Origin of the sequence: Asanoa ferruginea (assembly GCF_003387075.1) — a bacterium.
In the GTDB taxonomy this organism is placed as follows: domain Bacteria; phylum Actinomycetota; class Actinomycetes; order Mycobacteriales; family Micromonosporaceae; genus Asanoa; species Asanoa ferruginea.
This window is the reverse complement of sequence record NZ_QUMQ01000001.1, coordinates 3,521,304-3,577,413: the sequence shown is the minus strand read 5'-3', so window position 1 is coordinate 3,577,413 and position 56,110 is coordinate 3,521,304. Positions and strand designations below refer to the sequence as shown.

Sequence of the window (56,110 nt, the reverse complement as noted above, 5' to 3'; positions counted from 1 at the left end):
CGAAGACCGTCAGCGTGATCATTCCGGCGTTCCGCAGCCAGGCGACGCTCGACCTCACGCTGGCCTCGCTGAGCGCACAGACCTACCCGGCCGACCTGCTCGAGGTGGTCGTCGTCGACGACGGCTCCGAGCCGGCCATCGAGCTGCCCGCGATCCGGCCCGCGCACACCACGCTGCTGCGGGTCGGCGACGGCTGGGGCCGGGCCAACGCGCTGGCCTGGGGTGCCCAGCACAGCAGCGGCGAGATCCTGCACTGGCTCGACGCCGACATGGTGGCCTACCCGGAGCACGTCGCGGCGCAGGCCCGCTGGCAGCACGTGCTGCCCTACGCGGTCACGCTCGGCTACAAGCGCTTCGTCGACCCGGAGACCCACGGCCCATGGCCGTCGCCTTCAGTCGTGCTGGACACATGGCGGCGCGGTGCCGCGGCCGACCTGTTCGGTGGTGCCGCGGGAGAGCCGCACAGCTACGTCGAGCGCTACATCACGCAGACCGACCAGCTCCGCACCGCAGACCACCTGGCGTTCCGGATCCACGTCGGTGCCACCGCGGCCTTGACCCGTTCGCTTTACGAGGCCGCCGGCGGTTTCGACACGGAACTGCGGCTCGGCGAGGACACCGAGTTCGGCTACCGGCTGGCCCAGGCCGGCGCGGTGTTCGTGCCCGAGCCGGCGGCGCGGAGCTGGCACCTCGGCCGCACCCAGGTGATGCGGGCCCGCGAGCAGGTGGCCCGCTACAACGCGGCGTTCTTCGCCGACCGGATCCCCTATCCCCGACACACCCGCAAGGCCGGCGGGACGGTCTGGACCGTGCCGCTCGCCGAAGTGGTCATCCCGGTGGGCGACGAGTCACTGGAACGCGTCCGCGGCGCGGTCGACTCGGTTCTGCACGGCACCGACCTCGACGTGCGGGTCAACCTGCTCGGCGCGTGGGACAAGCTCGACGACGGCCGGGTGTCGCCGCTGGGCGACCCCGACCTGGACCGCCGGCTGATCGCGGCGACCTACCGCGGCGAGCCCCGGGTCCGCCTGGTCACCGAGCCGGTGTCCGCGTTCCCGGCGCCCTACCTGCTGGAGCTGCCGCCGGCCTACCGGCTCGCGCCGGACAGCCTGCGGCACCTGGTCGAGCTGGCCGACCATCACCGGGTCGGCCTGATCCGGGTGGCCACCGATGAGCCGGTGCTGCTCTGGCGCACGGCCGCGCTGCGCCGGGCCGAGCTGGTGCGGGCACCGGGCGAGTCGCGGGAGGACGCGGTCGCCGCGGTGCACGGCAGCCGGACCGAGCCGGCCGCGGCCGTGGGCGTCACCGCCGACGGCGGCCCGGCGGACGCCGGCGGACGCTCCCGACCGATGCCGTCCACCATGGAGGTAGGCGGGGTACGCTCCCTGGCCCAGGCGGCCCTGATGGTCGCGTCACTGACGGGCCGCCGGTTGAAGTCCCGCTTCGGCCGGCGCTAAGCCGAGCCCGACCTCGGCCGGCGCTGAAACCAAGCCCGGCGTTGGCCGGCGCTTGAGCCGAGCCCGGCGTTGGCCGGCGCTTGAGCCGAGCCCGGCCTTGGCCGGCACTGAAACCAAGCCCGGCCTTGGCCGGCACTGAAACCAAGCCCGGCGTTGGCCGGCGCTGGAGCCGAGCCCGGCTTCAGGCCGCCACTCGGCCGAGTCCGGCTTGGCCGGCGCTAGAGCTGAAGTCCCGGCTCGGCCGCCGCTAGACCCGGGGCTGGCACCGACATAGGTGCGGGTTCCGCGGCGCGGCGGCGGCGCAGCACGCTGTCGCGCAGCTTCGCGCGGAGGGCTGGCGGCACCAGCCAGACCTGTAGGAACGTCAGGTAGTCGAGGGCGCCGGGCCGGCCGAACGCGCGGGCCTCCTGGAGCAGCGCTCGGAAGACCCGGAAGCTGCCGCTCGACGCGGCCATCGAGCTGATCACGCTCAGCGTCACGGCCGCGTAGGCCCGCGGGGTGAACAGTGACCGGCTGCACCGCGACCAGTCGAACATCTGCTCCCACGGCGAGGCCAGGCTCAGCCGCGGTCGGTCTTCGTCGGTGTGCCAGACGACCAGGGGCTCCGGCGACACCAGCAGGTCGACGCCGTCTTGGGCCAGGGCGCGCAGCGTCCAGTCGAGCTCCTGGAGGCGGGGCAGGCCGACGGCGAACGGCACCCGACGCAGCAGCTCGGTCGGCGCCATGATCGTCGAGGTCTGCACGAAGCCGTCGCCGTGGAAGAGGCCGTGCCGGACCGTCAGGTATTCGCTGCGCGGCTCGCCCGGCTCCGGCAGCCGGCGGGGCATGACGAAATCCGCCCTCGGCGTACGGTTGATCAATCGGCTCGTGATGATCGGCAGCGGGACAGCGGCCGACTTCGCCAGCTCGAGTTGGACCGCCAGCTTCTCCGGCAGCCACTCGTCGTCGTCGTCGAGGAACGCGGTCCACTGCCCCTGCGCGGCGCGCACGCCGGTGTTGCGCGCGTTCGGGGCACCGCCCTGGCCGGGCAGCACGATCGTGCGCAGCCGCCGGTCCCGAATCGCGCCGAGCGCGTCCACGGTCTCGTCGTCGGGGCCGTCGACCACGACGATGACCTCGATGTTGTCGAAGGTCTGCGCGAGCGCGCCACGGACGGCCCGGGTCACCAGCGCCGGCCGCGAGTGCGTGGGTATGACCACGCTGACGTCAGGGAAAGCCGACATGCAGCGGAAAGTAGCGAGGCTGAAGGACCGGGAGGTGAAGTCGACATGGTCGGCGGGTGTCCAGCGAGCGGCGCGTAGCGTTGAGTGATGTTGGCGCAGCCCGCGCAAGCCCTCACCGACCTGCTGCTCGGCCTGGTCGTGCTGGCGCTGGCCATCGCGCTCTTCCGGCGCCGGGTGCGTCCGACGCACCGTTACTGGGAGTACGCCCTCGCCTGGATCTCCCTGTCCGCGCTGGGCGGTTTCGTCCACCACGGTTGGCTTGTCCGGTGGCCGACGGTCGCCACGGTGAGCTGGACACTGATCAGCATCGCGATCGTGCTCGGCGTCTCGTGCCTGCTCGCCGCCACGGTGGAGGAGGTGCTCGGCCCGGGCCACCGACGGGTCTTCTGGGTGCTGCGGGCGGCCGGGCTCGGCGCGTACCTCGGATTGGTGATCACCACCGGGGCCGGCATCGGCGCCCTCGTGGCCTGCGAGTCGATCACCTTCGCGTTCATCATCGGGCTCTGGGCCTGGGCCGCCCGGCACCGACATCCGCTGGGGCTGCCGGTGCTGGTGGCGATCGTGGCCAGCGCCGCCGCCGCCGGTGCCAAGGCGCTGTCGTCCGACGTCACCGGCTTCGTCAACCTGGACAGCGACTCGATCTACCACCTGGCCCAGATCGTCGGCATCGTGCTGCTCTACCGCGCCGTGGCGGTGAACCGCACCCGGACCCGGACCGAGAAGCCGACGCCGGTGGCGTCTTAGATCACCGCCGCCACCGCCTCGATCTCGATCAGGAAGTCCGGGCGGACCAGCCCGGCCACCCGCACCAGCGAGCTCGTCGGGGGCCGGGCCAGGTCGACGAACTCGTCGCGGACCGCGCGGACCGTCGCCAGCTCGGCCGTGTCGGTGACGTAGATCGTCAGCTTGAAGACGTCGGTCCAGGCCGCGCCGCCGGCCGCGAGCGCGGCGCCCACGTTGCGCATCACCTGGCGGGTCTGCGCCGCCCAGTCGCCGGCGACGACCGACCCGCTCGCGTCGACTGGCACCTGCCCGCTGGTCCAGACCAGCCGGCTTCCGGCGGGCACGCTGGCCACCTGGCTGTAGCCATTGGGGTTCGGCAGCGAAAACTCGATCACGGTGGAAATTCTCGCACCGGGTGTCGATCCCGGCCCGCCCGCGTTCGTGTAGGCAGTAACGGATCGGAGGGAAACCCGGATGAAGCACTACCTGCTCAGCGTCCAGCAGCCCGGCGACGGCACCCCGCTGCCGCCCGACCAGCTCGAGCCGATCACCAGAGACGTCAAGGCCGTCGACGAGGAGATGCGCGCGGCCGGGGCCTGGGTCTTCGTGGGCGGCCTGCACCCGCCGAGCACCGCGACCGTGGTGCGGCCCGACGGCGACGAGCTGGTGATCACCGACGGCCCCTACGTGGAGGGCAAGGAGCATGTCGGTGGGCTGGCCATCCTCACCGCCGCCGACCTCGACGAAGCGCTCGAATGGGGCCGCAAATACGCTCGCGCCACCCGGCTGCCGATCGAGGTCCGCCCGTTCCAGGAGCCGGGCGGGCATCTGGACTGAACCGCGCTGGCATGATGCGGATGTGGTGACCCCGGCTGAGATCGACCAGGTCTTCCGCGCGGAGTACGGCCGCGCCGTCGCCGTCCTGGTCCGCGTGTTCGGCGACATCGACACGGCCGAAGACGCCGTCCAGGACGCGTTCGCCGCCGCCGTGCGCCGATGGCCGTCGACCGGCCTGCCGCCCGGCCCCGCCGGCTGGATCATCACGACCGCCCGCAACCGCGCGATCGACCAGGCCCGCCGGGAGGCGACCCGCGAGTCCCGCTACGTCGAGGCCGCGCGGCTGTTCGGCGAGCCCGCGCCCGGCGCGGACCCCGGCCTCGAGCTCGCCGACCCGGACCCCGTCGGCGACGACCGACTGCGGTTGATCTTCACCTGTTGCCATCCCGCGCTGGCACTGCCGGCCCGGGTCGCGCTGACGCTGCGGCTGCTCGGTGGGCTGACCACCGCCGAGATCGCGCGGGCGTTCCTGGTCCCGGAGCCGACGATGGCGCAGCGGCTGGTGCGGGCCAAGGGCAAGATCCGCGACGCCGGCATCCCCTACCGGGTGCCCAGCGCCGCCGACCTGCCCGACCGGCTGCGGTCGGTGCTCGCGGTGGTCTACCTGGTCTTCAACGAGGGCTACACGGCGACGTCCGGCGACGAGTTGACCCGCGAACCGCTCAGCGCCGAGGCGATCCGGCTGGGCCGGCTGCTCGCGTCGCTGCTCCCCGACGAGCCCGAGGTGGCCGGCCTGTTGGCGCTCATGCTGCTCACCGACGCCCGGCGGGCGGCTCGCACCACGCCGGAGGGCGACCTGGTGCTGCTGGCCGACCAGGACCGCGGCCGCTGGGACGCCGATTTGGTCGCCGAGGGCCGGGCGATCGTGCGGGCCTGCCTGGCCGGCAACCGGCCGGGGCCCTACCAGCTCCAGGCCGCGATCAGCGCCGTGCACACCGACGAGGGCGGCACCGACTGGCGCCAGATCGTGGCGCTCTACGACCAGTTGCTGGCGATCGCGCCGAGCCCGGTCACCGAGTTGCACCGCGCGGTGGCGGTGGCCGAGGTCGACGGCGCCGAGGCGGCCCTGGCGATCGTGGCCGGGCTCGACCTCGACCGCTACCACCTCTACCACTCGGTGCACGCCGACCTGCTGCGCCGGCTGGGCCGCGACGCCGAGGCGGCCCGGGCCTACGACGAGGCGATCGCCCGCACCGGCAACGCCGCCGAACGCCGCTTCCTGGAACGCCGGCGGACCGAACTCAGCTAGCGGGCAGCAGGCCCGAGACGTCGACCGGCGGGTAGGCGGCGACCATCGACGCGCGGTTGGTGAAGAGCCGGGCCGACGGGAAGCGCTGGGCGAGGGTCTGCTGCCACTTGCTCGGGCTGCCGAGGTAGAGCACCAGCTCGACGGTCTTCACCACGCGGCCGTCGGGCAACTCGGTGCGCCGCCGCTCGTCGAAGATGTAGCGCGACTCACCCAGCGCGTTCACGAGGTTGGCCTGAGTAGGCATGGCGTACTCGAGCGCCTTGATCTCCGAATATTGCGCCCGGAAACCGCGCTCGCCCATCTCCACCCGGCCCCAGGCCTCGACCACGCCGGTGACGATGCAACCGGGGTGCAGCACCGACGACGCGGCGAGTTGCTCGTCGTCGGGCCGGTGGCAGGCGTAGATGCCGCAGGCACAGTCGCTGTGCGGTGCCGCGTGGTTGGTCGCGGGGTCCCGACAGATCGCGCGCATCGGCGAGTGCCAGACGTGGTTCTGGGTCACCGACTTGAGCTTCATGTCGACAGTGACTTCCCACTGCCGGTAGCCGCGCACGGTGCCGGCCACCAGGGTCGTCGGCCGGTCAGAGCTGAACTGATCCTGGAAGGGCGAGCGGGTCACGTGGTTGCCGGCTCCTTGACTGGCGCCGGCTCGACCGGAGCGGGGATGGCGGGTTCGACGGGGGGCGCGAACGGGTCGCCCGTGAGCGGGGCGAACTCGTACTCGTGGGTCTCCTTGCCGATGTCCATGGAGGGCAGCGTACAAGGCTCTGACCTGCGAATCTAAGGCTGGGAGCCGGACTTCCGCCCAAGGCACAGACCACCCAAGTCGGAAATATCCGAAGTGTCAATGAGGACGGCGCAGTAACTCGCGCAGCGAGCGGCCCGACACCTCCGCCGACGAGCGTTGCGCCAGCTCGACCGGGCCGACCGCGCGGAAACCGGTGAGCATCGCGACTCCCAGGAAAATGAGACCAAAGATATGCGCCACAGTTGGCTCGGCGATCGTCAGCAGCACGAAACCGGCGATGAAGAACCCGATCCCGGTCTGCGCCGCGTGCTTGCGCCGCTCGCGGGACACCGACCCACCCGCGGCCGGCGGCGGGCCCTGCGCGGTCGGGTCGAAGCGGCCGGCCAGCGTGAGCCGGAAGAGCAGCACCAGGCTCGGGAAGAGCACCACCGCACCGACCGCCAGCGAGACGATCAGCGCGATCAGCGTGGTGTCCGACGCCGCCGCGGCCTCGACCGTGAGTGTCGTCGGCAACAGGTAGGGCCGCTGCGCCACCGCCCAGCCCACGATGACCGCGGCCACCGCCAGGGCGGCGCTCAACCGGGCGGCGGTGAACCGGCGCAGCACGACCAGGCCCATCGCCACCAGGCCGGCGACGCCGCTGACCACCACCGGGACGAGCCCCCAGCCCGAGGTCAGCCCGTCGTAGAGCCGGGGCGCGTCGGAGCGCACCACGAACAGCCCGCCCAGCGCGAGCCCGCCGGCCACCACACCGGCGATCAGGGCGCGAGCGCGGAACGACTCGACCAGGTCCGGCTCGTGCAACCGCTCCGCGTCGGCGGCGAGGAAGACCGCGGCCAGGAACGCGCCGGTCGTCACGGCCAGGAACCCGGCCAGGATCGACGTCGGGCCGGTCCAGCTGCCGACCTCGGCGCCGAGCGCGTTGCCGGGCGGCACCCGCCCGCTGGCGATCGCGCCCACCACGGTGCCGAGCATGTAGGGCGTCAGGATCGACGCGGCCGCGAACGACAGGTCGATATAGCGCCGCTGCCGGGCGTTGGCCGCGTTCTGCAAGGCATAGGACATCCCGCGCAGGATGATGCCGAGCGCCGCCAGGAAGATCGGGATGGCCAGCGTGGAGAAGATCGCCCCGAACACTTCCGGGTACGCCGTCCAGAGCACCGTGATCACCAGGATCAGCCAGACGTGGTTGGCCTCCCAGACCGGCGCGTTGGCATGGTGCGCGTGGTCGCGGATCTGGCCGCCGCGCTCGCCCCGGCCGGCGGAGAGTTGCCAGACCCCGGCGCCGAAGTCCGCCCCGGCCAGCAGCGTGTAGAGGATCAGGCCGATCACGACGACGACCGCGGGGATGATCTGTAGCGCCATCGGCGTTACTCGGTGCGGCTGAGCGGATACAGGGCGTCGGTGTCCTCCGGTGTCGAGGGCATCGGCGAGCGGGCCAGCCGGACCAGGATCCAGATGACCGCGATGACCAGTGCGAGATAGACCGCGGCCAACACCCCATAGCCGACGGGTACGCCGGAGGCGCCGGTGACCGCCTCCTCGGTGCGCATGTACCCGTACACCACCCAGGGTTGCCGACCGACCTCGGTGGTGATCCAGCCGGCGAGCAGCGCGACGATCGAGAGCGGCGCGCAGAGCACGACGGCCCGGTAGAACCACGGCGTGACCGGCAGCCGGTGCCGCCACCAGCGGTAGAACAGGAAGACCACGGCGACCAACGCCAGGAACGTGCCGGCGAAGACCATGCTCTGGAACGAATAGCGGACGACGTTGACCGGCGGCTGGTCCTCCAGCGGCACGGTGTCCAGGCCCTGCACGGTGGCGTTGATGTTGTGGAAGGCCAGCAGCGAGAGCAGCTTCGGGATGCCGAGACCCCAGATCACCTCGCCGTTCTGATACCAGCCGAGGATGTGCAGCGCCGCGCCCTTGGTGGTCTGGCCCAGCCCCTCCATCGCGGCCAACTTGATCGGCTGGTTCTTCGCCACCTCGCGGGCCGCCCAGTCGCCGATCAGGATCTGCACCGGCGAAGCGACCGCGGCGGCCGTCATCGGCACGGTGAACGCGGTCCGCTCGTAGCGGCCCCACTTACCGCGCAGCGCGTACACCGCGTACGCACCGGCGACCAGGAACCCGGTGACGATGAAGCCGGCGACGTACATGTGGACGAATTCGTGCCAGAAGAACGAGTTGGCGAATAGCGCCTTGGCCGAGTTCGACGAGACGACCCGGCCGTTCTCGAACGTGAAATGGCCGGGGTGGTTCATCCAACCGTTGACCGAGATCACCATGAACGACCCGATCACACCGGCGACCGCGATCGGCAAACCGGACAGGAAATGGGCGCGCGGCGAGAGGCGGTTCCACCCGTACACGTAAATGCCGATGAAAATGGCTTCCAGGAAGAAGGAGAAGCCTTCGATCGCGAAGCCCAGGCCGAAGACGCCGCCGAACGTCGCGGTGAAATTCGGCCAGAGCAGGCCGAGCTCGAAGCTGAGGATGGTGCCGGTCACCACGCCGGCCGCGAACAGCGCGACCAGCACTTTCGACCAGCGGCGGGCCAGCGTGCGGTAGAGCTCGTCACCGGTGCGCAGATAACGCCACTCGACGAACAGCACCAGCGCGGGGAACGCGATGCCGATGCAGACCAGCGGGATGTGCACCACGAACGAGAGTGCCTGCATCTGGCGCGCTTCGAGCAGATAATCCTGCGCCAAGATCTCGGTCATCGCCACGTCACGCTACGCGTTGGTAGCCCTGTGGCGTGGGTAAACGGCGAACACGCGCGCGAGTCGTCTCGGCGCGTAATGCGATAGTTGTTCCATGTCCCGGGTGCTGCTGATCGAAGACCATCACACCGTGCGGGAAGGTCTGCGGATCGCGCTCACGCGCCAGGGGCACTCGGTCGACGCGTTCGACAGTGGCGAGCGGGGCCTGGCCCACCTCTCGTCCGCGAGCGCCGACGTCGTCGTACTCGATCTGATGTTGCCCGGGATGGATGGTTTCGAGGTCTGCCGCCGGATCCGGGCGAGCCAGGACCTGCCCATCATCATGCTCACCGCCCGCGACGACGACATGGACGTGGTCGCCGGGCTCGAGGCGGGTGCCGACGACTACGTGGTCAAGCCGGTGCAGGCCCGGGTGCTCGAGGCCCGGATCCGCGCGGTGCTGCGGCGCAGCAGCGGTCGCGCCGCTTCGGAGCACACGGCCGAAGAGCGGCACGGCGACCTGACCATCGACCGGGCCGCGCTCGTGGTCCGGCTGTCCGGGGAGTTGGTCAGCCTGGCACCGACCGAGCTGCGGTTGCTGCTGGAGCTCTCCGCGACTCCGGGCCGGGTGCTCAGCCGCCAGCAGCTCCTCGAAGCGGTCTGGGAACAGGGCTACCTCGGCGACTCGCGGCTGGTCGACGCGTGTGTGCAGCGCCTCCGGGCAAAGATCGAAAAAGACACCACCGCGCCGGTGTACGTGCAGACGGTGCGCGGCTTCGGCTACCGCTTCGGCCCCGTGGTTCCGCGGTGACCGGTTGGGCGCTCGGGTTGCGCGGGCGGCTGCTGCTCGCGTTCGCGGTGCTCGGCCTGACCACCACCGCGCTGGTCGCCGGGGTCAGCTACTGGCAGGCCCGCACGGTGATCCTCCAGAAGGCGCAGGACGCGGCCGTGGAGTCGCTGGTCGACGAGGTCAGCCGGCTGGTCCCGGTGCGCGAACTGCCGCCCAGCCAGGCCGAGCTCGAGTCGATCGCCAACATCGTCTCGTCGGGCCCGGACCCGGCGCTGGTGCGCTACCGCGACCTGTCCGCGGGCAGCGGGCTCACGATCTCCGACATCCCGCCGAAGCTGAGCAGTGCGGTCGGCGACGGCCGGGTGGTCTGGCAACGCATCTCGGTCAACGGCATGCCGGTCCTGGCCATCGGCACCGAACTGATGGCCAACCAGCCCGGCGGCGGCACCGAGCCGACCGGGATCGAGATCTACCGCGCGCACCCGCTCGCCGAGGAACGGCACAGCATCGACCAGCTGGCCGCGCTGGCCTGGTCGACGGGCGCGGCGTCGCTGCTGCTGGCGGTGCTGCTCGCCCTGCTCGCGGCGCGCGGCGTGCTGCGGCCGGTGAGCGAGTTGGGCCGGGCCGCCCGCCGCCTCGGCGAGGGAGACCTGAAGACCCGCGCGGCTGTGCGCGGCGGCGACGAGTTGGCCGGGGTGGCACAGATCTTCAACCAGACCGCCGAACGGCTGGAGCGGCAGGTGGGCGAGCTGCGCCGGATGGAGGCCGACGCCCGGCGCTTCGTGGCCGACGTCTCGCACGAGTTGCGCACCCCGCTGGCCGCGATGACCGCGGTGACCGACCTGCTCGACGAGGAGTCGGCGAAGCTGCCCGGCGACGCGGGCAAGGCCGCGCGCCTGGTCAGCCAGGAGACGCAGAACCTGGCCCAGCTCGTCGAGGACCTGATCGAGATCAGCCGGTTCGACGCCGGCACGGCGGCGCTGTCGGTCGACGACCTCGACATGGCCGCCGCGGTGCGGGCCACCCTGCGCTCCCGCGGCTGGACCGACCAGGTGGTGGCCAACCTCCCGGACGGCGTCTCGGCCCGGCTCGACCCACGCCGGCTCGACGTCGTGGTGGCCAACATGGTCGGCAACGCACTGCGGCACGGCGCTCCCCCGGTGACCATCGACCTGCGAGCCGACCGCGGCTGGGTGGTGGTGACGGTCGCCGACGAGGGCCCCGGCCTCGCGCCGGACGTGCTCGCGCACGTCTTCGACCGGTTCTACAAGGCCGACAGCGCCCGCGCCCGCTCCGACGGCGCCGGGCTGGGGCTGGCCATCGCCCTGGAGAACGCCCGCCTGCACGGCGGCAACCTGGTGGCCGGCAACCGCGCGCCGCACGGCGCCACCTTCACCCTGCGCCTGCCCCAGGACGGTGTCCGATGAACCGGCGACCAATCGCGATGGCCGCGCTGCTCGTCACGTTCGTGCTGGCCGGTTGCGGCGTCCGGCCCAGCGAGGTGATCAGCGGCGGCCCGGCTCCAGCGAACACGATCAGCGGCGTACGCCTCTACCTCATCTCCGACGGCCAGCCCACCCTGGTCGCGCGGGCGCTCAAACCGTTGCAGCAGCCGGCCGACATCGTCGACCTGCTCGCCGCGGGCCCGACCGCGACCGAGCGCGACGCCGGTTTCACCAGCGAGGTGCCGGCCGGCATCGCACCGGCGAAGGTGTCCAACGACGGCACGACCACGTCCGTCGGGCTCTCGACCGACGTCGCCACTCTGTCGGTGCTCGCGGTCAACCAGATCGTCTGCACCGTGCAGGCCTCGGTCGCCGACGGCCCGGTGACGCTGGTCAGCGTGGCACACCGCCGGGGACCGCTGACCTGCCCGACCTACCCTTGACCGCGCCGGCGATCAGGATGTCGAGCAGTTCCGCATAGCCGATCCCGGCCCGCTCCCAGATCTGCGGATACTGCGACGCGCTCGTGAAGCCCGGGAACGTGTTGACCTCGTTGACGACTGGTTCGCCGCCGTCCGGCAAAAAGAAATCGACTCGGATCAGCCCGCGGCAGCCGAGCGCGTGGAACGCCCGGATCGCCCGGTCCTGCAACGCCTCGGTGGTGCTCGCCGGCAGGTCCGCCGGGATCTGAAAACGCGCGCCGCCGCCATACTTGGCGTCGTAGTCGAAAAACCCCGCACCAGTCACGGTGATCTCCAGCGGCGGCCCGGCCTCGACCCGCCCATCGGGGTGTTCCAACACCGCGACGTCAACCTCGCGCCCGTTCACCGCAGGCTCGATCAGCACCTTGCTGTCGAACATCCGGGCGACGGAAAGCGCCTCGGGAAGCTGCCACCACGCGTCGACGCGGGACACGCCAAGGCTCGACCCGGCCCGCGCGGGCTTGACGAACACGGGCAGCCCCAGCCGCTCCTGGTCGGCCGGCGTCGGATGCTCGCCTGTCCGTAGGGTGACCCCCGCGGCAATGCGCAGCCCATCGGCGGCGAGCAACGTCTTGGTGACCGCCTTGTCCATCCCGGCAGCGCTGGCCAACACCCCGTTGCCCACATAGGGAACGCCGATCCACTCCAGCACGGCCTGGACGGTGCCGTCCTCGCCATAGGGCCCGTGCAGGGCCGGAAAGACCACATTCTGATCGGCGAGAACATCGAGCGCGTCCGCGAACCGCACCGGAACGCCGTCGACGTGCCACTGCCCATCCCGCCCGATCAACACCTCGGTGACCCGATAGGCCGGCCCAAGGTTGGCCAGGATGCTGGCCGCCGACTTGCGGGAAACCTCATGCTCGCCGCTCCGCCCACCAAAAAGCACCGCGATCCTCACGCCGCCACCCCCTTGAAACGGCGAACCACGCGGGCGCCGATGCCGGTCAACACCTCGTTGGGATTCGTCCCGGCCCACCGGGCCCAGTCGGCGACGGTCGGCTCATCCGGCCCAGGGCCGAAGAGCGTGACCGGATCACCGAGCCGCACCGCCCGGTCCCCGACATCGACAACGCACTGATCCATCGCGATCCGCCCGACAACCGGGCAACGCGCGCCACCCACCCAGACCGAAGCCCGCCCCTCGACCGACCGGGGAAGCCCATCGGCAAACCCCACCGGCACCAGGGCAAGCGTGGTGGCCACGGCGGTAACGTGGTCGCCGCCATAGGAAACCGCGGTGCCGGCCGGCACCCGCTTGAGGTTGACCACAATGGAGCGCAACGTCATCGCCGGCCGCAGCATCGCTCCGATCGGCGTCTGGCGGCCATTGACGGTGATCCGCGTTTGCCGGGCGCCTGCCGCGATCGGCACGTGTCCAGCGCTGGCGTTGGTCGGCGTTGACCCGGCCTCGGCCGACGGCAGCGGAGCAGCCTGGTCGGGGCCGTCGAACGGGTCGACGCCGTAGAGCGCGAGGCCGATGCGGCAGATGTCGAACCGCGTCGCGGGTTGAGTGAGCGCGGCGGCGGAGTTGGCGAGGTGCAGCAACACGGGGTCGAGCCCAGCGCTGCGGGCGACCCGCACCGCGGTCCGGAACGCGGTCACCTGGCGCCGGACGAGCGCCGAGCCAGGCCGGTCGGCGTCCGCGAGATGCGACCAGATGCCGCGGACCCGCACGCTGCCGGCCGACTCGTAGGCGCGGGACAGCGCAACGAGATCGGCCCAGTCGCTGCCGCGGGCGCCGTTGCGGGACAGCCCGGTGTCGACCTTGAGCTGCACCATCGCGGGCTGGCCACGGCGGGCGGCCGCCGCGGCCACCGCACGCAGGTGCGGAATCGTGGAGACACCGACGTCGATGCCGGCGGCCAGCACCGGGCCGAAGTCTTCGTCGGGGCGGTGCAGCCAGCTCAGCACGGGCGCGGTGATGCCTGCGGCCCGCAGCGCCAGCGCCTCGGCCGACGAGGTGACGCCGAGCCAGGTCGCGCCGGCGGCGAGCGCCGCCCGGGCGACCGGCACGGCGCCGTGCCCGAAGCCGTCGGCCTTCACGACGGCCATCACGTCGGTGCCGGCGACCGCGGCGACCGTCCGGACGTTGGCGGCGATCGCGCCGAGGTCGATCTCGGCGATGGCGAGCGGTTCCGTAGCCCCGGCTTCAGCCAGCGCCGCGCGGGGCGCGGCAGTCGGATGGGTGATCACGCGGCCGACGGTGCCAGCGCGATGTCCGGGTGCCATCCCCGGAATGTCACGAACCCGTAATAGCCAGAGGTCAGGAGGTTGCCGAGCGTGTCGGCCCGGGTCCGGGTGGCTCTTTTCGGGCTACATGTTTTGGCATGTGCCTACATACCAAAACATGTACGGGCCGAAAGTCACCTGCCCGCGGACCGCGGCTCGCGCCGGACGCGTTGCGGCCTGTCCCGTCGCCGCCCGGCGGACAACGCGCCGGAGGGCACCGGCGCTGCCGCGCGGGCTGGTCGCCGCGTCGGCGAAGGCGGGTCAAGGCGGCGGGTCGCCGCGTCGGCGAAGGCGGGTCAAGGCAGCGGCTCGCCGCCACGCAGCCGGGTCAGTCGCGGTCGCCGGGGAGCCAGGCCGCCGGTCGACGCGCAGCAGGGTCAAGGCAGCGGGTCGCCGCCACGCAGCCGAGTCAAGGCGGCGGCTCGCCGCCACGTAGCCGGGTCAGTCGCGGTCGCCAGGGAACCAGGCCGCCGGTCGACGCGCAGCGGGATCAAGGCTGCGCGTCGCCGCGCAGGGGGCGGCTCGCCGCCACGCAGGCGGGTCAGTCGCGGTCGCCAGGGAACCAGGCCGCCGGTCGACGCGCAGCGGGATCAAGGCTGCGCGTCGCCGCGCAGGGGTGGGCTCGCCGCCACGCAGGCGGGTCAGTCGCGGTCGCCAGGGAACCAGGCCGCCGGTCGACGCGCAGCGGGCTCAAGGCAGCGGGTCGCCACCACGCAGCCGGATCAAGGCTGCGCGTCGCCGCGCAGGGGCGGCTCGCCGCCACGCAGGCGGGTCAGTCGCGGTCGCCGCGGAACCAGGCCGCCGGGGCCCGCGCACAGCGGGGTCAAGGCGGCGGGTCGCCGCCACGCAGGCGGGTCAGTCGCGGTCGCTGGGAACCGGGCCGGCGGTCGCGGCGCGGCGGGCTAGGCGGTCGGGTGTTGGCGGGCGGGCGAGTCGGCGGGGATCGCGCAGGCCGCGGTGCCGCCCGGGAGGCGGTGGCGGTTGCGCGCGACCCAGCGGTAGGCGGGCCAGGCGAGCGCGGTCACCGGGCGCAGGTCGAGTAGCCGGCCGGCCAGTCGCCACACCGGGCCGCTGGAGCGGAGTAGGCGGGCGATCGCCACCGGGCCGCCTGCGGGCTCGCCGTGTTCTGGCACCCACTGGACCGCCTCGATGCACTCCGCGCGGGTCAGGCCCAGGGCGTCGAGGTTGGCGAACTGCCACGGGATGACCGTCGCGGTGGTGTTGATCCGGCGCTCGATGAAACGGGCGCACATGGTGCAGAAGGCGCAGTCACCGTCGTACACGAATGTGTCGGTCATGCCTTCAACCTCCGCCTGACTCGACTGGCACCGGTTCTAGCGTATCCACGACCTGGCGGCGGGTCGCCGCGCGGCGGAGCCAGATGATCGGGCGTATGCGTTCCAGGGGCAGGAAAGAGGTGAGCGCTACCAGGTGGGGGGCGAAGGAGATGGAGATGGTCGCGAACGACAGCAGGTGGAACGAGTAGAAGAAGGCGACCGCGGCGTAGCGGTTGCGGCCTCGTAGGGCAAAGATTAGCGGGCTCAGGGCCTCGAAGGTCACCATGCCGATCTGGGCCGCGATCATCAGATAGGGGACGCTGGCGATCAGGTCGGCGAAGTCGGAGCCGCGGCGGATGAAGGCGCGGGCCAGCACCGAGCCGGTCATCCAGCCGAGGCCGCCGAACCGGATCTTCGCCCACGCCGCCAGGAAGTAGGTGGCTACCACCGCGAGCTGGATCATTCGCAGGGCCCAGCCGGCCGCCTCGCTCGGCTCGCGGTCGCCGTGCCGGGCGCGGCCCACCGTGGGCAGCACGGCCAGCGCGATGAGGAAGGCGAACCGGTCGTGGTCGACCTTGCCGTAGCTCATCGCGATGATCAGCCACTCCAGGTAGAACCCGCAGACGAGCCAGCCCAGCAACCGCGGGAAGCGGCCGGTCGCGGCCAGCGGCGCGAGCACCAGCAGGGTCCAGAAGACGACGTTGACCAGCGTGCCGTCGGGCGCCGGTAGGTGCAGCACCCGGCCGATCCACAGTGGTTGGTATAGCTCGGTCGGCACGTCGCCGCGGGTGCGCACCCAGGAGCTGTAGACCAGCAGGTCGAAGACGATGAACAGGTAGGTCAGCGTGCGCAGCGCGGCTACCCGGCCGCGCGGTGCCGCCTCGAACAGCCAGGACCTCATGCGGGCCGGTCCCAGACCGCGCGGACGTCGTCCCACCAGCGGCCGGTCGCGCTGCTGTTGTGAATCTCGTGCTCGCGCACGATCAGCGCGACCTTGACCAGTGGTGGTGCGCCGGGGTTGAGCCGCTGGTAGCTGTCGGCGATCCGGGCCAGCCGCGAGGGGTCGTCGACGTAGGCGCCTTCCTGGCCCTCGATCTCGGCGCGGCGTACGCCGGCGTTGCGCTCGGCCAGCACGATCACGCGGCCGGTGCTGTCGGTGCCCTCGACGCGGGTGTCGGGTGCCGGCTCGTTGGGGCCGTTGACGCCCGCGTACATGCTGAATGGTCCGAATGGGAACTTGTCGTCCTGTCCCCAGACGGTGCCGGCCAGCAGCAGGGCCACGCCGACGACGGCGGCGATGACCCGGGTGGCGCGAGCGGTCGTCGTCAGCTCTGCCATCAAAACCCCCGTGCTCGTGCCGGCCATGAAGATAGCCCACGTAGTTCAAAGCACGTTGCCCCTGACGTCATCACCCGGCCAGGTGACTCCACCGCCGCGCCAGGTCGTGCCACGTGCCGCTGGCCGCGACCGTGCCTTCGACGAGCACGATCACATGGTCGGCCTGGGCGAGCGCGGCCTGCTTCGAGGTCGAGCCGATCACCGTGACGCCGGTCGCCCGCAGCGCGTGCCACAGGTCGAGCTCGGTCGTCACGTCGAGCGCCGACGAGACGTCGTCGGCGATCAGCAGCTCGGTCCGTGGCGCGAGCGCGCGGGCCAGCGCGAGCCGCTGGAGCTGGCCGCCGGAGAGCCGCGTGCCCTTGTGGCCGATCAGCAGGCCGAGCCCGCCGCCGGCCGCCGCGAGGTCGTGGGAGAGCTGTGCGATGGTGACCGCCTTCTCCGCGTCGACCTGGTGGCCGAGCTGGATGTTCTCGGCGACCGTGCCGGACAGCACGCGCGGTAGCTGGCCGACGTAGCCGACCTGGTTGGGGCGCAGGAACACCTCTGGCTCGGTGACCGGCTCGCCGTTCCAGCGCAGCGCGCCGGTGTGGTGCACGATGCCGGCCATCGCCCGGAGCAGCGACGACTTGCCGGCGCCGACCGGGCCGACCACCAGCACGAGCTGGCCGCGCTCCACGGTCAGGTCGACGTCGCGAACGCCGAGCGTGCCGTCTTCGTGGATGGCGGTGAAACCGCGCAGCTCGAGCTCGCGCAACGGGGTGCGCGGCGCGGTGACCGGCGCCGGCGCGCTGCCGAGCGAGATGTCGACACCGGGCACCTCGGCCGAATAGTCGGCCCGGCCGGCCATCGCGGCCGTGCGCCGGGTCCACACCCGGGCCGAGGGGAGCTGCGAGACCAGGGCCGCGGTGGTCCAGGCGAACCAGCGGGCGGCACCCAGCGTGGCCACGGCGACCAGGGTGGCGCCGCCGGAGAGGCCGCCGAACAGGTAGAGCGCCCAGGCGCCGATCGGCAGCAGGCCACTGACCATCGACGGCGTCGACCGGGCCAGCACCTGCGTGGAGATCTCGCGCCGTTGCCGGTCGCTGCGGACCAGATCGAGACGGGCCAGATGGGCCAGCACCGGTTGGGTCGCGCCGGCCAGCTTGACCGTGCGGGCGGCTGAGAGCGAGGAGACCAACCCGGTGGCGAAGGCGGCCCGGGCGGCGACGGTGCTGCGGGCCAGTTTCTCCAGCCGGCCGCCGAACGCCGTCGCCACGACTCCCGAGACCAGCACGGTGGCGAGGAAGAAGCCGGCCGGGACCAGCGACCCGGAGACGAGGGTCATCGAGACCAGCAGGAAGACGCAGAGGGTCTGGTCGACGAGGTGGTCGGCCATCAACACGACGCGTTCGGTGTCGCCGGCCTGCGCGACGACCTCGGCCGGGGTGTATTTGCTGACCCGGCGGGCACCTGTCTGGCCGTGCAGCAGGCGCAGGCTGATCCGCAGCATCTGGCGGACCCACCACTCCGGGTACCAGACGGAGCTGACATAAGGCATCGGGAGGTAGATCAGCAGGCCGGCGATGATGCCGATCGACGGCCAGAGCAGGCTGCCGGTGCCGTCGACCAGGTTGGCGAACAGGTAGGGCAGCACCGAGCCGTCGAGGCCCAGCAGCGTCATGCCGCAGAAGACGACCAGGCCGGCGAGGCCGAAGCGCGGGTCGTTGGTCATCAGCCGCAGGATCTCGCGGAGCGTGCCGGGTCGGGCCGGCTCGGTCAGCGGCGGTGGGTCGGCCTTCGGCGGCACCACCATGGCGGCGGCCGGTTGGGGCGGCTGCGGAGCTTCGTCGCCGACCACCCAGTCGTCGTCTTCGGGGCGGTCGGCGAGGGCGACGCCGCCGGCGCTGGCGGGCGCGGCCGTGGTGGTGGCGGCCCGGCTGCGCGCCATCAGAGCGGCGAACCGCTCGGACTCGTGCAGCGGACCGGCTTCGAGCAACTCGCCGTCGGCGAGCACGACCACTTCGTCGCAGCGGCGCACCGAGGAGAGCCGGTGGGCGATCACGATGCCGATGCGGTCGCGGAGCAGCCGCTGGGTGGCCTGCTGCACCCGGCCCTCGGTCACCGGGTCGAGCCGCGCGGTCGCCTCGTCGAGGATCACCACGTGTGGGTCGCGGACCAGGATCCGGGCGAACGCGACAAGCTGCTCCTGCCCCGCGGACAGCACGTTGCCGCCCTCGCCGAGCCGGGTCTCCAGCCCGTTGGGCAGCTCGGCGACCCACGACGTCAGGCCGAGCTGGTCGAGGGCCGCGCCGGCCCCGTCGATCAGGTCGGGGTCGAAGAGCGCCACGTTTTCCGCGAGCGTGCCGGCCAGGATCTCGGTGCGCTGCGGCACGATGGCCACCCAGCGCCGCAGCCCATCGAGGTCGATGTCGACCAGGTCGGTGTCGCCGAGGAAGACGGTGCCGCGGGGCACGTCGACCGAGCGGGTGAGCACCTTGGCCAGGGTGGACTTGCCCGACCCGGTGCGGCCGACCACCGCGTAGGACCGGCCGCGGACGAACGAGAGCGTGACGTCGCGCAGCGCGGCGGGCCGCCCGGTGGCCTCGGCCGCCGGGTATCGGAAGGTCAGCCCGCGCACGGCGATGTCGGCGTCGGGTGGCTCGCTGCCACCGACCGGCTCCTGCTGGGAGGCCTTGAGCAGCAGCACCCGGCCCCAGGCACCGAGCGCGTTCTGCAGCTCGGGGACCATCCGGCTCATGTGCTCGACGATCGCGGCGAACCCGATGACCAGCAGCCAGATCGCGGTGAGCCGGGCGCCGTCGATGCGGCCGGTGGTCAGCGCCCAGACCCCGCCGAGCACGGCGACACCGACACCGACCCGCATCACGGCGACGGCCCAGGTGGTGACCTTGGCCGAGAGCCTCCAGACGATGCGGGCCAGGCGCAGCACCTCGCGCGAGCGGTTGGCGAACAGCCGCAGCACGTAGGGGCGGGCCAGCGAGGTGCGTACGTCGTCTTGACCGTGGATGGACTCTTCCATCACGGCGGCCAGGTCGGACCAGGCCTCTTCCTCGGCCATCCGGGCCGGCGCGATCCGCCCGGTCGGCTTGGCCAGCCACAGCACCAGGATCGTGGCGAGCACGAGCATGCCGAGGCCGGCCGGCCACCACACCACCAGCGCGGTGATCACGGAGACCAGCCCGCTCACCACGGACTGCACCACCCGGATGCCACTGCCCCGCAGGTCGCTGCCGATCTGGTAGACATCGCCATCGATCCGGTCGAGCAGCTCGCCGACCGGCGTCGACTCGAGCCGCGGCAACTCCTGCCCGAGCGCGACCCGGCACAGCCGCCGCCGCACGTCGGCCGTCCAGTCGGCACTGAGCCGGGCCATCAACAGCCCGGTGGCGGTGTCGCTGAGCACGGCGGCGACCAACGCGGCGGCGAGCGCGACGAAGGCCGGCATCGAGTGGTTGACGAGCACCGGCCCGGACAGCGCCGCGGCCAGCGCGAGGCCGACGGCGTTGACCAACACGAGCACGGCCACGACGGTGGTCCGGATCGGTGAGGTCGACCAGAGGTCGCGGAACAGAGGCATCGGCGCGCATCCCCGGGTAGGCGAACCTCCAGCCTGCGATGGATCCGCCGCAGGCTCAACGCATTTAGCGCGGCGACCCGCACTCGATCATGGTGATGCGCGTCGCACCCGATCCGGTCAGGTCAGGTCACGGTGAGCACGACGGCGACGAGGGTCAATGACAGAGCCGACACCAGAAACAACCGTTGGGTACGCATGAGCCGGTCCGTAATCTCGTCGAGCCTCGCCCGCGCGGTGCCGTCCGCCCAGTGGACGTGGCCGAGCCGCCGCCCGCCGGGTGCGGGGGCGGCGATCTCGACGACGCCGGCTACGACGACCGCCGTGTCGGCGTCGACGACGTATTCGGTCCGGCCACCGCCGGCTGAGTAATCGCGAGAGAACGCCTGTCGCATCATCCGCTCGTGCCCGCCGAGCAGCCAGCGGCGGCCGAGGGCCGGAGCGATCTCCACCCGGGCGCCGGCGTCGTGGAGGTTCGCATCGCCCGACTGCTCGCTCGTCGTGAGGTATTCGAACCGTTCGGAGCTGTGGTGGACCATCGTGGTGACCTCGTCTTCCCACCAGACGCAGCGGACACCAGACCACGGGCCTGTGAGCAGGGGCGGCCCGCCGGCGGTGCGGCCGGCAACCACCACGGCCGTGCCGGGTTCGGCGTCGGCGACCTCCGCGATGGACAGCACCGGTCGACCCGCGATCCGCAGCCGGCGTAGCCAGGCCCGCCAGGTGAGGCCGGTGAACAGCACCGCGAACCCGTAGGCGAAGACGACGAGCACTGTCACTGTCTCAGGGTCGCCGTCCCGCGCAAGCCGCGCCACCGGGATGGCGGCGCGGCTTGCGGCGGTGCTTCACGTGCCGGGCACCGGGAACGCGACCGGGCTGCGGTTGCCGTCGCGGTCGTAGGCGCGGACGCCGAAGAAGACGCTGTCCTTGGACAGGTTGACGGTCGCCTCGGTGACGTCGCCGACGTCGATGACCGTGGTCCAGTTGTCTTCGCGCGTCTCGCGCCAGACGATCTCGTAGCCGGCCAGGTCGGGCTCGGTGCCGCGGGGCCAGCGCAGTTGGGTGTCGTTGGTCAGGTTGGTCGTCACGATGATGACGCCCTTGGGGGTGCCCGGAGCCTGGGCCAGCGACCAGACCGTGGCCAGGTTGACCCGGGCGACCCGCGCGATGAAGGCGAAGTCGCAGAACTCGGGCAGGTCGCCGAACTGGACACCGTTTTCGACGCGGACGTCCTGGTGCTGGTGCGCGTAATCCTCGTTGGGCTCGGTGAAGCGGCCCGCCGGGTAGCCGCGCTCCAGGAACGAGATCTGGTCGCTGCCCCGCAGGTAGCGGTCGCGGCGCCAGACGACGCGCACGTGCATGCCGGTCTCGTCGTTGTCGGCCACGGAGTCGACGAAGCGGGCCAACTGCCGGGTCGCCGAGTCGTTCTCGCCGCCGACCGCGCGCCGGGTGTTGCCCTGCGCCGCCGTCTCCGAGGTGGGCACGCCCTCGGCGAACAGGCGGATCACGCGCGGCTCGCGGGTGCCGTCGTCGGCCCGGCTCGCGCCGACGATGTCGTTGCTGAACATGCCCTGGACGTCGGTGCCGGCGTCTTTCATCGTCTGGGCCATGAAGATCGAGCCGTAGAGCCCCTGCTCCTCGCCCGCGACCGCGCCCAGCACCACCGTCGACTCGAGCGGCCGGCCGGCCAGGACGCGAGCCAGCTCCAGCAGGACCGCGACGCCGGACGCGTCGTCGTCGGCACCCGGTGAGTCGTCGGTGAAGTTCATGACGTCGGTGATCCGCGAGTCGTAGTGCCCGGTCAGCACGTAGACCCGCTCGGGCGTGACGGTGCCGCGCAGCGTGGCGATCACGTTGGTGATCACCGTCGGGGTCGGCACCCGGGGCGAGACCGGCTGGGTGAACGACTGCTTCTCGACCGTCATCCGGCCGCCGGACCTGGCGGCGATGCGGCTGAACTGGTCGAACAGCCAGTCGCGGGCCGCGCCGATGCCGCGCACCGGGTCGGTCTGGGTGGAGAGCGTGTGGCGGGTGCCGAACGCGGCCAACCGGCGCACGTCGGCCTCGATGCGGTCGGCGTCGACCTCACCGAGCGCCCGGCGCAGCGCCGAACTCGGACGTTGTGCACCCAGTCGCCGACCCGGACCGACAACCGGCGGGTCGCTCCACCGGCCGTCGGCCTGCGCGGGTTGCGCGCCCACCAGCGGAACGGCAGCGGCGGCGGTAACAGCGGATGCGGACAGGAACGCCCGGCGGGTGGCCGTGGGTCGTTCCTGGCTTTCCCGGTTTTCTCCCATTCCAGGAATCATCGTCTTCGATCAATGCCGTGTAAACCGGCAGACATAGATCACCTCAATAACGCTCCACCAGGTGTGCGCGGCCCGCAGGCGGCTCATAGGCCTCCGGCCAGAAATCGGTGATCGAGCTGATGAGGCCGGCGTCGTCGAGCTCGAAGAAGGTGAGCGCCTCAGCCGGGTCGCCGTCGGCGGTGAAGTGGCACCAGGTCGCGGCGTGCCGCAGCTCGCCGACGACCCGGTGCACGGTCAGCTGCCAGTCACCCGGATATTCCACATTGAACTGAAGGTAGGTCGCCTTGCCCCGGATGCGCTCCCGGGTCTGCGGCAGCTCATAGACGACGTCGTCGGCGAGCAGCGCACCGAAGGCGGACCACTCGCGGGCCTCGGCGGCGGCCCAATAGGCGAGCGCGGTCGCCGTGGGGTTCGTCATGCCCCGAAGTCTCCCAGCGGGGTATGACAATCAGCCCGTGCGCGTGAAGTCGGCCGTCCAGTTGGTCTCCCACGTCTCACCCTTGTCGACCGAGAACGCCTGCTCCCAGCGCAACGTGTTGGCGGTGATGTCGGACCACTTGAAGCGCACGGTGATCGGCCGGCCTTCGTAGTCTTCCTCGGCGGTGAACACGCCGACCCCGGAGTCGTCGAACCGGCCGACCACCGGCGGCAGCGAGATCCCGGTGCGGCTGCTCGTCCAGTAGAGCGACCATTCGTCGGTCGCCGCGTCATACAGCCGCAAGGTGACGCCGGCGAAACCCTGCGAGGGAAAGGTCACCTCGTCGATGTTGCCGGCGCCGTCGAAGACGCTCCAGCAGCGGGTGATCCCCTCGAACTCATACCAGTCGGTGCTGCCGACCAGAATCCCGCGCAGCCGGCGCTGCACCGAGGTCCACGTACCCACGAAGAAGTTGAAGTCATTGCTCATGCGCGAAAGTTAATGGCACTCCCCTGACAACCCATGTCAGCGAAGTCAGAGCTAGCCTCATGAGTCATGAGCGTCCTGCGGATCCGCGGCCGGGCCCTGCCCACCGGTGACGATGTCGACCTCTACGCCGACGGCGATCGGTGGACCACCGACCCGGTGCCGGGCGCCGAACTCGTGGCCGAAGGCTGGCTGCTGCCCGGCCTGGTCGACGCACACACCCATCCCGGCACGGAGGAGATGGACCAGCCGCTCGATGACGAGGTGCTCCGCGCCGACCTGCGCCGCCATGTGGAGAGCGGGGTGACGCTGATCCGGTCACCGGGCCTGGCCGGGAACCCGCCGGACTGGTTCGGTGTGGACCCCGACCTGCCCCGCGCGGTGCACGCCGGCCCCTGGTTCGCGCAGCAAGGCCAGTTCTTCGACGGTTGGGGACGCCGCCCCGCCCACGCCGACCTGCCCGCACTCGCGGCCGAACAGGCGGCGGCCACCGGATGGGTCAAGCTGATCGGCGACTGGCGCCCAGACGACGAACCGTTCCCGGAGCCGGTTGTGCGCGCGGTGGTCGAGCGTGTCCACGCCGCCGGCGGACGGGTCGCCGTGCACGCCCAGACCGCGCCCGGCGGTGCGATCGCCGTCGCCGCCGGCGTCGACTCGCTCGAACACGGCATGTGCCTCGATCCGGCGCTGCTCGACCGGATGGCACAGCAGGGCACCGCGCTGACCCCGACGCTCTCGGGCATCACCGGATCGCTCGCGCGCCGCAGGGAACAGGCGAGCCGCTGGTATGTCGACGGCGCCACCGCCCACCCGGCACTGACCGCAGCGGCCGTCGAGGCGGGCGTCGTGGTGCTGGCCGGCACCGACTCGCCGCAAAAGCACGGCCGGGTCGCCGAGGAGATCCGGGCGCTGGCCGCGGCCGGCGTGCCGGCACACGACGCGCTCGCCGCTGGATCCTGGGCGGCCCGCGGCTATCTGGGCCTACCCGGCCTGCAACCCGGCGCCCCCGCCGACGCCGTGGTCTACGCCGACGACCCGCGCATCGACCTAACCCAACTCGACGCACCGCGAGCGGTGATCCTGCGCGGCAGGCGGGTCCGCTAGTCGTCGATCGCCGCGTAGGCGAGAGCCCAGAAGTCACGCAGGATCGGCGGTGGCTCGGGCGAGAGCCAGCCCCGCTGGGTCATCAGGATGGTGATCATCTCTTCGGCCGGGTCGACCCGCCACGAGGTGCCAAGGCCGCCGTCCCAGCCAAATTTGCCGGGTGTGTCGGCGAGGCCGAGCCGGCGGGTGGTCACCTTGCCGCCGAAGCCCCAGCCGGAACCCTCGAACTCGTTGACCACCCAATGCGGCAACACTTTCTGCGCCGGCGTCAGGTGATCTTCGAACATGGTCGCCAGGGTCGGCCGGGACAGCAGCCGCTCGTCGCCGGCGCGCAGCATCATCCGGCCGAACGCGAAGAAGTCTTCCACAGTGGACACGAGCCCACCCGCGCCGGAGAAGAACGGCGGCACGGTGGTCCACTCCTCCTGCGTGTCCAGCGGCACCGGTGGCTCGCCCCAGTAGCCCGCCGCCAGCCGGTGCGACGACGAAGGCGGCACGGCGAACCCGGTGTCGGCCATCCCCAGCGGCGCGAACACCCGCTCCCGCAGGAACTCGTCGAAGGACCGCCCGCTCGCCCGGGCCACCAGCACACCGAGCACATCGGACCCCGTGTTATAGAACCAGCGTTCCCCCGGCTGCGCCATCAGCGGCAGCGAACCGAGCCGCTTGAGCCACTCGTCAGGATCCGGCATTTCCCGCGGCCGTGGCTCCTGCATGCCGATGCCCAGGTCCCAGGCCGCTTTCAGCACGGGGTAGGTGGCCGGCGGCGCGTACACCTGACCAAAGCCCCACGTAAACGTAAGCAGATCGCGCACGGTGATCGGACGGAAGGCGGGCACCGTGTCGTGCAGCGCCGCGCCCATGCTGCGCAACACCTGCCGGTCGGCGAGTTCGGGCAGCAGGGCGTCGACCGGATCGTCGAGCCGCAACCGGCATTCCTCGACCAGCAGCATCGTCGCGGCCGCGGTGACCGGTTTGGTCATCGAGCTGACCCGGAAGATGGTGTCGGCCGCCATGGGGCGCCCACCGGCGTACGCCGTCGATCCGAGGGTCTCGATATGGCTCTGCCCGCGCCGGCTCACCAGTGCCACCACGCCCGGCACATCGCCCCGATCGACATAGCCGGTGAGCACGTCGCGCAGCCGTCGCAACCGCATCGTCGACAACATGCGCTCGACGTTAGCGTGCCTATGGTGGGTCGAGGGGGATCCACCATGCCGAAGACCTGGCTCGTCACCGGAAGCTCGCGCGGCATCGGAAACGCGATCTGCCGCGCCGCGCTCGACAACGGCGACAACGTGGTGGCCACCGCTCGCCGGCCGGCCGCGTTGCACGATCTGGAAGAGATCTACGGCGATCGGGTACGCGCCATCGCGCTCGACGTCAGCGACCCGGCGGCGGCCGAGGCGGCGGTCCGTGCGGGCGTCGACGCGTTCGGCCGGATCGACGTGGTCGTCAACAACGCCGGCAACGCCAACAGCGCGCCGATCGAACACACCTCGCTCGACGAGTTCCGCGCCGTGCTGGAGACCAACCTGCTCGGCGTCATCCACGTCTCCAAGGCCGCCCTGCCCTACTTCCGGGCCCAGCGCTCGGGCCACTACCTCAACTTCTCGTCGATCGGCGGCCGGGTCGGCGGCACCCCCGGCATCGCGCCCTACCAGGCGGCGAAGTTCGGCGTCGAAGGCTTCTCGCTGGTGCTGGCCGCGGAGCTCAAGCCGTTCGGGGTGAAGGTGACGATCGTCGAGCCGGGCAGTTCCGCACCGACTGGGCGGGCTCCTCGATGCGGATCGACGACGGCGGCCCCGACTACGCCGAGTCGGTCGGCGTCATGTCGCGCTACCGGCGGGACAGCGAGGGTAAGGCGCCTGGCGATCCCGCGAAGGCGGGCCGGGTGCTGGTCGACGTCGTCGGCCTCGACGACCCGCCGCAGCGCCTGTTGCTCGGCTCCGACGCGCTCGGGATCGCCGAGAAACACAACCGCGAGTTGGCCGAGGAGACCGCGACCTGGGCCGAGGTGTCCCGCTCGACCGACTACTAGAGTTCCGCAAGAGCTGTTGCGCAATATCTCTTGCCATGCGACGGTGTACGCATGCCAGAACGTCACGTCCGCCAGGTCACCGACTCCCGCGTGCTCGCCGCGATGTCCCACCCGCTGCGGCGCCGCCTGCTCGATGTGCTCGCCGTCTACGGGCCGCAGCCGGTCGGCACTCTCGCCGAGCGCACCGGCCAGGCGCCGGCCAACATCAGCCACCACATGAAGGTGCTGCGCGAGTCGGGCCTGGTCGAGGAGGCGCCCGAGTTGGCCCGCGACCGGCGCGAGCGGTGGTGGCGGCCCGTCTCGGCCGGGCTGCGCTGGTCGGGGCGCGACTTCGACGACGACCCGGGCGAGGCCGCCGTCCTGCGCGCCGCCGAGTCGCTCAACCTCGACCGCCAGGTGGCGCTGGTCCGCGACTGGTACGCCGCCGGCGACGACGAGCAGGCCGTCTGGGGTGAGAGCGCGTTCTCCGCCGACCGCTGGCTGCACCTCACGCCGGAAGAGCTGGCCGAGCTCAGCCGCGACGTCGTCGCTCTGCTCGACCGCTGGTCCGCCCGCGCGACGAGCCCGGGCGACGACCGCCGGCCGGTCTTCGTGTTCGCGCACGGCGTGCCGGCGACGCCATGACGCCCAGTCGCGACTTCCGCCTGTTCTGGTTCGGCCAGACCACCTCGAAACTGGGCAGCAGCGTCAGCTCGGTGGCCCTGCCGCTGGTCGCGGTGACCACCGTGGACGCCAGCACGTTCCAGGTCGCCCTGCTGGCCGCGTTCTCCTGGCTGCCCTGGCTGCTGATCGGCCTGCCGGCCGGCGCCTGGGTCGACCGGCTCCCCCGCCGCCCACTGATGATCATCTGCGATCTGGTCAGCCTGGTGGTCTTCGTCAGCATCCCGGTGGCCTGGTGGCTGGGCGCGCTGACCCTCGGGCACCTGTTCGTCGCCGCCCTGCTCACCGGCACCGCCGCCGTCTTCTTCGAGACCGCCTACCAGGTCTTCGTGGCCACCCTGCTGGCACCGCGCGACCTGCCCGCCGGCAACGCCCGGCTGCAGAGCACCGAAGCGGCCGCCCAGGTCGCCGGGCCGGGCGTGGCCGGCGTGGTCACCCAACTCGCCGGCGCGGTCCTCGGGCTGCTCGTCGACGCGGTCACCTTCCTCGTCTCGGCGCTGTGCCTGGCCCGGATCCGCACACCGGAGCCGCGCCGGCGCGAAGAGCGCGGCTCGCTGTCCGCCGAGGTGGCCGAAGGATTACGGTTCGTCGCGCGCGACCCCTACCTGCGCGTGCTGACCGGGTGGGGCGCGGTGAGCAACCTGACGCTGATCGGCTACCAGTCGGTGCTGGTGGTCTTCCTGGTCCGCGAGATCGGCATCACGCCCGGCGTGCTGGGCGGGCTGCTGACCGTCACCAGCCTCGGCGGCGTGCTCGGTGCGGCCGTCGGAAGCGGCCTGGCCCGTCGCTTCGGCAGCGCCCGGGTGCTGCTCGCCTCCGCGATCCTGACGCCGCCGTGCGGGCTGTTGCTGCCGTTCGCCGAGCGCGGGCCGCGGCTCGCACTCGCGGTCGCCGGGCTGACCGTGCTGGCCGCGGGGGTGGCCGCCGGCAACGTGGTCAAGGGCAGCTTCCGCCAGGCGTACGTGCCGCGCGCCCTGCTCGGCCGGGTGACCGTGAGCATGCAACTGCTCAACTACGGCACCATCCCCCTGGGCGCGCTGATCGGCGGCGCGCTCGGTGCCACGCTCGGTCCGCGCCCGGCCATCGCCCTGACCATGTGCGGTGCCGCGATCGCCGGCCTGATCCTCCTGATCGGACCGATCCGCAAGAGCAGGAATCTGCCGGCCGCGCCGGCTGCCGGCCCGGCGTTGGTGCCTATGCAGGATAGGCGTGTGTCTCAGCGGCTTTGAGCGATGCCCAGACCTGCTGCCCCGGCACCAGGCCGAGTTCGGCCGCCGCGGCCGGCGTCACGTCGGCCGCGGCCTCGATCGGGCCGCTCAGCAACACCCGGAGGTTGTCGCCGTGACTCTGGATGCCACCGACGGTCGCCGCCCACACGTTGCGCGGGCTGCCTTCCGGGCGCTGGTTGTGCACCGCGACGGCCGACGGCCGGAACGCGACGAACGCGTCGCCGGCCACCCGGTCGGTGACGACCAGGGTGAGCCCGTCCCCCACCTCGACGCCACCCTCGGACGCGTGCCCGCGGTAGAGGTTGAGCCCGACCAGGCGGGCGACGTAGTCGGTGCGCGGCCGGGCGGTCACCGCCGCCGCGTCGCCCTCCTGCACCACCGCGCCGTGCTCGATCACCACCAGCCGGTCGGCGAGCACCAGCGCGTCGAGCGGGTCGTGGGTGACCAGCAGCGTGGCGCCCGGGTGCTCGGCCAGGTGGCGCTGCAACTCGACCCGGGTATCCAGCCGGGTACGCGCGTCCAGCGCGGCGAGCGGCTCGTCGAGCAGCAGCAACTCCGGGTGGTTGACCAGCGCGCGAGCCAGCGCCACCCGTTGCGCCTGGCCGCCGGAGAGCTGGCGCGGCTTGCGCTTGCCGAGGTCGGCCAGGCCCACCCGGGCGAGCCATTGCGCCGCCTGGGCGCGGGCGGCGCGCTTGTCGACGCCGTGCCGGCGCGGGCCGAAGGCGACGTTGTCGAGTGCCGAGAGGTGCGGGAAGAGCAGGTAGTCCTGGAACACCACGCCGATCGGGCGGCGCTCCGGCGGTGTCCACACCCGACGCCCGGGCCGTTCGAGTTCCCGCTCGCCGAGCATGACGTGCCCGTCGGTCAGCGGCTCGAGGCCGGCCAGCGCCCGCAGCGCCGTGGTCTTGCCGGCGCCGTTGGGGCCGAGCAGGGCGAGCACCTCGCCGGCCGCGATCCGCAGGTGCACGTCGAGGCGGAAGGTGCCGCGGTCGACGACCAGGTGGGCATCGAGGCCGGTCATGGGCTCGCGATCCACTTGTCGCGCAGGCTGGCCAGCACGACCACCGAGACGAAGAGCAGGAGCAGGCTGAGCACGATCGCCGCTTGCAGGTCGGTCTCCAACGCCAGGTAGACCGCGAGCGGCATGGTCTGCGTCTTGCCCGGGAAGTTTCCGGCGAACGTGATGGTCGCCCCGAACTCGCCCAGTGCCCGGGCCCAGCAGAGCACCGCGCCGGCCGCCACACCCGGTGCCACCAGCGGCAGCGTGACGTGGGTGAACGTGGTCCACCGCCCGGCGCCCAGGGTGGCGGCGGCCTCCTCGTAGCGGGCGTCAGCGCCGCGCAGCGCGCCCTCCACCGCGATGATCAGGAACGGCATCGCGACGAACGCCTCGGCGAGCACGACGCCGGCCGTGGTGAACGGCAGCGTGATGCCGAAGGCGCTGTCGAGCCACTCGCCGATCAGCCCGCGCCGGCCGAAGACCAGCAGCAGGGCCACGCCGCCGACCACCGGTGGCAGCACCAACGGCACCGTCACCAGCGCCCGCACCACCCGCCGGCCCGGGAACTTCACCCGGGCCAGCAGCCACGCCAGCGGCACGCCGAGGACCAGGCAGCCGGCCGTGGCGAGGGTGGCGGTCAGCAGCGACAGCTTCAGCGCGTTGAGGATGCCTGGCTCGGTGAGCCGCTCGGGCAACGTCGTCCACGGCGCGCGGTAGAGGAGCCCGACCAGCGGAAGAACCAGGAACAGCAGCCCGAGCAGCGCTGGCACGAGCAGAACCAGCGGTGCCCGGCGTGATCTCACGGCGTCTGGAAGCCCGCGTCGGTGAGCACCTTCTGCGCCGGCGCCGACAGCACGTAGGTGACGAACGCCTGGCCGCCGGCCTTGTTGGGGCCGTTCTTCAGCACCACGATCGGATATTCGTTGATGGCGTTGGCCGACTCGGGGAACTCGATCCCCTCGACGTCACTGGCCGCGGCCTTGGCATCGGTGCGGTAGACCAGCGCGGCGTCGACCTCGCCCAGCGTCACCTTCGACAGCGCGGCCTTGACGTCTTGCTCCTGGGTGACCGGGGTGACCGTCACGTTGGCCGACTGGAGCGCCTTCTGCGCGGCGGCGCCGCACGGCACCTGCGGTGCGCAGAGCGCGACCTTCACGCCGGGCTTGGCGAGGTCGGCGAGCGTGGCGATGTTTTTCGGGTTGCCCTTCGGCACGGCGATGACGAGTTGGTTCTTCACGAAGTTTTGCGGCGTGCCGTCGGCGTTGCCGGCGTCGGTGACGGTCTTCATGTTTGCCGGGGCGGCCGAGGCGAACACGTCGGCCGGCGCGCCCTGGTTGATCTGGGTGGCCAGCGCCGAACTGCCGGCGAAGCTGAACGTCACCGTGGTGCCCGGGTTGGCCGCCTCGAAGTCCTTGCCGATCTGGGTGAACGCCCCGGTGAGCGAGGCCGCGGCGAAGACCGTGATCGGGCCGCTCGCGCCGGCCGCGCTGCTGCTGCCGCCGGTTGGTGCGGTCGTCGCGGTGTCAGCGGTGTCGCTGCCACACGCGGTGAGGGCGACGGCGGTGACGGCGGCCAGGGCGACACTTATCCAACGTGCTCTCACCGGCATAACCCCTTATCTCAAGCATCGCAAGTGCGATGTAAATCTAGGCAGCAGGATGGCATTCTCCCCAGGTACTGGCCAGAATAGGCTAGCAATTGCAGGATAGAGAAATGACCCGGTGGGACGAGATGGTCGGCAACCTGGTCGATCTGCTCCCCGCGCCGCCGGCCACTGTGGTCGTCGATGGCGCGGGCGCGCACAACGCCGTGTTGACCGACCGGCTGGCCGCCGCCCTCGACCCGCGGGTCACGGTGACCGCCGGGCCGTGCTGGCGTGAATCCCGGCCCGACGTGCTCGTCTGGCTGCGCGCCGACGGGCGCGACAATCCTGAGCAGGCCGACGTCGTGATCGATCTGCACAACCCCGAGTGGCCGGTGATCCGCCACGTCGACGACCGGTTGGCCGACCGGGTCCGGTGGTACCTGCCGGAGAGCCGGGCCTTCTTCGCCGTCCGGGCAGCGACCTGGGACATCAAATTCGGCGACGACCTCCCGGCGTACGCGGCCGCGGTCGCCGAGGCCGCCCTGCCGGCTGGCGGGGTCGCCGTCGACGTCGGCTGCGGCACCGGCCGGGCACTGCCCGCGCTGCGCGCCGCGGTCGGCCCGACCGGCCGGGTGCTGGGTGTCGACATCACACCCGAGATGCTCGCCGTCGCGGCCGGGCGGGCCGCACCCCTGGGTGCTGGCCTACTCCTCGCCGACGCCCGCCGGCTGCCGCTCCCCGACGCTTCCGCTGACGCGCTCTTCGCGGCCGGGCTGATCGCCCATCTCCCCGACCCGCTGGCCGGCCTGCGCGAGTTGGCGCGGGTCACCCGCACCGGCGGGCGCCTGGTGATCTTCCACCCGTCTGGCCGGGCCGCGCTGGCTGCCCGGCACGGTCGCCCGGTGCGTGCCGACGAGCCGCTCTCGCCGGGCCCGCTGGCCGCCTCGACCAGCGCCAGCGGTTGGCGGCTGGACCGCTATGACGACCCGCCCGACCGCTTCCTCGCCCTGGCCACCCGCGTGGACGTTTGAACCCTTCGTCGCGGCCGCGACGGGCCCCGCCGCCTTGCGCGCCCAGGGATGACCGGCACTACGCCTAGCGCAGCCAGTGCCGCAGTTTGCGGCGGCGGGCGCGGGTCTGTGCGGCCGGCAGCTTGCGCACCAGCGCGCGACCGTGCCCGACCTGCTCGCCGTAGAGCAGGCCGTAGGTGAACGTGTTGGGCTTGGTCCGCACCGCCAGGTCGCGCAGCACCTGCCGGGTGACGACCGAGTCCTGGTGGTCGCCGAGCAGGTCCTGGAGGCCCTTGAGCCCGTGGACCAGCCGCTTGGCCTTCTTGGCACCGTCGAGCTTGCGCACCTCGACCGCGTAACGCGCCCGCTTGTAGGCCTTGCGCGCCTCGTGCAGGGCCGGGTCGTCGTCGCTGGCGCCGGCCTCGGCCTGCCGTTCGAGCGCGGTGTCGAGCAGACCGTCGGCACGCCGCACCGCCTTGTGGATCCGGCGGTTGACCCAGCGCGGCGTCGCCTCGATCGCCGGTGCCGCCTCGACCAGATCGTCCAGTGTGGACAGGAGCTGGACGTAGCGGCCGGAGCCCAATGCCCGCCGCAACCGGGCGAGCGCGGCCGCCTCGGCCGCGGCGAAATGACCACGGAGGTCGGCCGCCACTGGCCCCAGCACCAGTTCGTCGGGTTGCCGGCCGACCGCCTTCGCCAGCCGCGGACCCATCACCTGCGCGTCGCGGACCCCGCCGAGCTGCTCGCCGAGCCATTTGAGCTCGGCCCGCACGGCGTCGACGCGGTCGGGCTCCCAGAGCCCGCGGAAAGTGCGGAACGTGCCGCGCAGCCGCCGGACGGCAACCCGCATGTCGTGCACGCCGTCGACGTCGCCGTCGCGCGCCGCCGGGTCGTGCGCCACCAGGTCGTCACGGGTGGCGGCGGCGTAGGCGAACACCGGCGTCGCCGGGCCGGCGTCGATCGCGGTGACCGATCGCAACCGCTCGCCGAGCACCCGATGGATCTTCGCCGGCGAGCCGGTGCGGGCGCCGGCCGCGCGCAGCCGCCGCTCGACGCTGTCGAGCAGGTCGTCGTCGCCGTCGACCAACTCGACCTCGATCTCGTGCCACGCGATCCGGCGACCGTCGACCAGGTCGTGCCCGACCACCGCGTCGTCGGCGAGGGTGGCCAGCACCGTGCCGTCGGAGCCGTGCAGCCGCCACTCCCGGCGGCGGGTCTCGATCCGGGCGACCGGCTCGACCGGCCCGCCGCGTGCCGCCGCCCGGACCAGCCGCATCAGGTCGCGCGGCGGGGTGGTGCCGGCGGTGAGGGCGCGCTGGTGCTCGGTGCGGGCGCCGCCGGCGGCGCCGACCTTGAGGTGCCAGCCGGCATCGGTGCCACCGGTGCGGCGGCGCAGCGCGAGGGCGCCCCGGGTCAGCCGCAGCTCGGGCGTGTCGTAGTAGGTGGCGTCGAGGGTGAGCAGCGCCGGCTCGTCGATCGCGGCGATGCCGTCGCCGACCAGATCGGGCACCCGGAAACCGTCGGGGCTCTCGAACTTGCGCTCGCGCTCCACCACCGTCCGCATACCCACAGTCCTACCCCACAGCGCGGGCGCTATGCGGATCAGACCCGGGCGCTGGGGGTGACGCAGCCGCGCGGGAGGCCGGCGACGAGCAGCTCTTCGGCCACTTCGGGCGCGGCCGAGCGAACGGTCATCGATATGCCGTTGTCGGTGGCGACATCGACGCTGGCGACCACGGCGCCGATGCCCTCGGGAACGATGTTGCCCGCGGCCCGCAGGTCGATGACGACCCTGGTCGGGCCGGTGGGGCGGAGGGTGCGCACCAGCGCCGACCGCAGCTCCGCTGCGGCGGCAGGATCGACGTCGCCGGTCACTTCGATGACGACGACGCCTAAGTTGTCGCGCTCCGTGACGAGCACCGTACCCACGGGGATACCTCCGGGTCGGCCGCTGTTTCGGCGCCTTCACGGTATCGGGACACGGCCCACGGCACCACCCACCGGTTCGCCACCGTTGCACCGGATTCCGTGTGGCGTTCACCTCTCGGCCGTTACCTGGACGTGCCCTAAAGGAGGGTGAAGATACCGTAAGCGACCGCGGCGGCACAGACCGCGAAACAGAGGATCGTGGCGGCCAACCGCAGCGGCGTGGGCCGCACGTGCGACTCGGTCTCGTGCGGGTCACCACCCAGCGCCGGGTCCGGCGCCGGGGTGAGCACCCGGATCCCGATCGCATAGAGCACGGTCACGCCCGCGCCCAGGACCAGCCCGACCGCGGTCACCAGGCCCAGGTCGCCCCAGGCGATGTCGATGTTCATCGGTCGATCTCCTCTCGGTGTCAGTTGGCGAAGGTCGGCTGGGGTGCGGTGGTCGGCGCGGGCGTTTCGTCGTTGACGTTGTGCCGGTCGACCTTGTCGCGCCGCGACAGCACGTAGAACAGCGCGGACAGCCCGACCAGCGCGACGGCAACGATCAGCACCCCGGCGGTGCCGCTGATCGCGAGGCGGCCGGCGAGCGCGCCGACGACGGCGGCCGCGGGCAGGGTGAGCAGCCAGGCGATGGCGATCCGGCCGGCGATGCCCCATTTGACCTCGGAGAGCCGCTTGCCGATGCCGGAGCCGATCACCGCACCGGACGTGACCTGAGTGGTCGAGAGCGGGTAGCCCAGGTGTGACGAGGCCAGGATGACGGTGGCCGAACTGGTCTCGGCCGCGAAGCCCTGCTGCGGCTCGATCCTGGTCAGCTTGTGGCCAACGGTGCGGATGATCCGCCAGCCACCCAGATAGGTGCCCAGGGCGATGGCCAGCCCGGAGGAGAAGATCACCCAGAGCGGCGGGCCGCTACCGGAGTCGAGGCTGCCGGCGGTGATCAGCACCAGGGTGATCACGCCCATGGTCTTCTGCGCGTCGTTGGAACCGTGCGCCAGGGAGACCAGCGACGCGGAGATCACCTGACCGTGCCGGAACCCGCTGCGGACGTTGCGTTGCGCCGCCCGCCTGGTGATCAGGTAGACCAGGAACGTGCCGGTCGCGGCCACCAGCCCGGCGATCAGCGGTGACGCCAGCGCCGGAATGATCACCTTGGTCAGCACGGTGGCGAAGTGGACCGCGTCGCCGCCCGCCGCGATCCAGGTCGCCCCGATCAGGCCGCCGAACAGCGCGTGCGACGAACTCGACGGCAGGCCGAGCAGCCAGGTGACCAGGTTCCACAGGATGGCGCCGACCAGCCCGCCGAAGATGACGGCCGGGGTGACCTTGCTGTCGTCGACGAGCCCGTTGGAGATGGTCTTGGCCACCTCGACCGACAGGAACGCGCCGACCAGGTTGAGCACCGCGGAGATGCCGACCGCCACCCGCGGCGGCAGCGCCTTGGTGGCGATCGAGGTGGCCATCGCGTTGGCCGTGTCGTGAAACCCATTGGTGAAGTCGAACGCGAGCGCCGTGATGATCACGACGATGACAAGGGTGTCCATGCCATCGGATGTCCCCAGTGTCGCTCGCGCCCATCGCGTCGGAAGATGACCGTTGGGTGAACATCCCCGAACGGGATCAGCGCGAGCGGGCCAGCCAGCGCTCCGCCTCGACCCGGCGGCGCGCCATGAGCCGCAGCACGATGCCGCCGCCGACGAGCGCGGCGCCGACCAGCACGAACATCCCGATGGCGGCGCCGGTGCGGGGCAGCGTCGTTCCGCCGCCGCCGCCGGCCGGCGGGTGCGGCCGGGTGGTGGTCGGGTGTGGCTGCGGTGAGGTCGGCGACGGCGTCGGTGTAGCGCTCGGGTCGGGCAGGATCCGCACCCTCAGGTCGACGGTGACGCGGTCGGGCCCGGGGGTTGGTTCCGCCGCCGCGGCCGCCGCGGGCACCGCGACCGCCGCGGCGAGCGCCGCACCCGCGGCCAGCAGCGCCGCCCGCCGCCGGGTCACGGCGCCATCCGGGCGGCCGGCACGGCCGCGGTGCCGGGCTCGTCGAGGAACGTCGGCGCGGGCCGGCGCCGGGCGCGCAACACCATGATCCGGTAGCAGACCAACACCAGAACGGCCAACAACAGGGCGAGGATCAGCCAGGGTACGGCGGTCGTGCCGGCCGTGCCGGACACCGACGGCAGCGCCTCGCGGTTGGTCGACGGGTTGAAGTCGACCGTGGTGGTGAGCCGGCCCGCCGGGAAGACCGACGAGAACTCCTGGCGCAGCCGCAGTTCCGAGTCGGGCAGCAACTCGGCGACGTTGATCGTGTCGCTGCCGGCCAGGCGGATGCCCAGCGGCCCGTCGACCCCGACTCGCACGGTGCCGGAGAGGCGCACATTGCCGTGGTTGGCGACCCGGTAGGTGACCGCCATCTTCCCGCCCGGCAACGGCACGATCGGCGTCTCGTAGTCGACCTCGACCCCGGTGACCGCGGCGAGCGGCGTGAGCGGGCCGGCGACCCGCAGGTAGATCCGCGCCGCGACCCGGCGTTCGACGTTGACCCGCTGGCCCTTCTCGTTGACCTGCTCCTCGGTGATCGACGCGATGATGCCGCCGATGTGGTCACCGGGCGCCGCGCCCGCCGGCACGCTCAGGGTGAACGGCATGTCGGAGCGCTTGCCGACCGGCAGCGTGGTCGACGCCTTCGGCAGCTTCACCCATGAGCCGACGCCGTCGGGCTTGCGGTCGCGGGGCAGCAGCGCGAACCCGCCGTCGGCCGCGGTGAACGCGTCGGTCGCGTAGAGGTCGACGGTCAGCGGCTTGTCACCGAGGTTGCTCACCGAGATCCAGTCGGTGATGGCTTCCTTGGCGTTGAGTTCGTAGTCGAACTGCTTGCGCCCGCTGGGCCCCGTCGGGCTCGACGGCACGACCGTCCAGCGCTGTGTGTCGTCGCGGTGTGCGGCCGGCGCGGCGGCCGAGACCTGCGTGGGTGCCGTGGCGAGAAGCATCGTCGCCACAACGACGAAAACGGCCGCACGCCGGCGCCCGATGGCGGATCTGGTGTTCATGTGCCGCTCCGGTTGAGGTGGAGAAACGTCGGGACGGCGGAGGTGTCGCTGTGCGCGACACCTCCGCCAAACGACTCCGGCCGATCAGGCCAGCGTCAGGGTCAGGGTCGCCGCGTACTCACCCGGGGCGACGCTGTCCGGGATGTTGAGCTTCAGGCCGGCATCGCACGTGAACGTGCCGGCGCTGGAGCCCGAAACCGCCGAGCAGAGGGTGCGGGTGTCGCCGAGGTCGGCAGCCGCGCCCGCGGTGACCGCGCCGGAACCGGAGACCTTGGCGGCCGCCGGGGTCCAGGCGAGGTTGCTGTTGGCGATGGTGTTGGTGCCCTGCGCGAAGTCCTCGAGCTGGCCGGTCAGCGACCAGCCGACGTTGGTGCCGCGCAGGTCGACGACCGTGGCCTGCGGCAGGGTGCCGGTGGCGACGCCACCGACGGTGCCGCCGGTCAGGGACGTGGTCGGCGCCGCGACCGCCAGGCTGAACGCACCCGGGTCGATCGGAGCGATGATCTCGACGTCAGCCGTCGGGCCAGGCGCGGTGCCGGGCGTGATGGTGAACGACGACGCGGTCGACACGGACGGCTTGAACGCGGTGGCGTCGGCCGGCGTGAAGGCAGCGGTGAACTGGTAGGTGCCGACCGGCAGCGCGGTCGTGGCGAAGGTGGCGACACCGTTGGTCACCGTCGCGGAGCCGATGACGGAGGTGCCCCGCTTGAACTCGACGGTGCCGGCGGCGGTGGCCGGGGAGACGTTGGCCGTGAAGGTCGCCGTCTGGCCCCGCTCGATGCCACCGGTAGGAGCGATCGACAGCGCGGTGCCGGTCTCTTCCGCCACCGGGATCCGCCACTGGTCGCCGGTCACGACGATCGAGGTGCGGAACTCGTCGGGGTGCCGACCCTCGGTGAGGGAGTAGCACTCGATGATGACCCACCACTCACCGGCGGCCGGCGCGACGCCGCCCAGCGCGGTGGTGAAGGACCGGTTCGAGTTGACCGTGACCGGCGCCTCGTCGAACCCGCCGCCGCCGAGCGCGACAGCCAGGTTGTTGTAGGGACCGCCGGGGCGACCGACCCGAAGTGCCGCGTTCTCGCCATACCCGGTGGGGCAGGCGGGACTGGTGGCACTCGCGAAGATCGGGGTGTCGTTCACACTGCCGCTCTGCTGCGACAGGGTGACCTCGCCGAGCGACGCTGCCTGCGCCGGGCTGGCGATGCCAGCCAGGACGCCGGCCGCGATCGACGCCGCACCCAGCAGCGCGGCCGCGCGAGCGAACACACGCTTGCTCATGGATCACTTCCTCTCAGAAGTTCAAGCCGGGTCCGGTGATCCGGCCGCGATCAGGCTTTACACCGGCCGTGTCCCCGTCATCAGGCCAATCTCTCCGCCGGACGTGCGCGAGGAGAACAGTTGGTGTTGGGGGCTCATACGTTCCGCTCAGCCGAACCGACCATTGACGTAGTCGTTCGTCCGTTCGTCGCGCGGAGAGCCGAACATGGCCTCGGTCGGGCCGTGTTCGACGATCACGCCGGGGGTGCCGTGCGCGGCCAGGAAGAACGCGCACAGGTCGGAAACCCGGGCCGCCTGCTGCATGTTGTGCGTGACGATCACGATCGTCACCTCGCCCGCCAGCTCCGCGATGGTCTCCTCGATCCGCCGCGTCGACGTCGGGTCCAGCGCTGAGCACGGTTCGTCCATCAGCAACACCCGCGGGCGTACGGCCAGCGAGCGCGCGATGCAGAGCCGTTGCTGCTGTCCGCCGGACAGCGCGCCGCCGGGCGAGCGGAGCCGGTCGCGGACCTCTTTCCAGAGCCCGGCCTTGGTCAGCGTCTCCTCGACGATGTCGTCGCGGGTCGAGCGCGAGGCCCTGGTGCCGGTCAGTTTCAGGCCCGCCAGCACATTGTCGAAAATGGACATCGCCGGGAACGGGTTGGGTTTCTGGAACACCATGCCGACCTCGCGGCGCACGTCGGTGACCCGGCGCTCCGGCGAATACAGGTCGGTGTCGTCGAGCAGCACCTCGCCGGCCAGCGACGCGCTTGGCACCAACTCGTGCATCCGGTTGAGGATCCGCAGGAACGTCGACTTGCCGCAGCCGGACGGCCCGATCAGCGCGGTCACCTTGCCGGCCGGCATTTCCAGCGACACCCGGTCGAGCACCTTGTGGTCGCCGAACCAGGCCGAAATCGCCCGGGCGTCCAGCGTTCCACCGAGGGGCGGTGCGATCCGCGTCTGCGTCGTCGTCACGTGCTTCTCTTCTCTCGAGCTGGCTACAGCAGGTTGGGCAACAGGCGCGCGGCCTGGTCGGCGACGGCGAGGCCGAGGAAGGCGAGCACCGGGACGCCGACGATCCAGGCGTGCCAACCGCTCATCCGGGTGCGCAGCCAGGTGACCGCCACCGCGCCGAGAAGCAGGCCCTGGCCCCACAACATGGCCCAGATCCAGCCGGTGGAGTCGACGCCCATCACCCGTTCCGCGGCGGGCAGCGACGACTCGCCGAAGCGCCGGGCCGGCGTCGGCTTGGCCGGCGAGATCAGGTCGGCGTCGACATAGACCACGCCGTCCGGGTCGAACGCCCGGCCGTGCGCGGTGATCAGGGTCAGCCGGCCGGCGCCCGGCACGAGCGGCTTCGGTTCCGGCTCTCCGGGCCGGCGCAGGCCGGCCACCCGGTATTCGGACTCGCCCTGCCCGGTAGTCGCGTAGACCGGGTCACCCGGAATCAGCTTGGTCGAAAGGTCGCGGAACGGCGCACCGTAAGCGGATTGGCGTCCCATCAGGACGCTGGTGCCGCGCTGTCCGGGTAGGACGGTGTCGCGCCGGTGGCCGGGGCCAGCCCGGAGCACGTCACCGCTGGTGCCCTCGACCACCACGACCGAGTTCATGCCGATCGACGGGATCCGCAGCACGGCGACCGGGCTGCCCGGTGCGACGAGTTGCTCGGGCAGCGGGGCCCCGTTGGCGTCGTAGCTCACCCGGTATTGCCCGACCGGCGCGGTGCCGAGCTTGAGCTCGGCCCGGAAGTCGGCGAACAGGGTCTGCTGGTCGCGCTGGTATTGCAGCCAGGAGACCGCGGTCAGGTGCGCGATCAGGCCGACGGCGAGCACCGCGACGATGGTCAGCGCGGTGCCGACGACCTGAAGCGACAGGTTGGGTGGGCGCGGCGGCGCCGCCGGCCCTGGTTGGGCCGGCGGCGCCGATGGCGGCGCGAGGTCAGGCGCCGTCATCAGCACGGTCCAACCACGGCACCGACGGAAGCAGCCGACGCCGGCGGCCCGCGGTCACGGCCAGCAGGCCGATCCCGACCAGTCCCCCGCCGACCATGGCCACGCCGACGATCGGCGCACCGGTGCGCGGCAGGCTTCCGCCGTCACCGGAGCCCGGGTCGTCCGAGCCGGGGTCGTCGCTTCCCGGGTCGTCGTCCCCGTCGGTGATGGTGATGGTCTTGGCCGCCGACGTCGATCCCGCGAACGTGGTCGAGTCGGTCGGCACGAACTCGGCGGTGATCCGGTGGGTGCCGATGGCCAGGTCGTTGACCGAGATGGCCGCCGAACTGGTGGGGTTGAGCGGCTTCGGCGTGCCGAGGACCTTGGCGCCGTCGCGGAAGGTGACCGTGCCGGCCGTGCCGGTCGGTGCCACCGTGGCGGTCAGGATGATCGACGTGTTCTGCGGCTGCTCGCCGTCGGGCGTCGCCGTCAACGTGGTCGTGGTCGGCCGCTTGTCCGGCTCGTCCTCGCCGCCGACGATCACGTAGGTGACCGGGGTCGACGCCGACCCGCTGAAGGTGGCCGAGGTGAAGGCCGCGTCGATGCTGAGCGTGCCGCCGGGCAGGTCGGTGGTCTTCGTGCTCGCCACGTGGTCGACCACGTCGACTTCGGCGATCGTGACGACCGTGGTCGAGGTGCCGCGCCGATAGCGCAAGGCCACCTTGCCGGTCGCCTCGGGCGGCGAGACCATGGCGGTGATCGTCACCTCGGCACCGTGGTTGGCCGTGCCGGCGGGGCTGACCGCGACGGTGACCTCGGAGGGAATCGTCTCGCCGGGATTGCGCACGTTGAGCCGCACCTTGGCCGACGTCGAACCGTGGTAGGGCGCCGTCGATGCCGCGGTGAACACGGCGGTGAGGTCGTGGAACTTGTCCTTGAGGTTGGCCGGGATGGTCGTCGTCTTCAACACCGCCTGGCCACCGGTCACCGGACCCTTGCCGAGAGACTGCGGCCCCTTGTCGTCGTCGGGCGAGTCGTAGAAGAACTCGACCTCGCCGGTCGCGGCCGCCGGAGTCACCGACGCGGTCAGCGTCACCTCTTCGGTGGCCACCACCGACCAGGTCGGCGAGACGGTCAACGCCGTCTCGGTCTCTTCCTTCGGCTGCGGACAGGTGTTGCCGACCGCCCAGGCGTTGCCGCAGACGATGATCGGCGTCCGGAACTCGTCAGGATGCCGCCCCTCGGTGAGGCTGTAGCACTCGATGATCACGACCCACTGGCCGTCGGCCGGCTTGACGCCGCCGAGGGCCGTCTGGAACGACCGGTTGGCGTTGACCGTGACGGGCGCGAGGTCGAAGTCGCCGCCGCCGAGCGAGACCGCCAGGTTGCTGTAGGGGCCGGCGGGCGGGCCGACGCGCAGCGCGGCGTTCTCACCGAAGCCGGTCGGGCAGGGCCGGGCGCTGACCGCGGACGCGAACATGGGCGTCTGGTCGACCAGGCCGTCCTGCTGCGACAGGGTGACAGCGCCGAGCGAGGCGGCGCTGGCGGCGTTGGACGCGATCACCAGGGTGCCGCCCGCGATGCTCATGACGGCGGCCGCGAGCGCGCAGGCGCGCGCGATCAGCCGGGACAGACGACGACGCCGGGACATCGCTGGCGACTCCTTCGAGTTCGACGGGTCCGGGCGGCCTGCTGGGCCGCCCGGACCGCGTGGTGGGGCTGGTTAGGCGTTGGCCTTCAGGTCGGTCGCGCCGCAGGCGGCGTTGAGCAGGTCGACGCCGTTCGTGCGCTTGCCGAAGCCGAAGAGCTCGATGACGCTGCGGTTGGTGCCGCCGACGTTGACGGTCGTGGTGCAGACCTTCGAGTTGGCGCCGACGAAGGCGTTGACGATCGCCGCGTCCGCCAGGTCGGCGGTCGGGACGACGTTGTAGACGTCGCGGCGGAGCGGGAAGGCAGTGTTGAGGATGCCGCCGACAACGGGCTGCTGGATCGCCTGACCCGGAAGCCGCATGCCGGTCAGCGCGGCCTGGCCGCGGCGGTCGGTCACCGTCACGCCGGTCGCGGCCTGGATGGCCGCCGTGTTGCCCTGCGCGATGAACTGACCGGCCGAGAACGGCACGATCTGGTTCAGGTTGCCGTTGAGAACGGTGCCGTCGTGCTCCTGCACCCGCTCGAAGTTGGGCGCTGCCGGCGTGGCCGGGTTGCTGTCGGTGTCGCGGGCCAGGCAGCTGTAGTCACCGAGGTTGATCTCGGCTTCGGTGATGCCCATCTTGCCGGCCCAGAACTGCCAGGTGCCAGAGGCGGCCTGGATCATCCGCGGGGTCACCGGGTTGCCGGCGATCGCGGTGTCGAAGCACTTGTAGACCCGCTGCACCTGGGCGAACGAGATGTTCGCCGGGATGTCGCCGTTGGCGTTGCGGGCCAGCGCCACGGCGTCCACACCGAACGGGATGTAGGTGTAGTTGCCCGCGGTCGTCGGCGGCGTCGGGCCGCCGTAGGACGAGGAACGCGCGAAGTCGACGCAGTTGGCCACGTTGGCGCCCTGGAAGAAGCCGGCGCCGCCGTTGGTGCCGCCCAGGTTCTCGCCCTGCGAGGCGCGCAGCGCCTGGCGACCCGCACCCGAACCGTCGGGACGGTTGAAGGTGCAGTTGGCGGCCTTGGTCTTGATCTGCACGCTGCCGCGCGCGTCCCACGACGCGATGACCTTGGCGTTGGCACCGTCGGTGACGAGGCTGCCGAACCCGTTCATCACGTCCTGCGTGGTGTCCGAGCCGACACCCGTGAGGGTCCGGAAATCGGTCGACGGGTTCGGGTCCGCCATGGCCGGTCCGGCCATGGCGGCGGCCCCAAGCGCGGCGGCCAGGAGGACGACGCCCACCCGGCCGACGTTCTTGACCTTCATGTGTGCTCCCTTTCTGCGGGGCATGGTGCTCGTTGCCGCCCTGCTGACGGACGAGGCCCAGTCATCGTCGCGAGCGCCGGACCGGCGCCGATACCGCGCGCGGACGAACGTTTCGCGCGCCTGAGTTCCGCCAACACGTAGGCCGGATGAACACCGACCGACCGGTTCGTTGACGCCACTGTGGACGTTCATGACCGGCCGGCCCCGATCCGCTTGAGGATCGGGCCGATGATCCCGCCGGCGAGCCCGACCAACAGGATGATGATCAGCAGATTGCGCGCCATCCCCAGTGGACCGCTCGGCGTGACCGCGGATGCCCGGTCGACCGGTGGTGCCGGCGACGCGGCCACCGGAGCGATCGAGGGCGGCGCGCCGGCGGTCGGCACGGCCGGCGGAACCGTTGGCGGCACGGCCGGCGGCGTGGGCAGCGGTGCACCGCGCTCGAGCGTGTCGGCGGCCTGCATCGTCTGTGCCCGCATCGCCTGCGGCAGCGGCGTGTAGCCCGCGGGGAGCTGGCCCCGGCCGAGACCCGACTCCTGCCCGTCGCCGGCGATCTGGCGCAGGAAGGTGGCGTAGTCCTTGCGCGCGTCCGGCGCGTCCCAGAGGTTGCCGACGGCGTAGTTGATCATCGCGAGCGGGTAGGCGCCGGGCGTTTTCCAGGCCGTCGCCGGGTCGATGACCTTCACACCCTTGACCGCCGAGTCCTTGGCCGTGGCCGCGGCCGCGCGCAGGGAGGCGTCGTCCGGTGTGCGGCACTGCTTCGCGCCGACCAACTTCTTGGTCTCGTCGCGCAGTGGCATGCAGAGCTGCGCCGCGAACAGGCCGTAGCGATCGGCGGAGGCGGTCTCGGTGATCGACATCGACATCCGGTAGCCCGGCGGCTTGCGCGGGATCGGGTCGTAGTTCGGCGGCAGCAGGTTGAAGTTGAACGTCGGCTGCCGGCCCTTGGGATCGGCCCGCAGCGTCTGCAGCGCCGCCTCGGAGAGGCTGCCCATGTAGGGCCGCATGTTCTGCGTGCAGTGCGGGTAGATGATGTTGTCGGCGATCTCCTCGGTGCACTTCCCGTCGGCCTTGGGGAAGGTGTCCAGGTCCTTGTTGATCGCACCCAGGTAGTTCTTGTTGATCCGCATGCCGTTCTCGTCCGGGGTCCCCTTGAGGAACGCGGCGGCCTCCGTGTCGGCCAGCAGCCAGCGCCAGACCTGCCGGGTGCCGGCCGAGTTGCCGAGCGCGACCATCAGCCCGTCGAGGGTCGACGACTGGGTGCGGTCCCACCAGTCGAAGACCGGGTTGATGATCCGGAACTCCGGGTCGTCGCGGATGCTCTCGTAGTTCTTCTTGTCGAGCGCCTCGACGTCTTTGGCGTCCCGCCGATAGCTCTGGGTGAGCAGCTTCGCGACCAACCGCGGGGTGAGCTTGATGTCGCTCAGCGCGGAACCGGTCAGCGCCACGTAGTCCGGTGGCACCGTGCCGTCGGCCTGGTTCGGGTCGACGATGTTGGCGTCGACGTTGATCGCGATCTCCATCCCGCTCAACGTCACGGGCGCGTGCACCACCGGCGTCCCGCCCGGCGGCGGCTGCACCGGATCGGCCGTGAAGACCAGGCCGGGCGCGCCGACGCCGGTGAGCTGCACCTGCCGCGCGGCCTCGGCGTCACCGATCGCGGAGTAGCCGATAACCGGGCCCTTGTCGGCGCAGACGCCGGGCTGCCACGCGGTGACCGCCTCGGCCACCATCTCGGTGCCGGCGGTCCGGCGCTCCGACTGGTCCAGCGGGCAGAAGCCGGTCACCGGGCGGAAGTCCAGCGGCACGACGATCCGATTGACCCAGTTGGCCGGCAGCAGCGGGCTGCCGTGCACCGCACCGTCCTGCGGGTTGACCTCGATCTCCTTGTGGTACGGGTTCTTGTGCCCGCGCGGCACGATCACCAGCGAGCAGTGCGGCCCGGGCACCGTTTTGCCGGCCCGTTCGACCGTCGGCGCACCGCATCCGAGGTCTGGGGCCCGGCCCGCGTCCTGGAGCTCGAAGATCGCGCGACCGGTGCCGTCGCCCGAGGTCAACGCCCACGGGATCTCGTTGGTCGAGGGCTCGGCGAACGACTCGCGGAGCACGTCGAGGTCGGTCTCCTCGACGGTCTGACCGGGGATGGCCGGGTTGGGGATCTGCAGGAACGGCTTGTAGGAACTGCCGTCGCGGAACCGGATGCCCTGCACCGTGCGGAACGGGATCATCTTGGCGTCCGGCCGTAGCGTGCCCGGAAGCTCCCGCTCGTCGACGTCCTTGGTCTTGGGGTCGTCGACATCGGCGGGCGCGACCTCGGCGGGATCCCGGGTCGGATAGTTCTCGAGTCCCAGGGTCAGCGAGCGCGAGTTGGCCGCCTGCGAGGTCGGTCCGGACCGGCCGGTGAACGGCGACCCGATGTTCATGCCGAACTGGCAGGTCTCCCGGAAGGCCAGGCCCAGCAGGTCGTTCGGGTCGTCGGGGTCACCCCAGCACTGCATGATCTGGAGATAGTCGATGCCCAGCGACCGGTTGCGCGGCGTGGGCACGCCGCCGGTCCAGGTCACCTCGACCGCCTGGTTGGTGAGGTCCCGGGTCTGCCCGACGGTGACGGCGAGCCCGGAGAAGTCTTCGACCGGCCCGTTGCGGCCGTGCACGGTCACCGCGGAATCGCCGGCACCCGCCGCGCTGTCCTGCGCGGCCAGCGACCGACCCTGGCCACCGATCCCCACCAGCACGATCCCGGCCGCCAGCGCGAGGGCCAGGCTGGCCGCACCGAGCCGCCTCATCGCCGCCGCTCCCGATCGTCGGCGCGGTTGCGCCAGCGCGTGGCGAGCAACGGCGGGATCAGCACCAGCCCGAGCACGACGAGGCCGACCAGCAACATCGTGGTCTGCTGGAGGCCCCAGCCCGGCCGGCCGGCCAGGTCGACCGGTTCGGCGCCGACGAGTTCGGTGTCGTCACCGCCGCCCGCCCCGACGTCCTGTGGACCCGCGCTCGCCGACGCCGTCGGCCCGGCGGACGGGGCGCCCGTGGCGGTGGCACCGCCGGTGCTCTGCCCGGTCGGGGTGCACCGGGCCGAAGCGGTCACCGGGGTGTCGACCTTGGCTCCGCCCGTACCCGTGCTGCTCTGTTTGGCTCCGCGCTTGTCACACGGAGACGGCTGGGGTGCCGTTTTGGCCAGCGTGTTGGAGCCGTCCTTGGAGAACGTCGGGTTGTTGCACTGTTCGAGCGGCGCTTTCCGTTTGACCGCACCGGGAATCTTCGCGACCTGCGCGAAACCGGCCTCCACGAGGTTCTTCGGCAGCGGCGAATAGCCGAGCACGTCGGCCTGCTGCTGCCCCTCGCAGAGGAAGTAGTTGGCGAACTCGCCGAGGGTGTAGCCCTTGTCGATGTTGATGCCCCGACCGAGTTCGGTCGGCACGATCATGTAGGAGTAGGACGAGAGCGGGTAGACCCGCGGATCGGTGAAGCTGTAGACGTCGTCGAGGATCTGGGTCAGATAGTCGCGCGAGCCCGAGTTGGAGTTGATCCGCGCCTTGGTCAGCGCCACCGCCACGTTCGGCGCGGTCGGCTCGACGTAGTAGTCGGCCCGGTTGCGCAGCTTCACCACCGGAAACCGGGCCCCGATGGCGTACGAGTATTCGACGTAGGTGATCGCACCTTCGGCGTTGGCCTGTTGGACGTAACCGGTGACGCCGGTCGAGCCCTGTTGGCCGACGAACCCATCGGACGAGCGGAACGGGTAGAGCGAGGTGATGCCGCACGGCGCCGGCTTGCCGAACTTGCGGCAGTAGGCGTTCCAGATGCTCGGATACTGCTTGCTCATCCAGAGCGTGAACTGCGCGCTGGTGCCCGAGCCGTCCTGCCGCACCACCGGCACGATCCGCCGGTTGGGAAGCGTCAGCCCCGGGTTGTCGGCCTTGATCCGCGAGTCGTTCCAGGTCTTGATGACACCCGTGAAGATGTCCGCCACCACGTCGCCGGAGAGCCGCAGGTTGGTGACCTGCCGGCCGCCGATCTTGAGGTTATACATGAACGCCGTGCCGCCGGCCACGATCGGCATGTAGGCGAACTTGCGCGGTGGCGCGTTGTCCGCGCCGCCGAACGAGTCGCGCAGGCCGTAGGGAATCTCGGAAACGCCGAAGTCGACCGCCGCGTTGCGGAACTGGTTGCGGCCGTCGGTCGAACCCGTCGGCTGGTAGTTGATGTAAAGGTTGCGCTGTAGGACGTTGCGCCGCCAGTTGTCGATGGCGTTGGCGCTCCACGTCGAGCCCGCACCGTTGATCGGGACGCGCCTGGGTGCGGCGGCCGCGGGTGCGGGCACGAGCGCCACGATGGCGACCGCGGTGGCGGCGGCGATCAGGGCTCTGACCTTCATGTGCTGACCTCGGAGTCGTTGCGGGTGTTAGCGGCTCGTTGTCGTTCCCGGCCGGCGAAGCGCACCGCGTCCCGGTAGGACCGCCCGGCCCGGCGCCGCCGCTGCCCGCGGCCGAGCTGCCCGGCCGGCTTCCCGCCGATGATCCGGGCGATCGCGAAGAGGACGAGCACGAGGAACATGAGCACGGCGGCGCCGCCGAACCCGCGCGCGATCATCCCGGCGTCGGGGCGGGTGACGGAGGTGAAGACGTACAGCGGCAACGAGATCTGTGGCTCGTGCAGCGGGTTGGCGTTGGTGTAGGCGGTGACGCCGGAGGTGAGCAGCACCGGTGAGGTCTCGCCGATGCCGCGGGCGGTGCCCAGAATGATCGCGGTCATCAGGCCGGAGCGGGCGGTCGGCAGCACCACGTGCCAGACGGTGCGCCACTGCGAGCCGCCGAGCGCCAGCGACGCCTCGCGCAGCGTGCCCGGCACCAACCGGATCACCACGTCGGCGGCGCGGATGACGATCGGCAGCATCATCACGCTGATCGCGAGCGACGCGGCGAAGCCCGACTTACCGACGGCGATCCACTGTAGACCTTCGGGGAGGTTGTCCTTGGCCCGGTTGAGCAGCAGGATGACCGACGAGTAGATGAACAGGCCGGCGACCACCGAGGGCAGCGCGGTCATCGCCTCGACGATGGTCCGGACGAACCGGCTGAACCGGCCGGGCAACTCGGCCAGGAAGACCGCCGCCACGATGCCCAGCGGCACGGTGAAGGCCAGCGCGAGCGCGATCTGTTCGAGCGTGCCGACCACCGCGTGCCGGATGCCACCGACCGACAACGGTTGCAGCGGGCCGGCGTCGCGCATGTCGTCGGTGTAGAAGTTGCGGTGGCCGAGCGCGTCCAGGCCGCGATACATGGTGAACACCACGACCACGACAAGCGCCAGCAGCATCAGCACCGCGAGCCCGTGCACCAGCACCGCGGCGAGCCGGTCGCGCACCGTCGGTCCGCGCTCGTCGAGGCCGGTCAGCAACCCGTAGATGGCGACGAACAGCACGAACGTCACCACGACGAAGCCGAGGACGCCGTCGAACGGGGTCAGCCGGGTGAACAGCAGCGCGGTCAGCGACAGCGCGGCCCAGGCGGCGCCGAGCGCGACGAAGATGTCGGTCCGCCGGGTGGCGCCGAGCGAACGGCGCACCTCGACGCCCGCTTCGGCGGTGCGCTCCGGCAGCGTGGTGGTCTGTTCGTTGAGCGTCATCGTCATGCCTCGCTCGATGCTCCCGACCGGCTGCGACTGATGATCATGCCGGCGAACAGGTTGACCACGAGCGTCATGGCGAAGAGCACGAGCCCGGCGCCCATCAGGGCGGCCACGCCGATGTCGGTGGACTCCTGGTAGCGGGAGGCGATCAGGGCGGAGATCGAGCCGCCGCCGTTCTGGAGGATGTGCGGCTGGATCACGAAGCCGATCGAGATGATCAGGACGACGCCGATCGTCTCGCCCAGCGCCCGGCCCAGGCCGAGCATGGTGGCGCCGATCATGCCGCCCCGGCCGAACGGCAGGACGACCGAGCGGATCATGCCCCACTTGGTGGCGCCGAGGGCGTACGCGCCCTCCCGCTCCCCCGGCGGCGCCTGGCCGAACACCTCACGCATGACCGACGCGATGATCGGGGTGACCATCATCGCCACCACGATCCCGGCGATGAACGTCGACGAGGTCAACCGGCTGGCGCTCGCCTCGGGATCGCGCGGCTGGTATTCGTCGACCGAGAGCAGCGGGATCCAGCCGAAGTAGGTGGTCAGCCAGCGGGGCAGCCCCTCGCCTTGGTTGCCGACCACCAGCAGGTGCGGTTGGAGCAGGAAGAAACCCCAGATGCCATAGACCACACTGGGTACGGCGGCCATCAGGTCGACGAGGTTGACCAGGAACGGCGCGATCCGGCGCGGCGCGTACTCGGAGATGTAGAGGGCGGCACCGATCGCCATCGGCAGCGCGATGGTGATCGCCACCAGGCCGATCAGGATCGTGCCGACCAGCACGCCGGCGACGCCGAAGTGGTTGCCCTCGGTGTCCCAGTCCTGCGTGGTGAGGAAGCCCCAGCCGGCCCGCCGCACCGCCGGCCACGCCTGCACGGTCAGGAACAGGCCGACCAGCAGCATGATGACCAGCACCGTCGAGCCGGCCACCCGGGCGATCGTCCGGAACGCCCGGTCGCTGCCGAGCAGCCGGGTGCGCACCACCCGGGGCCGGTCGGCCGGACCGTCCGGGGTGGCCGGTGTGACGGTGGAGCGCTCGTCGACGACGACCATCAGCCCGCCAGCCCGCCCCGTAGTCGTTCACCGCGCCGCCAGCCCGGGCCCGGGTCGAGCCGCTGCCGGCCGCGCCGGGCGCTGCGGGTGCCGGCCACGATGTCGGCCGTCGGCAATGCCTCGAGGAACTTGGCCAGGTTGTAGGCGCATTCGCGGGTACGCAGATAAGAACGGCTCGACGCCGCCACCGGCACACCGTCTAGTTCGATCCGCCAGGTCCATTGCCCGGTGCGTTCGACGGTCGTCTCGACCGGCACCACGCGGCCCGCGTTCGCCTTCATGTGCTCAACCGATTCCCGGCATTCGGCATAGGCCTCGTGATATGTCGTGCCCCGGCCCAGCGGTCGGTTGTTCGGCGAAACCAGCATCCACAGGATGCCGTCGACCGGCGCCTCCGCCGGCGGCTTGCCCTCCGGCATCGGCAGGGCCAGAAATACGAATCGGGAACGCTGCATCGTGGTCCCCTCCCTGTCCGCGCGCATCACACGCCGGTCGCGCCTCCCCGCTCGGCGAGCTGGTGGCCCGCACGCGACCGGCACCAGATTCGGCAGGGCCGATGACTCGGTACGACGCGTCGTGCGCACGCCAGACATGCGGAAGATGAACAGCACGTATTGACCCATCCACCGTTCAGCTACCAACTGACGCTGGTGGGACTAGGGCGCGAAATTGCGTCCGCATTCACCGCGATTTGCCGGGGGTCCGCCTGGTCAACAAGAAGACCAACCCGAACACACAAAGCACTCCGGCAAGTCCGGCGATCCACCACGCATTGCCGAATGAGGCATTTCCGGATCGGTTGTTCGCGGCGAGGCGCGGGTCGATGTCGGCCGGGTTCGCACCGCTGACGTCCGGGGGCGTCGAGGCGGCCGGCAGGGGCGGCGCGGCGTCAGCGCCGGACGCGGCGCCGGTCTGGGTCGGGCTGGCACCGGCCGGCCGCCCGCTGCGCCACCGCCCGCCGGAAACCGTGATCGGCGTGACGAAGCGCTCGGGGTGCATGCCGTCGGTGATGCTGTAGCACTCGACCACGACCTGCCACTCGCCGTCGGTCGGGCGCACGTTGCCGAGGGCCATCGTGAACGAGCGGTTGGGCTTCACCGACACCGCCTTCTTGTCGTAGCCGCCGGCGGTCAGCGGTTTGGCCACGTTGGCATAGGGCCCGCCGACCGGCCCGATCCGGACCATCGCGTCGGCGCCGAAGCCGGTCGGGCACGGCGCGCTGGCGGTCGCGGACGCGAAGATCGGGTTGTCGTCGACCGAGCCGGCGCTCTTCGCGAGCGTGACCTGGCCCAGCGGCGCCGCGACGGCCGGCGCGGGAAGGACGAGCGGGGTCGCGGCGAGCGCGACGGCGGCCGCGACCACGCGGCGAAGGTATCGGTTCACACGCACGGTGTAGTCACCGCCGACGACCGTGGCCTCTCGCGAAAGCGCGCGCCAGACGGCGCCGAGGTGAACGGCCTTGCTCTCACGGTTGTAGCCACCACGGGCTGGAGTAGGCGACGCCGAAGTCATTGCACGGATGGTTGGCCGGCCCGGGCGACGGGTTGGCCTGGCTCGGGTCGGAGACCCGCAGCACCACCCAGTTGCCGTCGGCGACGTTGAGCGGCACGGTGAACGTCGCGACCGAGCCGGCCGTCGTCTCGATGACGTCGACCACCTTCGGCGCCCGGGTGTCCGGGCGGAGCACCTGGATGTGCAGCGGCTTGCCGGCCCACTCCGGCCCCCGGTCGAGGTCGACCGCGAACTGCACGGCGCCCGAGGTGATGCCGAGGACACCGCCCATCCGCACACCGCCGGCCGTGGCGTCGAGGCGGAAGCCGCTCACCCGGGTGGCGAAGAAGCGCCGGGCCCGCATCGCGGCGAGCACCTCGGCGCGGGTGTTGCCGGTGACCCAGAGCCCGGCGCGGCCCAGCCCTTCCTGGAACCCCCAGTTGGTGCCGTGCTCGTCAGTGACCCCGATCAGGCCGGTCCGCCAGCCGGCGTTGAGGCAGGCGACCAGCGGCGACGAACCGGTGTCGGACCAGCCGTCGAACAGGTAGTCGTCACCCCGGTTGAAGATCTCCATGCTGACCAGCTGCTCGCGCGCGCCGCTGTTGAAGCCGAAGTTGTCGAAGCGCAGGATCTCGCGGCCCGGGTGGTTGAAGCCCGCAACGCCGCCGTGCCCGGCGAGCCAGTTGAAGAACCGGCTCATGCTGCTCGCGCCGGCCAGGTCGACGTAGTCGTTGGTGAACCAGACGTTGGAGTGCCCGAGCAGCGGGTGGCTCCACTCGAAGCCGCGCAGGGCGGTGTAGCTGCCCGGCACGTTGGCGGCGTCGGCCAGCGCGCCGGCCCGGTTCCACTCCGAGCGGCTCAGCCCTTCGATGGCGAAGAGCGTGGTGTGGTCGGTCAGGGCGGCGACGTCGAGGCCGGCGTCGCGCATCGAGCCGAAGACGAGGTCGGGGTTGCCGTCGCCGTCGGACATCAGCGTGTGGTTGTGCAGGTCGCCGTGCACCAGGGTGGTGCCCTGGGTGATCCGCGAGGCCCGGTCGGCGCCGGCCGCGAGGCCCGGTGCGACCTGGACCCGCGCAGCCTGGGCGGTGCCCGGCGTCGCGGTCAGCAGGAGCAGCCCGCCGGCGCCGGCCAGCAGGCCGCGGCGAGTGAGGCTGCCATGGTCATGGGTGTCGTGTTGTCCGCTCACGGGTTCCAGTCGACCCGATGCCCCACAACGCGTCGATACATGCGGATGGATTGATGGAGAACTCGGGCTACATTCCGGCGCGCTCCAGCAGCACGTCGCGCTCCCGGGTGTTGCGGGCGAGGTCCGCGGCGCGGGCGAACTCGGCCCGGGCCTCCGCGTCGCGGCCGAGCCGGCGCAGCAGGTCGCCGCGCACCGCGGGCAGCAGGTGATAGTCGCGCAGCGGTTCGGCGAGCCGGTCGACGATCTCCAGGCCGCGTTCGGGCCCGAACGCCATCGCGACCGCGACGGCCCGGTTGAGCTCGACCACCGGCGTCGGCGTCTGGCGCACCAGCAACTCGTAGAGGCCGGCGATGCGTACCCAGTCGGTGTCGCCGGGTTGCCGCGCCTGCGCGTGGCTGGCCGCGATGGCGGCCTGTAGCACGTAGGGGCCGTCCTGCCGGTCGGCCCGCAGCAGCGACGCGAAGCCGCTGCGGATCAGCGTCTGATCCCAGCGGCCGCGGTCCTGCTCGAGCAGCGGCACCGGCGCACCGTCTGGCCCGAGCCGCGCCGGCATCCGCGACGCGTGCAACTCCATCAGCGCGACCAGGCCGTGCACCTCGGCCTCGCCGGGCGCCAGCCCGGCCAGCATCCGGCCGAGCCGCACCGCCTCCTCCGCCAGCGCCGGCCGCATCCAGTCGTCGCCCGCCGTCGCGGCGTACCCCTCATTGAAAATCAAATAAATGGTTTCGAGTACGGCGGCCAGCCGCGCCGCGCGTTCGGCCGGCGGGGGCACCTCGAACGGGATCTTGCGATCGCCGAGGGTCCGCTTGGCGCGGGAGATCCGCTGGCCGATGGTCGGTTCCGGCACCAGGAAGGCGCGCGCGATCTCCGCCGTCGTCAGCCCGCCGATCATGCGGAGGGTGAGCGCGACGCTGGACTCGCGGGACAGCACGGGATGGCAGGCGATGAAGATCAACCGGAGTACGTCGTCGTCGATGCCCGTGCCGTCGTCGAACTCTTCCTCGGCGGCCGTCTGCTGCTCCGCCGCGCGGCCGAGTTCGGCCAGGTTGGCGCGCAGCCGGTCGTCGCGGCGCAGCCGGTCGATCGCCCGGTGCTTGGCGGTCAGCATCAGCCAGCCGCCCGGGTTGGGCGGGGTGCCCTTGACCGGCCACTCCTCCAGCGCGGCGAGCAGCGCGTCCTGGGCCAGGTCTTCGGCCAGCCCGACGTCGCGGACCAGCCGGGTCAGGGCCGCGACGATCCGCGCCGACTCGAGCTTCCAGACCGCCTCGACCGTCGCGCGGGGGTCCATCGCTGTTACTCCGGGCCGTACACCTGGCGGATGTCGCCTTCGCCGTCGCCCTGGATCGCCCAGAACCGGCGGCTGATCTCGATCGCCTCGTCCTTGGAGGCCGTCTCGATCACCGCGAAGCTGACGATCGTCTCCTTGGTCTCCGGGTAGGGCCCGTCGACCACGGTGATCTTGCCGCCGCTGGCCGTGACATGGCTGCCCTCCATGGCCAGCCCGCCGGTCGCGATCAGCACGCCGGCCCGCGACATCTCGTCGACGAACCGACCCATCTCGGCATAGAGCGCCTCGTCGGGCTCGCGTACGCCGGCGTTGAGGGTCATCAGAAATCGCACGTCGAGAAATCTAGCCGATCGTTGTCGAAATCCGGTCCGGCCGTTCGCGGGGTAGGTGTCGGGCGGATCCGCCGCCCTGGTTCACCGGGAGTAGTCATGCGTGAGATCACCGTTGCGGAGTTCATCTCAGTGGACGGCGTCGTGGAGGCGCCGGAGAAGTGGCACTTCCCGTGGCTCGACGAAGAGATGATGACCGCGATGTGGTCCGAGCCCGCCGACACGTTGCTGCTCGGCCGGGTCACCTACGAGAGCTTCGCCGGCGCGTTCGCGGGTATGCCCGCCGACGACCCGGTGGCGGCCAAGATGAACCGGCCGGAGAAGGTCGTCGTGTCCCGCTCGTTGTCGTCGCTGTCGTGGGTCAACTCGCGGCTGCTGCCGCCCGGCGACGTGGCCACTGAGGTCGCTTCGCTGAAGGCCGGTCCGGGCGGGCCGATCACCATCACCGGCAGCATCACGCTCAGCCGGACGCTACTGGCCGCCGGGCTGGTCGACCGGCTCATCCTGCTGGTGCACCCCATCGTGGTCGGGTCGGGCGAGCGCTTCTTCGCCGACGGCGGCCCGCGGGTGCCGCTCAAGCTGTCGAAGTGTGATGTTTTCAGTTCTGGCGTGACACACCAGATCTACGCGGTGGGCTGACCGCCGCTGCGCTATCGTCCGGTCCCGATGCGCGCCCTGCTGGCCGACCGGCCCTTCGCCCTCCTGTTCACCGCCCGCACGATCTCGGTGCTGGGCACCGGCTTCGGCCGGGTGGCGCTGGCCTTCGCGGTGCTCGCGCTGCCCGGCTCGTCGCCGACGACGCTGTCGATCGTGCTGGCCTGCCAGGCCCTCCCCCAGTTGGTGCTGATCCTGGCCGGCGGCGTGATCGGCGACCGGTTCGCGCGCCGCCGGGTGCTGCTCGCCGCCGAACTCTTCGCGGGCGTGGCCTGGACCGGCCTGACCCTGATGTTCCTCACCGACCACGCGCCGCTGCTGGCGGTTAGCGTGTTCGCCGCGCTGGCCGGCGTGGCGAGCGCGGTGTTCCTGCCAGCCTTCGACGGCGTGGTTCCCGACCTGGTGCCCGCTTCCCTTCGACAGCGCGCCAACGGCTTGCTGCGGATCGGTTTCAACCTGGGGCTGATCCTGGGCCTGTCCCTGGCCGGCGCGACGGTGGCGGTGGTCGGTGCGGGCTGGGCGGTCGCGCTCAACGCCGCGTCCTTCTTCGTGTCGGCGGCCCTGATCCTGGGCATCCGCACGCCGGCCGGCCCACCCCGGCCGCCCGCCTCGGCGTGGTCGGACCTGCGCCGGGGCTGGCAGGAGTTCTCGTCGCGGCAGTGGCTGTGGGCGGTGGTGGCGCAGTACGCGTTCGTGGTGGCCGCGATCAACGCTTATGTCGGGGTGTTCGGCCCTCTGCTGGCGGTCTCGGACCTGGGCGGTGCGCCGGCCTGGTCGGCGATCACCGCGGCCCAGGCGGCCGGCACGTTCCTCGGCGTCGGGATCGCGGTCCGGGTCCACCCGCGCCGGCCGGTGCTGATCGCGGCGCTGGTGACGGCGGCGGCCGCATTGCCGATGGCGTTGCTGGCGGCGTCGGCGCCGTTGCCGGCAGTGGTGGCGGCCGCGTTCCTGGCCGGCGTGGCCGGCGACGTGTTCGGGGTGCTCTGGTCGACGACGATGCAGCGCGAGGTGCCGTCCGACGCGCTGTCCCGGGTCAGCTCGTGGGACCTGCTCGGCTCGCTGTCGTTCGCACCGCTGGGGCTGCTGGTGGCCGGCCCGATCGCGGCGGCGGCCGGCACGTCCAACGCACTCTGGGGGTGCGCCGCCCTGGTCGTGCTGGCCACGGCCGGCGCATTGCTCGCCCCCGAGGTACGCCGCCTACGAGCACCGGGTGCCGCGGAGATATCGCCCGCGCCCGAGCCAGCGAAGGTCGCGTAACAAGTCGTGGCTGCCCCGCCCCCTCCACGCGCCGCGCCCGCTGTCACCGACCTGTCGACGCCGCGCATCGGGGTGGACCCAAGCCACCGCGACGCTCCACACCCCGCGCCACCAGGCCAGCGCCAGGCGCTCGCTACCGACCCAAGCCAGCGCGACGTCCTCGCCGCGCGCCACCAGGCCAGCGCCAGGCGCTCGCTACTGACCCAAGCCAGCGCGACGTCCTCGCCGCGCG

The 56,110-nt window shown here is 71.7% G+C and carries 54 protein-coding genes and 1 pseudogene (1 of these 55 running past the window's edge); 15 read left to right on the top strand and 40 right to left on the bottom strand.

Annotation, left to right across the window (positions count from 1 at the left end; genetic code table 11):
• Positions 1-1,457, top strand: the 3' portion of a protein-coding gene (locus DFJ67_RS16905) for a glycosyltransferase family 2 protein (protein WP_116068859.1). It extends 76 nt beyond the left edge of the window; the window shows 1,457 of its 1,533 coding nt (coding positions 77-1,533); the start codon falls outside the window, past its left edge; its stop codon occupies positions 1,455-1,457.
• A 218-nt stretch (positions 1,458-1,675) separates the two neighbouring features.
• On the opposite strand, the gene DFJ67_RS16900 is transcribed toward DFJ67_RS16905, so the two are convergent.
• Positions 1,676-2,680 (bottom strand): glycosyltransferase family 2 protein, encoded by a 1,005-nt coding sequence (locus tag DFJ67_RS16900; RefSeq protein WP_116068858.1) that lies wholly within the window; start codon positions 2,678-2,680, stop codon positions 1,676-1,678.
• Between the two features lie 87 nt (positions 2,681-2,767).
• Here DFJ67_RS16900 and DFJ67_RS16895 point away from each other — a divergent pair, with 87 nt between their 5' ends.
• Complete coding sequence (locus tag DFJ67_RS16895) at positions 2,768-3,424, top strand: DUF6962 family protein (RefSeq protein WP_147315524.1); 657 nt, start codon at positions 2,768-2,770, stop codon at positions 3,422-3,424.
• On the opposite strand, the gene DFJ67_RS16890 is transcribed toward DFJ67_RS16895, so the two are convergent.
• Positions 3,421-3,807: a RidA family protein gene (locus DFJ67_RS16890; protein WP_116068856.1), complete on the bottom strand. Its 387-nt coding sequence runs from the start codon at positions 3,805-3,807 to the stop codon at positions 3,421-3,423. The genes DFJ67_RS16895 and DFJ67_RS16890 overlap by 4 nt on opposite strands.
• A gap of 70 nt (positions 3,808-3,877) precedes the next feature.
• Here DFJ67_RS16890 and DFJ67_RS16885 point away from each other — a divergent pair, with 70 nt between their 5' ends.
• Both DFJ67_RS16885 and DFJ67_RS16880 read left to right on the top strand, forming a co-directional pair.
• Positions 3,878-4,240 carry a YciI family protein gene (locus DFJ67_RS16885; protein WP_116068855.1) on the top strand — a complete coding sequence of 121 codons (363 nt, stop codon included), beginning with the start codon at positions 3,878-3,880 and terminating at the stop codon, positions 4,238-4,240.
• Between the two features lie 22 nt (positions 4,241-4,262).
• Positions 4,263-5,489 (top strand): RNA polymerase sigma factor, encoded by a 1,227-nt coding sequence (locus DFJ67_RS16880; protein ID WP_116068854.1) that lies wholly within the window; start codon positions 4,263-4,265, stop codon positions 5,487-5,489.
• Here DFJ67_RS16880 and DFJ67_RS16875 read toward each other — a convergent pair.
• The 4 genes from DFJ67_RS16875 to DFJ67_RS16865 all read right to left on the bottom strand — a co-directional run bounded on the left by DFJ67_RS16875 (position 5,482) and on the right by DFJ67_RS16865 (position 8,966).
• Entirely contained in the window at positions 5,482-6,108 is a 627-nt protein-coding gene (locus DFJ67_RS16875) for a hypothetical protein (protein WP_116068853.1), read from the bottom strand. The two genes, DFJ67_RS16880 and DFJ67_RS16875, sit on opposite strands and share 8 nt — an antisense overlap.
• Positions 6,105-6,236, bottom strand: coding sequence for a hypothetical protein (locus DFJ67_RS44365; RefSeq protein ID WP_275407654.1), 132 nt, complete (start codon positions 6,234-6,236; stop codon positions 6,105-6,107). Before DFJ67_RS44365 ends, DFJ67_RS16875 begins: the two co-directional genes overlap by 4 nt.
• Before the next feature lie 97 nt (positions 6,237-6,333).
• Entirely contained in the window at positions 6,334-7,602 is a 1,269-nt protein-coding gene (locus tag DFJ67_RS16870) for a cytochrome d ubiquinol oxidase subunit II (protein ID WP_116068852.1), read from the bottom strand.
• Between the two features lie 5 nt (positions 7,603-7,607).
• The gene (locus DFJ67_RS16865; protein ID WP_116076302.1) at positions 7,608-8,966 is read right to left on the bottom strand and encodes a cytochrome ubiquinol oxidase subunit I; all 1,359 of its coding nucleotides are present in this window, start codon (positions 8,964-8,966) and stop codon (positions 7,608-7,610) included.
• A 94-nt stretch (positions 8,967-9,060) separates the two neighbouring features.
• Here DFJ67_RS16865 and DFJ67_RS16860 point away from each other — a divergent pair, with 94 nt between their 5' ends.
• Genes DFJ67_RS16860 through DFJ67_RS16850 form a run of 3 tightly spaced genes read left to right on the top strand, consistent with a single transcriptional unit; the run spans position 9,061 to position 11,623 of the window.
• A complete protein-coding gene (locus tag DFJ67_RS16860) occupies positions 9,061-9,756 on the top strand; it encodes a response regulator (RefSeq protein ID WP_116068851.1) in 696 nt (231 codons plus the stop codon).
• Entirely contained in the window at positions 9,753-11,162 is a 1,410-nt protein-coding gene (locus tag DFJ67_RS16855) for an ATP-binding protein (protein ID WP_116068850.1), read from the top strand. The genes DFJ67_RS16860 and DFJ67_RS16855 overlap by 4 nt, the downstream gene beginning before the upstream one ends.
• A complete protein-coding gene (locus tag DFJ67_RS16850) occupies positions 11,159-11,623 on the top strand; it encodes a GerMN domain-containing protein (RefSeq protein WP_239097167.1) in 465 nt (154 codons plus the stop codon). Before DFJ67_RS16855 ends, DFJ67_RS16850 begins: the two co-directional genes overlap by 4 nt.
• Here DFJ67_RS16850 and DFJ67_RS16845 read toward each other — a convergent pair.
• From DFJ67_RS16845 to DFJ67_RS16800, 10 genes are all read right to left on the bottom strand, one after another.
• On the bottom strand, positions 11,574-12,557 hold the full coding sequence (locus DFJ67_RS16845; RefSeq protein WP_239097169.1) for a D-alanine--D-alanine ligase family protein: 984 nt from the start codon (positions 12,555-12,557) through the stop codon (positions 11,574-11,576). The genes DFJ67_RS16850 and DFJ67_RS16845 overlap by 50 nt on opposite strands.
• Before the next feature lie 2 nt (positions 12,558-12,559).
• A complete protein-coding gene (locus tag DFJ67_RS16840) occupies positions 12,560-13,855 on the bottom strand; it encodes an alanine racemase (RefSeq protein WP_239097170.1) in 1,296 nt (431 codons plus the stop codon).
• A gap of 941 nt (positions 13,856-14,796) precedes the next feature.
• Positions 14,797-15,192, bottom strand: coding sequence for a thiol-disulfide oxidoreductase DCC family protein (locus DFJ67_RS16835; RefSeq protein ID WP_116068847.1), 396 nt, complete (start codon positions 15,190-15,192; stop codon positions 14,797-14,799).
• 4 nt (positions 15,193-15,196) lie between these two features.
• Positions 15,197-16,072 (bottom strand): HTTM domain-containing protein, encoded by an 876-nt coding sequence (locus tag DFJ67_RS16830; protein ID WP_116068846.1) that lies wholly within the window; start codon positions 16,070-16,072, stop codon positions 15,197-15,199.
• Complete coding sequence (locus DFJ67_RS16825; protein ID WP_116076298.1) at positions 16,069-16,509, bottom strand: hypothetical protein; 441 nt, start codon at positions 16,507-16,509, stop codon at positions 16,069-16,071. Before DFJ67_RS16825 ends, DFJ67_RS16830 begins: the two co-directional genes overlap by 4 nt.
• Positions 16,510-16,579: 70 nt before the next feature.
• Positions 16,580-20,086, bottom strand: a complete 3,507-nt coding sequence (locus tag DFJ67_RS16820) for an ATP-binding cassette domain-containing protein (RefSeq protein ID WP_116068845.1) — start codon at positions 20,084-20,086, stop codon at positions 16,580-16,582.
• A 122-nt stretch (positions 20,087-20,208) separates the two neighbouring features.
• Positions 20,209-20,862: a hypothetical protein gene (locus DFJ67_RS16815; RefSeq protein ID WP_147315523.1), complete on the bottom strand. Its 654-nt coding sequence runs from the start codon at positions 20,860-20,862 to the stop codon at positions 20,209-20,211.
• 66 nt (positions 20,863-20,928) lie between these two features.
• Positions 20,929-22,380 (bottom strand): M28 family metallopeptidase, encoded by a 1,452-nt coding sequence (locus DFJ67_RS16810; RefSeq protein ID WP_116068842.1) that lies wholly within the window; start codon positions 22,378-22,380, stop codon positions 20,929-20,931.
• Between the two features lie 55 nt (positions 22,381-22,435).
• On the bottom strand, positions 22,436-22,810 hold the full coding sequence (locus tag DFJ67_RS16805) for a nuclear transport factor 2 family protein (RefSeq protein ID WP_116068841.1): 375 nt from the start codon (positions 22,808-22,810) through the stop codon (positions 22,436-22,438).
• Positions 22,811-22,840: 30 nt separating this feature from the next.
• The gene (locus DFJ67_RS16800) at positions 22,841-23,299 is read right to left on the bottom strand and encodes a hypothetical protein (protein WP_116068839.1); all 459 of its coding nucleotides are present in this window, start codon (positions 23,297-23,299) and stop codon (positions 22,841-22,843) included.
• A gap of 66 nt (positions 23,300-23,365) precedes the next feature.
• Here DFJ67_RS16800 and DFJ67_RS16795 point away from each other — a divergent pair, with 66 nt between their 5' ends.
• Positions 23,366-24,400: an amidohydrolase family protein gene (locus DFJ67_RS16795; protein ID WP_116068837.1), complete on the top strand. Its 1,035-nt coding sequence runs from the start codon at positions 23,366-23,368 to the stop codon at positions 24,398-24,400.
• On the opposite strand, the gene DFJ67_RS16790 is transcribed toward DFJ67_RS16795, so the two are convergent.
• Positions 24,397-25,569, bottom strand: coding sequence for a serine hydrolase domain-containing protein (locus DFJ67_RS16790; protein WP_116068836.1), 1,173 nt, complete (start codon positions 25,567-25,569; stop codon positions 24,397-24,399). The two genes, DFJ67_RS16795 and DFJ67_RS16790, sit on opposite strands and share 4 nt — an antisense overlap.
• Here DFJ67_RS16790 and DFJ67_RS43800 point away from each other — a divergent pair.
• From DFJ67_RS43800 to DFJ67_RS16775, 4 genes and pseudogenes are all read left to right on the top strand, one after another.
• Positions 25,459-26,103: pseudogene (locus DFJ67_RS43800) on the top strand (SDR family NAD(P)-dependent oxidoreductase); the annotation flags it as partial. The gene DFJ67_RS16790 and the pseudogene DFJ67_RS43800 overlap by 111 nt on opposite strands.
• Before the next feature lie 80 nt (positions 26,104-26,183).
• Entirely contained in the window at positions 26,184-26,441 is a 258-nt protein-coding gene (locus DFJ67_RS43795) for a Rossmann-fold NAD(P)-binding domain-containing protein (RefSeq protein WP_239097431.1), read from the top strand.
• Positions 26,442-26,492: 51 nt separating this feature from the next.
• Positions 26,493-27,065 carry an ArsR/SmtB family transcription factor gene (locus DFJ67_RS16780; protein ID WP_116068834.1) on the top strand — a complete coding sequence of 191 codons (573 nt, stop codon included), beginning with the start codon at positions 26,493-26,495 and terminating at the stop codon, positions 27,063-27,065.
• Entirely contained in the window at positions 27,062-28,330 is a 1,269-nt protein-coding gene (locus DFJ67_RS16775) for an MFS transporter (RefSeq protein ID WP_116068833.1), read from the top strand. Before DFJ67_RS16780 ends, DFJ67_RS16775 begins: the two co-directional genes overlap by 4 nt.
• Here DFJ67_RS16775 and DFJ67_RS16770 read toward each other — a convergent pair.
• From DFJ67_RS16770 to modA, 3 genes are read right to left on the bottom strand one after another with little or no spacing between them, the layout of a single operon-like run.
• Complete coding sequence (locus DFJ67_RS16770) at positions 28,296-29,351, bottom strand: ABC transporter ATP-binding protein (protein WP_116068832.1); 1,056 nt, start codon at positions 29,349-29,351, stop codon at positions 28,296-28,298. The genes DFJ67_RS16775 and DFJ67_RS16770 overlap by 35 nt on opposite strands.
• Positions 29,348-30,133, bottom strand: a complete 786-nt coding sequence (locus DFJ67_RS16765) for an ABC transporter permease (protein WP_116068831.1) — start codon at positions 30,131-30,133, stop codon at positions 29,348-29,350. The genes DFJ67_RS16770 and DFJ67_RS16765 overlap by 4 nt, the downstream gene beginning before the upstream one ends.
• Complete coding sequence (gene modA / locus DFJ67_RS16760) at positions 30,130-30,933, bottom strand: molybdate ABC transporter substrate-binding protein (RefSeq protein ID WP_116076297.1); 804 nt, start codon at positions 30,931-30,933, stop codon at positions 30,130-30,132. The genes DFJ67_RS16765 and modA overlap by 4 nt, the downstream gene beginning before the upstream one ends.
• A 110-nt stretch (positions 30,934-31,043) precedes the next feature.
• Here modA and DFJ67_RS16755 point away from each other — a divergent pair, with 110 nt between their 5' ends.
• A complete protein-coding gene (locus tag DFJ67_RS16755; RefSeq protein WP_203783990.1) occupies positions 31,044-31,946 on the top strand; it encodes a class I SAM-dependent methyltransferase in 903 nt (300 codons plus the stop codon).
• 64 nt (positions 31,947-32,010) lie between these two features.
• On the opposite strand, the gene DFJ67_RS16750 is transcribed toward DFJ67_RS16755, so the two are convergent.
• The 20 genes from DFJ67_RS16750 to DFJ67_RS16655 form a co-directional block, all read right to left on the bottom strand.
• Entirely contained in the window at positions 32,011-33,489 is a 1,479-nt protein-coding gene (locus DFJ67_RS16750) for a CYTH and CHAD domain-containing protein (protein ID WP_116068829.1), read from the bottom strand.
• A gap of 38 nt (positions 33,490-33,527) precedes the next feature.
• Positions 33,528-33,854 carry an STAS domain-containing protein gene (locus DFJ67_RS16745; RefSeq protein WP_170215887.1) on the bottom strand — a complete coding sequence of 109 codons (327 nt, stop codon included), beginning with the start codon at positions 33,852-33,854 and terminating at the stop codon, positions 33,528-33,530.
• A 137-nt stretch (positions 33,855-33,991) separates the two neighbouring features.
• Positions 33,992-34,243 (bottom strand): hypothetical protein, encoded by a 252-nt coding sequence (locus tag DFJ67_RS16740; protein WP_116068826.1) that lies wholly within the window; start codon positions 34,241-34,243, stop codon positions 33,992-33,994.
• A 20-nt stretch (positions 34,244-34,263) separates the two neighbouring features.
• Complete coding sequence (locus DFJ67_RS16735) at positions 34,264-35,397, bottom strand: inorganic phosphate transporter (protein WP_116068824.1); 1,134 nt, start codon at positions 35,395-35,397, stop codon at positions 34,264-34,266.
• Positions 35,398-35,473: 76 nt separating this feature from the next.
• Entirely contained in the window at positions 35,474-35,845 is a 372-nt protein-coding gene (locus DFJ67_RS16730) for an LPXTG cell wall anchor domain-containing protein (protein WP_170215886.1), read from the bottom strand.
• Complete coding sequence (locus tag DFJ67_RS16725) at positions 35,842-36,894, bottom strand: WxL protein peptidoglycan domain-containing protein (protein WP_116068820.1); 1,053 nt, start codon at positions 36,892-36,894, stop codon at positions 35,842-35,844. The genes DFJ67_RS16730 and DFJ67_RS16725 overlap by 4 nt, the downstream gene beginning before the upstream one ends.
• An 84-nt stretch (positions 36,895-36,978) precedes the next feature.
• Positions 36,979-38,175: an Ig-like domain repeat protein gene (locus tag DFJ67_RS16720; protein ID WP_116068818.1), complete on the bottom strand. Its 1,197-nt coding sequence runs from the start codon at positions 38,173-38,175 to the stop codon at positions 36,979-36,981.
• Between the two features lie 147 nt (positions 38,176-38,322).
• Entirely contained in the window at positions 38,323-39,132 is an 810-nt protein-coding gene (locus DFJ67_RS16715) for a phosphate ABC transporter ATP-binding protein (RefSeq protein WP_116068816.1), read from the bottom strand.
• A gap of 23 nt (positions 39,133-39,155) precedes the next feature.
• The gene (locus DFJ67_RS16710) at positions 39,156-40,109 is read right to left on the bottom strand and encodes a sortase (protein ID WP_147315522.1); all 954 of its coding nucleotides are present in this window, start codon (positions 40,107-40,109) and stop codon (positions 39,156-39,158) included.
• On the bottom strand, positions 40,096-41,739 hold the full coding sequence (locus DFJ67_RS16705) for an Ig-like domain-containing protein (RefSeq protein WP_116068812.1): 1,644 nt from the start codon (positions 41,737-41,739) through the stop codon (positions 40,096-40,098). The genes DFJ67_RS16710 and DFJ67_RS16705 overlap by 14 nt, the downstream gene beginning before the upstream one ends.
• Before the next feature lie 72 nt (positions 41,740-41,811).
• The gene (locus DFJ67_RS16700) at positions 41,812-42,990 is read right to left on the bottom strand and encodes a hypothetical protein (protein ID WP_116068810.1); all 1,179 of its coding nucleotides are present in this window, start codon (positions 42,988-42,990) and stop codon (positions 41,812-41,814) included.
• Between the two features lie 188 nt (positions 42,991-43,178).
• On the bottom strand, positions 43,179-45,776 hold the full coding sequence (locus DFJ67_RS16695; protein ID WP_116068808.1) for a hypothetical protein: 2,598 nt from the start codon (positions 45,774-45,776) through the stop codon (positions 43,179-43,181).
• A complete protein-coding gene (locus DFJ67_RS16690; protein ID WP_116068806.1) occupies positions 45,773-47,368 on the bottom strand; it encodes a phosphate ABC transporter substrate-binding protein PstS in 1,596 nt (531 codons plus the stop codon). The genes DFJ67_RS16695 and DFJ67_RS16690 overlap by 4 nt, the downstream gene beginning before the upstream one ends.
• Positions 47,365-48,624, bottom strand: coding sequence for a phosphate ABC transporter permease PstA (pstA, locus tag DFJ67_RS16685; RefSeq protein WP_239097429.1), 1,260 nt, complete (start codon positions 48,622-48,624; stop codon positions 47,365-47,367). Before pstA ends, DFJ67_RS16690 begins: the two co-directional genes overlap by 4 nt.
• Positions 48,621-49,673 (bottom strand): phosphate ABC transporter permease subunit PstC, encoded by a 1,053-nt coding sequence (pstC, locus tag DFJ67_RS16680; protein ID WP_116068805.1) that lies wholly within the window; start codon positions 49,671-49,673, stop codon positions 48,621-48,623. The genes pstA and pstC overlap by 4 nt, the downstream gene beginning before the upstream one ends.
• Positions 49,673-50,284: a hypothetical protein gene (locus tag DFJ67_RS16675; RefSeq protein WP_147315521.1), complete on the bottom strand. Its 612-nt coding sequence runs from the start codon at positions 50,282-50,284 to the stop codon at positions 49,673-49,675. The genes pstC and DFJ67_RS16675 overlap by 1 nt, the downstream gene beginning before the upstream one ends.
• A gap of 70 nt (positions 50,285-50,354) precedes the next feature.
• Positions 50,355-51,056, bottom strand: a complete 702-nt coding sequence (locus DFJ67_RS16670) for a hypothetical protein (RefSeq protein WP_116068802.1) — start codon at positions 51,054-51,056, stop codon at positions 50,355-50,357.
• 82 nt (positions 51,057-51,138) lie between these two features.
• Complete coding sequence (locus tag DFJ67_RS16665; RefSeq protein ID WP_116068800.1) at positions 51,139-52,350, bottom strand: CehA/McbA family metallohydrolase; 1,212 nt, start codon at positions 52,348-52,350, stop codon at positions 51,139-51,141.
• Positions 52,351-52,417: 67 nt separating this feature from the next.
• Positions 52,418-53,638: an RNA polymerase sigma factor gene (locus DFJ67_RS16660; RefSeq protein ID WP_116068798.1), complete on the bottom strand. Its 1,221-nt coding sequence runs from the start codon at positions 53,636-53,638 to the stop codon at positions 52,418-52,420.
• Between the two features lie 5 nt (positions 53,639-53,643).
• Positions 53,644-53,970 carry a YciI family protein gene (locus DFJ67_RS16655; protein ID WP_239097430.1) on the bottom strand — a complete coding sequence of 109 codons (327 nt, stop codon included), beginning with the start codon at positions 53,968-53,970 and terminating at the stop codon, positions 53,644-53,646.
• 96 nt (positions 53,971-54,066) lie between these two features.
• Between DFJ67_RS16655 and DFJ67_RS16650 the strand changes: the two genes are divergently transcribed.
• Together DFJ67_RS16650 and DFJ67_RS16645 are read left to right on the top strand one after the other, a co-directional pair.
• The gene (locus DFJ67_RS16650; RefSeq protein WP_116068796.1) at positions 54,067-54,606 is read left to right on the top strand and encodes a dihydrofolate reductase family protein; all 540 of its coding nucleotides are present in this window, start codon (positions 54,067-54,069) and stop codon (positions 54,604-54,606) included.
• A gap of 27 nt (positions 54,607-54,633) precedes the next feature.
• Positions 54,634-55,878 carry an MFS transporter gene (locus tag DFJ67_RS16645; RefSeq protein ID WP_116068794.1) on the top strand — a complete coding sequence of 415 codons (1,245 nt, stop codon included), beginning with the start codon at positions 54,634-54,636 and terminating at the stop codon, positions 55,876-55,878.
• Positions 55,879-56,110: the final 232 nt, after the last annotated feature.

Coding starts and splice junctions, on each gene's coding strand:
- DFJ67_RS16900 (WP_116068858.1), bottom strand. CDS start 2,680: ATGTCGGCTTTCCCTGACGTCAGCGTGGTCATACCCACGCACTCGCGG.
- DFJ67_RS16895 (WP_147315524.1), top strand. CDS start 2,768: ATGTTGGCGCAGCCCGCGCAAGCCCTCACCGACCTGCTGCTCGGCCTG.
- DFJ67_RS16885 (WP_116068855.1), top strand. CDS start 3,878: ATGAAGCACTACCTGCTCAGCGTCCAGCAGCCCGGCGACGGCACCCCG.
- DFJ67_RS44365 (WP_275407654.1), bottom strand. CDS start 6,236: ATGGACATCGGCAAGGAGACCCACGAGTACGAGTTCGCCCCGCTCACG.
- DFJ67_RS16870 (WP_116068852.1), bottom strand. CDS start 7,602: ATGGCGCTACAGATCATCCCCGCGGTCGTCGTCGTGATCGGCCTGATC.
- DFJ67_RS16865 (WP_116076302.1), bottom strand. CDS start 8,966: ATGACCGAGATCTTGGCGCAGGATTATCTGCTCGAAGCGCGCCAGATG.
- DFJ67_RS16860 (WP_116068851.1), top strand. CDS start 9,061: ATGTCCCGGGTGCTGCTGATCGAAGACCATCACACCGTGCGGGAAGGT.
- DFJ67_RS16850 (WP_239097167.1), top strand. CDS start 11,159: ATGAACCGGCGACCAATCGCGATGGCCGCGCTGCTCGTCACGTTCGTG.
- DFJ67_RS16835 (WP_116068847.1), bottom strand. CDS start 15,192: ATGACCGACACATTCGTGTACGACGGTGACTGCGCCTTCTGCACCATG.
- DFJ67_RS16830 (WP_116068846.1), bottom strand. CDS start 16,072: ATGAGGTCCTGGCTGTTCGAGGCGGCACCGCGCGGCCGGGTAGCCGCG.
- DFJ67_RS16825 (WP_116076298.1), bottom strand. CDS start 16,509: ATGGCAGAGCTGACGACGACCGCTCGCGCCACCCGGGTCATCGCCGCC.
- DFJ67_RS16820 (WP_116068845.1), bottom strand. CDS start 20,086: ATGCCTCTGTTCCGCGACCTCTGGTCGACCTCACCGATCCGGACCACC.
- DFJ67_RS16810 (WP_116068842.1), bottom strand. CDS start 22,380: ATGGGAGAAAACCGGGAAAGCCAGGAACGACCCACGGCCACCCGCCGG.
- DFJ67_RS16805 (WP_116068841.1), bottom strand. CDS start 22,810: ATGACGAACCCCACGGCGACCGCGCTCGCCTATTGGGCCGCCGCCGAG.
- DFJ67_RS16800 (WP_116068839.1), bottom strand. CDS start 23,299: ATGAGCAATGACTTCAACTTCTTCGTGGGTACGTGGACCTCGGTGCAG.
- DFJ67_RS16795 (WP_116068837.1), top strand. CDS start 23,366: ATGAGCGTCCTGCGGATCCGCGGCCGGGCCCTGCCCACCGGTGACGAT.
- DFJ67_RS16790 (WP_116068836.1), bottom strand. CDS start 25,569: ATGTTGTCGACGATGCGGTTGCGACGGCTGCGCGACGTGCTCACCGGC.
- DFJ67_RS43795 (WP_239097431.1), top strand. CDS start 26,184: ATGCGGATCGACGACGGCGGCCCCGACTACGCCGAGTCGGTCGGCGTC.
- DFJ67_RS16780 (WP_116068834.1), top strand. CDS start 26,493: ATGCCAGAACGTCACGTCCGCCAGGTCACCGACTCCCGCGTGCTCGCC.
- DFJ67_RS16775 (WP_116068833.1), top strand. CDS start 27,062: ATGACGCCCAGTCGCGACTTCCGCCTGTTCTGGTTCGGCCAGACCACC.
- DFJ67_RS16770 (WP_116068832.1), bottom strand. CDS start 29,351: ATGACCGGCCTCGATGCCCACCTGGTCGTCGACCGCGGCACCTTCCGC.
- DFJ67_RS16755 (WP_203783990.1), top strand. CDS start 31,044: ATGACCCGGTGGGACGAGATGGTCGGCAACCTGGTCGATCTGCTCCCC.
- DFJ67_RS16750 (WP_116068829.1), bottom strand. CDS start 33,489: ATGCGGACGGTGGTGGAGCGCGAGCGCAAGTTCGAGAGCCCCGACGGT.
- DFJ67_RS16740 (WP_116068826.1), bottom strand. CDS start 34,243: ATGAACATCGACATCGCCTGGGGCGACCTGGGCCTGGTGACCGCGGTC.
- DFJ67_RS16735 (WP_116068824.1), bottom strand. CDS start 35,397: ATGGACACCCTTGTCATCGTCGTGATCATCACGGCGCTCGCGTTCGAC.
- DFJ67_RS16725 (WP_116068820.1), bottom strand. CDS start 36,894: ATGAACACCAGATCCGCCATCGGGCGCCGGCGTGCGGCCGTTTTCGTC.
- DFJ67_RS16720 (WP_116068818.1), bottom strand. CDS start 38,175: ATGAGCAAGCGTGTGTTCGCTCGCGCGGCCGCGCTGCTGGGTGCGGCG.
- DFJ67_RS16710 (WP_147315522.1), bottom strand. CDS start 40,109: ATGACGGCGCCTGACCTCGCGCCGCCATCGGCGCCGCCGGCCCAACCA.
- DFJ67_RS16705 (WP_116068812.1), bottom strand. CDS start 41,739: ATGTCCCGGCGTCGTCGTCTGTCCCGGCTGATCGCGCGCGCCTGCGCG.
- DFJ67_RS16700 (WP_116068810.1), bottom strand. CDS start 42,990: ATGAAGGTCAAGAACGTCGGCCGGGTGGGCGTCGTCCTCCTGGCCGCC.
- DFJ67_RS16695 (WP_116068808.1), bottom strand. CDS start 45,776: ATGAGGCGGCTCGGTGCGGCCAGCCTGGCCCTCGCGCTGGCGGCCGGG.
- DFJ67_RS16690 (WP_116068806.1), bottom strand. CDS start 47,368: ATGAAGGTCAGAGCCCTGATCGCCGCCGCCACCGCGGTCGCCATCGTG.
- pstA (WP_239097429.1), bottom strand. CDS start 48,624: ATGACGATGACGCTCAACGAACAGACCACCACGCTGCCGGAGCGCACC.
- pstC (WP_116068805.1), bottom strand. CDS start 49,673: ATGGTCGTCGTCGACGAGCGCTCCACCGTCACACCGGCCACCCCGGAC.
- DFJ67_RS16660 (WP_116068798.1), bottom strand. CDS start 53,638: ATGGACCCCCGCGCGACGGTCGAGGCGGTCTGGAAGCTCGAGTCGGCG.
- DFJ67_RS16650 (WP_116068796.1), top strand. CDS start 54,067: ATGCGTGAGATCACCGTTGCGGAGTTCATCTCAGTGGACGGCGTCGTG.
- DFJ67_RS16645 (WP_116068794.1), top strand. CDS start 54,634: ATGCGCGCCCTGCTGGCCGACCGGCCCTTCGCCCTCCTGTTCACCGCC.